Here is a 57,257-nt window from a genome sequence, read left to right on the forward strand (position 1 = left end):
TTCTATTATTTTTATATTTGCTTCTACCATTGGGTTTGTTTTTTTGTCAATTACAAAGAACCTAATTTAGGTTCGTAACCCAATGGTTTTTATCTATTTATGTCTTAACTTAATGACATTGGGATAGCAGCCCTGTAGAAATAATTTTTAGCTCAATACAATTAAATCGAATTATTACATTGCTATTTCAAAATAAAGTATAACTTTGCAATACAAAGTACTTTAATTATGAATCAAAAGCACCAGGAAGATTTAGCACACATTCGTTCTATGATGGAACGCTCTTCAAGATTTATATCCCTAAGCGGACTCTCAGGAGTTTTTGCAGGTTTGTCAGCTTTACTGGGAGGGTTATATGTCTATCAGTTGTTTAAAGCCAACGGGATGGATTATTTAAATGACGAACACAGATTATATTCGATCAGTCTGGTTTCAGAATTATTTTGGACCGCAATTATAATTTTAATTTGTGCATTCGCATTCGGAGCTTTTTTTACCATAAGAAAAAGCCGAAAATACAATCTGCCAATCTGGACTTCTGTGACAAAAAAAATGCTGTTCAATCTTGCGGTTCCCCTAACGACCGGAGGGATATTTTGTCTGGCTTTGATTTATCACGGTTATTTTGGTCTCGTAGCTCCATGTACTTTGATTTTTTATGGTCTTGCCGTTATAAATGCCGAGAAGTACACTTTTTCAGATATAAAATATTTAGGTTTTTGTGAGTTAATTTTAGGATGCATTTCTATTTTTTATATTGGATATGGTTTGATATTTTGGATCATAGGTTTTGGTATTTTGCATATCTTGTACGGACTAATCATGTTCAAAAAATACAAATAAACCAATGGGAATCATTGATAAACTAAATAAAGATTTTGAAAGCCGTGTCAGATTAGGAATCATGTCCGTTCTGATGGTGAATGAATGGGTAGATTTTACCGAAATGAAGACTTTGTTGAATATCACAGACGGTAATTTGGCAAGTCATTCCTCTGCACTGGAAAAAGCTGAATATATTGAAGTAAAAAAGGAGTTTGTGGGTAAAAAACCAAAAACATCGTATCAGGTTACACCGCTTGGACGAGCTGCGTTCAAAGAACATTTGTCGTATCTCGAAAAATTAATGAAATCGTAAGCACTATATTTTTTTACCTAAAAACTTTGAATTACAAAGTACTTTTTAAATATTGAAAGTATGAAATTGTCCCGATGTTCATGAAAACAACTGAATAATGGCAATATCATATTTGACCACTAATAAATAAATTCAACAAATATGAAAAAACTACATTTTATCTTAGTCAGCAGCTTACTGTTTACGCTGCTTTTTTACAAACAGGAATTAGGGGTGAACCTTGGGCTTTTCGGCTTAGCACTAACTATCTTGATCTGTTATTTCTTTCAGGATTGGTTCACCGGCAGGTCGCATTTAATTTTGGTAGTTACCTCCATACTCTCCTGTTGTGCTTTTGCCTGGTATGGAGATTTTGCCTCATTTTGGGCACTGATATTGTCGATTGTTTTTTTACAATTCAAAACACAGGAACCAAAACTCAAACTTTTACAAGTGTTTCCGTTACTGTTTTTAAACGGAATTGCTTCATTGGGACGTATTCTTATGTTTAGTCAGTACCTTCCGAAAAGAACAGTGAATAACGGTTTTGTCAAAAAAATGATCGCCTATTTTATTATTCCTTTTCTATTTTTGGGACTATTTTTTATCGTTTATTCTTTCGGAAGTGATCATTTTTCATCTTTGTTTACCGATTATGAGTTAGATCTTGATCTTTGGCAGCTGCTCGTAATTAGTGGTTTGGGGTTCTATATTTCATTCAGTTTTTGGAATTACTGGATTCCTGAAGTGTGTTATGAAAAAAATGAGCTGTTGGATAATGATTTTAAAGAGAACGTTAAGACCCAAAACGAAAGTTCTTTTTCTTTTTTAGACATTGATTTCGAAAGAAAAAGTGGTGAGATTACATTAGTGCTTTTAAACGTATTGCTTTTGGTTTTTATCGCTACTTATAATTACGAACAGTTTTTTGAAGTTGTCAAAAAAACAAACCTGAGTTCCGATACGCACGAAAGGGTAAATGCTGTTGTTTTCTCAATCCTCATGGCAGTTGGTATTATCTTGTTTTACTTCAAAGGCGGGTTCAATTTTGACGCAAAAGCTTCCAGTCTTAAAAAACTGTCTAAAATCTGGATTGTCCTCAATGGGGTTCTGATATTGAGTACAATTATAAAAAATTCAGAATATGTTGCATCTTTCGGATTAACATACAAACGCCTTGGAGTGTATGCATTTCTGATTTTAGTAACAATTGGTTTGGTTTATGCATTTCTGAAAATTACGAAACAAAAAACAAATGCCTATCTTTTTAATCAGATGATTTGGTATGCCTACGGAACAGTATTAGTATGCAGTTTTGTCAATTGGGGAAATCTGATAACCAATTATAATATCTCGGTAAAGAAAGGAGTAGAACCAGTTTTTTTGAGTGATTTGAATTTTAATGATGAAAGCCGCCGTGAATACTTTTTACAAAATAAAATTAAGGAGAGCAAGACTGAGTTAAACAGAGAAAATAATATTTTAATTTATCAGGAAAAGACTTTTTTATCAAAAGCTTTGTATTATGAGTTTTTGAAAAATAGTAAATAAGCAATGTAATCCCATTCAATTTTGAATGGGATTTTTTTTGTAACAGAAATGATTTTTTTTAGAGAACACATAAAAAGTTATTAAGAATATCTTTGTTATATTTGGTTTTGAAATATCTGGCACTACATTTTTTGTTACTAATATTAAAAGTAGTTTAGAAACAGAATTATGTTTGTTTATTAGGAAATAGAATGTATAAATATGAGAAAAAAATTTCCCCACTTTCATCAATATGATTTTATGGATTGTGGTCCAACCAGCCTTAAAATGGTTTGTAAGTTTTATGGCAAAAATGTTGATCTGGCTTATTTAAGGGAAATTTCTTTTATAAATGGACAGGGTACTACTTTTGCAGGTTTAGTAGATGCTGCAGAAAAATTGGGGCTCGCTACTATGGGACTGAGTGTAACATTTAATGATCTCGCAGAAGAACTGCCTTTACCCTGCATTGTACACTGGCGCCAAAGACATTATGCAGTAGTCTATAAAATTACAGACAATAAAGTTGTAGTAGGTGATCCTGCAAACTTTGATTTGATTACCTATTCTAAAAAAGACTTTTTAAAAGGATGGCTTTCTTCTAAAAATATAAATGAAGATTCAGAGGGATTGTTATTGACATTAGAACCAACTCCTCTTTTTTATGAGAATGATCATAATAGCGGAATAAAGCCCAATCTTCTTTCTTTTTTAAATAAATATTTCAAACCTCACCGAAAGTATATTGCTCAGGTTTTATCAGGCTTATTTTTTGGCACAATTTTACAATTAATATTTCCATTTCTAACACAACAAATTGTTGATACTGGTATTAATACCCGAAATATTAATTTTATTTATTTGATATTAATTGCTCAAATAGTTTTATTTATTTCACAGTCTGCACTCAATATCACGCGTAACTGGATTGTGTTGCACGTAACGAGCCGTATGAATTTGCGAATGTTGTCTGATTTTATTATCAAGTTAATGAAACTTCCAATCATATATTTTGACAGCAGGGCAACCGGGGATATTCTTCAAAGGATTAATGACAATAACAGAATTCAGACATTTTTATCTACAACAACTCTGGATGTTTTGTTTTCTACATTAACCCTTGTAGTATTTAGCTTTATACTGGCCTATTTTAACTTATTCTTATTTATAGTTTTTATCATTGGATCTTCATTTTATATCGCCTGGATATTATTGTTTATGAAGCGAAGGGCAGAGATGGATTTTCGTTATTTTGACCAAGCTGCCAGTAATCAAAATACAACGATACAACTAATAGACGGAATGCAGGAAATTAAACTTAACGGTTCCGAAAAAAGACGTCGTTGGGATTGGGAAGCATTACAAACCAGACTTTTTAAGTTAAATATCAAGAATTTGGTTCTGACCCAGACTCAAAATGAAGGAGGCCAGTTTATTGACCAGATAAAAAATATCATAATCAGTTTTATTGCCGCTAAAGCTGTAATTGATGGAGAAATGACATTAGGTACCATGCTGTCTGTGCAATATATAATTGGACAAATGAATGTGCCAATTAATAATTTTTTAGGGTTTATTCGAAATTATCAGGATGCAAAATTAAGCCTGTTGAGACTTTCTGAAATACATAATAAAGCAGATGAAGAGCCTTTAGAAACAGATTTTATAAATGAATTTGCAGGGGACAAAACCATGAAAATTGAGAATTTGAATTTTCGTTATGGCAGTTCTGCTTCAGAAATGGTTTTAAAAAATATCAATATGACACTGCCTGAAGGAAAAGTTACCGCAATAGTAGGATCCAGTGGCAGCGGAAAAACTACTCTTCTCAAACTTTTATTGAAATTTAATGAGCCAACGAGTGGTTCAATCTATGTTGGGAATACTAATTTAAAGAGTTTCGGATTTAATTTTTGGAGAGCAAATTGTGGAGCAGTAATGCAGGACGGATATATTTTTGCAGATTCAATTTCCAGAAATATAAGCGAATCGGATATTAATGGATTGATTGACAGAAAGAAATTAAGAAAGGCTTCTGAAGTTGCAAATATAGCTGAGTTTATAGAAGAATTACCCAACGGTTATAAAACCAAAATTGGTTCCAGTGGAATTGGAATCAGTGGTGGACAAAAACAAAGAATATTAATTGCCAGGGCAGTTTATAAAAATCCCGAATACATTTTCTTTGATGAGGCAACTTCTTCTTTAGATGCCAATAATGAAACTATAATTATGCGAAATCTGGAAGAATTTTTTAAAAACGGATCAAAGGAGAATAAGACAGTTGTAGTAATTGCACACCGTTTAAGCACTGTAAAAAAAGCAGATCAGATTATAGTGCTTAATAAAGGAGAAATTGTCGAAAGAGGCAATCATAATGAATTAGTCCAGAAAAAAGGATATTATTTTGGATTAGTAAAAAATCAGCTGGAGTTAGGAGATTAAAATTTAATAAGATATGTCGAAAACGGAGAAAATAGATATCGAAAGTGAAGTTGTCAGAGATTATTTGGAGCAAATACCAAGTGGGTTAGTCCGTTGGGGAAGTTTTGTAATATGTGCTGTGTTATTGGCATTATTTGTAATGAGCTGTCTTTTGCAATATCCGTCAATAGTACGGGCAGAATTTAAACTTAATGCCCTTATTGTTCCCAAACCTGTAATTATAAAAATAAATGGAAGAATAGAGAAGATCTTTGTAAAGGAAAATCAGAAAGTAGTAGCCAATCAGGTTTTAGGATACATTGAAAGTACAGCCAAATATGAAGAGGTAATGGTACTCGATAATGAACTGAATAAAATGGTGGAATTTATTAAGCTTCATGATTTAGTTGATTTGAATCGAATTCGTTTGAGAGACTACCAGAATCTGGGCGAAATACAAAGCAGTTATCAAAACTTTCAACAGGTTTATGTGCAGACTTCTGCCTTGTTCAGCGATAAATATTACAAACAAATTCAGGGACTTTTAAAGATCGATATAAAAGAACTGGGTGTTTTGTCACAAAATTTAAAAGTTCAGAAACAAATTCTTTATCAGGATTTAAAACTTCAGGAAAAAGAATATCAAATGAATAAAACATTGCACAAAAGTAGTGTAATAGCAGATGCCGATTTATTTAGGGAAGAAAGTAAAATGCTCTCTAAAAAAGAACCAATAAACGAAATAGAAACAGAATTAATAAACAATACCGTTTTAATCAGGACCAAAGAAAAAGAAATATTAGACCTGACCAAACTAGCGACACAGCAAAAAGAAATTTTTAAGCAATCACTTAATACGTTGCGGAGTGTAATAGCAGGATGGAAGAACCGCTATGTATTGCATGCCCCAAATAATGGGGAAATAAATTTTACGACTCTCATACAGGAAAAAACAACTTTAAAAGCCAATAGTGAAGTAATGTATGTTTCCAGTCCCGAAAACAAGTACAAAGGAGAAATTAAAATTCCACAGGATAATTTTGGAAAAGTGAAGATTGGGCAGACCGTTTTAATTAAGTTTAAAGGCTATCCGTATGAAGAGTACGGTATGGTGGAAGGTAAAATAGAAACCATAGCAAAAATTCCTTCAAACGATGAGTCTCATTTTTATGCAGCCATAAATTTGTTAAATAATGGAAAAACGACAAACGGTAAGAGCTTAAGTTTTAGAAATGGAATGCAGGCTTCTGCTGAGATTATAACAGAGAACATGACGTTAGCCCAAAGAATATTCTATAGTTTTAGAAAAAACCTGATATTTTAATTAAATAATTTATAGAATGTAATAAAAAAACTACGGTTGTAAATCTTTATTTATTACATTTAACCATTAGGTATCAGAAACCATTTGTCATCCTGAGCGGAGTCGAAGGCTTTTACTTAAAAAGGTCCTCGGTTAAGTTATATAAAATGCCATATATCTCCAAGTGGCATAAAATAAGCTGGAGTATTAACTTAAAAAAAACAATAATTATGAAAACACTAAAATCGATTACATCAAAAGCGAAAATTCAGGCAAAAACAACTAAAGTTTTCAAACCGCTAACTGCACAACAATTAGAGTCAGTTATTGGTGGGCCAGAAACTTCGAGAGGTACGGAAACGACTGTTCAGGATACTTAATAATTTAAAAACATCAATTTATGAAAGTACTACAATCAATTACAGTAAAGTCGAAAACTCAGGAAAAAGCACCTAAAGTTTTCAAACCACTAACAGCACAACAATTGGAGTCAGTTATTGGTGGACCAGTAACTTCAAGAGGTACGGAAACGACTGTTCAGATAGGATAACTTAATTAAAACATCAATTATGAAAACACTAAAATCGATTACATCAAAAACGAAAACTCAGGCAAAACCAGCTAAAGTTTTCAAACCCCTAACAGCGCAACAATTAGAATCAGTTATTGGTGGGCCAGAAACTTCGAGAGGTACGGAAACGACTGTTCAGATAGGATAACTTAATTAAAACATCACTTATAAAAACACTAAAATCTATTTCATCAAAAAGTAAAATTCAGCAAAAACCAGTTAAAGTTTTCAACCCCCTAACAGCGCAACAATTAGAGTCAGTTATTGGAGGACTGGAAACTTCAAGAGGAACAGAGACGGTTGTTGCAATAATATAATCTTTTAAAGATAGTAAATATGAAAACAAAAATCCTACTCGATCCAAGAGTAGGATTTTTTTTATGAAATATTTTTTTTTAAGATTATAAAATTTATTTAACGATAAAATGTTGTGATTTGACGTTTAATATGTGGGCAAACAAAACTTATTAAGAAATACTTTGTTATATTTGGTTTCTGGAAATATACTCATTACCTCAGTTAAAACGAGGCTTAATAGTGAATTTCAAATGTAAAATATTAATTAATCTAAACCAAAAAAATTAGTACCATGGAAAAAACTACTCTTCATTCTCCAATTGAAAAAATTTATCCACCTGGAAAAAAAATTGATGAAACAGGAAAACTCCTTAAAGTTGGAACTGTAACTTTTCCTAATAACCAAGAGAAGATTCCTTTTTCTCCTGTAGTCCAGGCTTTTAAGTCTAGTGATAATAAAAATCTTCATATCAATGCAGTTGTTTTTGTCACTTCTTTTGGCCCTGCTAATAACGAGTTAAATTTTGAAATCTATCAAAATCAGTATGTTGATCTAGATGGAAAGCTTCAGGTACAATTTTTTATATGTTATGATTTATTAGATGATCCAGGAACTGTATTTGATATTTATGAAATTAGTTTTGATGCTAATAAAAAACCATTTGGGAAACATTTATTCACAGATGTTAATACAATTCAAACTTTTCTTTGGGACATAGATCCTGACACTTCGAGAGGAACAGAAACTACTGTACAACATAATTAGAATGAAATTTTAATCGAATAGACAATGATTAATTTTTTTTTTATTACTATAATTTTTACATTAAATACATTTTTCCTTTTTTCTCAGGAAATATCAGAAAACGATTTAATGCGATTTGAGATTAAAAAAAAAGTAATAAAATATCATAAGCAAATTAATTTTAATAAAGCTCAGCATTTCTTTTTCAAAAAGGAATGGGATTCTACTTTAGTTTATTCAATGAAACAACTCAGTAATAGAAATACTCTTGAGTTATCTAATTATTGTCATTATTTTAGAGCAATAAGTTTTTTTGAAAAAAAAATTATTAAAGAGGCGAAAAAAGAGTTTAATTTGATTTCTTCTAATTTTAAATTTTATTATAAGGTAAATTTCTCATTAGGAGAAATTGCTTTAGAGCAAAGAGAGTTTGATATAGCATTATCGCATTTTAATGCAATTGAATATCTAAATAAAGATTTTTATGATTTTAAAAAAAGTACAGTATTTCACAACTTAGGACTATGTTATTTACACCTTGCAAAATATGATAAATCTGAAGAGTATTTGTTTAAAAGCGCGAAATTGCAAGAAATAGAAAAAGATACGTTATTGTTTATAAGTTCTTACATGGATATTGCGAATTTATATTACATTCAGTACAAAGATAATCAGGCAATACCTTATTTTGAGAAAGCGTATAATTTATCAAAAAAGATAAAATCCTTTGATTTAAAAAGAGCAGCAGCCAAAAATATGGCAGCTGTTGAAGAAAACAGAAAGAATTTTCAAGCTGCACTAATATACAGAAAAGAATATGAAGCATGGAAAGACTCCTTAAGCGATCAAAATAAAGTCTGGGCAATTGCAGATCTTGAAAAGAAGTTTGCTGTAAAACAAAAGCAAAAAGAAGTCAATGTTCTCGCAGCAGAGAATAAAGCAAAAATAGCCGAAAGAAATGGGTTTCTCATTTCTTCGGTTTTATTGTTTGTGCTGTTGGGTACCGGAGTTTATTTTTACAGACAAAAAATTAAAAACAATAAAATCATCTTGGCGCAGAAAAATGAACTCGATGAACTTAATGCTACCAAAGACAAATTGTTTTCGATCGTCAGCCATGATTTGCGATCTTCTGTAAATGCCTTAAAAGTTAGTAATGGTATGTTATTAGAGAATCTGGAGAATAAAAATTATGCAGAACTCGATGTTTTGCTGCATAAAAACAGCTCTATTGCCGGAGGAGCTTATAATTTGCTGGATAACCTGCTTAACTGGGCCTTATTACAAACCCAACAGGCCTATTTTTTTCAGGAATCCTTGCATCTGGCTACGATTGTACAGCATGTAGAATACAATTACAAACCCTTGATGTTAAACAAAAACATCGATTTTAAAAACGATGTTGCCACATCAGATCATGTTTTTGCTGATCTGGATTCGCTCAAGATAATTATTCGGAATTTTTTAGACAACGCGATTAAATTCTCTAAAGAAAACGGAACGATCTCTATTTACAGTCGTCCTTCATCAGAGGAGTTTTGCTATTTAGTGATCGAAGATACCGGATTGGGAATGAACGAAGCAACCAGAAAGGAATTATTAAAAGAAACCATTTTGCTTTCAAAAAAGCAAAACGATGATATAATAGGAACGGGATTAGGAATGCAGTTATGCAAAAGCCTGATTCGTAAAAATGAAGGAAAACTCGATATAGAGAGTGAACAACAGGTAGGAACAAAGATCATCATAGCATTGCCAAAGTTTAAAAATAATGGATAATATAAATGTACTTATTGTCGAAGACACCCCTGCAGAAAGCGATGCACTCGTAAAAGTGCTTTCTGAAAATAATTATAATATTGTAGGTGTTGCCCGGACGCATCAGGAAGCACTAACATTGTTTTACCAAAATACAATTGACATTGTGATTATCGATGTTTTTCTGGACGGGAAACCGGACGGAATTACCTTTGCAGAAACGATTAACATCGTACCCAATGGATTAAAACCTTTTGTTTTTTTAACGAGTTCCAAAGACCGCCAGATTTTTGAAAGGGCTAAACTTACAAAACCTTTTAGCTTTTTATTAAAACCTTTTAATGAACTTGAGATTCTGTACGCACTCGAAATGGCTGTAGAGAAATTTTATGAGCAGACCAATGCATTTCATAGTGAGGATCAAAATACGGTAATAAGCAGCGATTCGCTTTTTATTAAAAAAAACAAAGTTTTAAAGAAAGTTCAAATCAAGGATATTCTGTACATAGAAGTTGAAGACCGTTATTGCAATATTGTTACTGACACAGATAAATTTGTTATTTTGATATCTTTAACCAAAATTATTCAGTTGTTGGATCCTGCTAAGTTTTGTCAGACACACCGCAATTATATCGTTAACCTGAGTAAGATTGAGCAAATAAATGTAAATGATAATCTTATTGTTTTGAAAGGGAACCACAAAGTAACGCTAAGTGATAAGTACAAAGACTTCGTAAAAAACTTTAGAATATTAAAATAAAATTTACTTCTGTTGTATTTTAAATACATATCTTTTATAAGTATGTGATTATCATTTTTTATATAAAAAGATGCTTTGTAGAAATTCAGTCAAGTATCTTTTTTTTGCTCTAATTTAGCTGTGTTAAAAGATGAATTGGTTTTAGTCAATAAATCAACACTGTTGCTTGGCTGAAGTGTTTTATATCTAAAAAAATATAACCCTCCTGATAAAACCCAACATCATTAAGTTAAGGATTTCTTACTGGATTTTTATAAATCTAGCTTTCTCATTCTATGATTTATCCAATTTACTTGCATTTAATCATAGAATGAGAGAAAAACAAAGCTTAACTTAATGGCATGGGATAAAGCGAGAGTCAACTCTAATAATCAAACTCAGGTTATAAGAATCAATAATCGCCTTTTTTCTTGAATCGTGGGTCGTATTTCGAAATGTATTCGGTTCTGCGTTTAGGAGCTTCTGTTTTGGGCAAACTGGCTTCTTCAGTTTTGCTGGAGGGCTCGATTAACTGATTGAGTTCTTTGATCTCAGCATCGGTTAAATCACGATAACGGCCAACCGGGACATCTAATGAAATATTGATAATCCGGATGCGTTTCAAAGCTGTTACTTCGTACCCTAAATATTCAGACATTCTGCGGATCTGACGGTTTAAACCTTGTGTTAAAATAATTTTGAAAGTGTATTTACTGATTTGTTCTACTTTACATTTTCGGGTCACGGTATCGAGAATCGGAACGCCATTTCCCATGCGTTGAATAAAACGTTCTGTAATAGGTTTATTTACGGTTACAGTATATTCTTTTTCGTGGTTGTTTCTGGCACGTAAAATTTTGTTGACAATGTCGCCGTCATTGGTCATGAAAATTAATCCTTCACTGGCTTTATCCAGTCTTCCAATCGGGAAAATGCGTTTTGGATAATTGATATAATCAACAATATTGTTTCGAACTTCAAGATTGGTAGTACATTCAATTCCAACAGGTTTGTTGAAAGCCAGATACACCATTTTTTCGTGTTTTTCCACGATTAATTTTCCGTCTATTCGCACTTCATCAAGGGGTGAAACTTTGGTTCCCATTTCAGGCACGACACCGTTTATGGTCACGCGTCCTTCTTCGATGAGTTTATCAGCTTCACGGCGGGAACAATAACCGGTTTCTCCAATGAATTTATTAAGGCGTTTTAGAGTCTCTTCCATAGTGCAAAAGTAGTCATAATTTTAGATTTAAGACTTTAGATTTCAGATTTTAGATTTTTTGAAAAAAAACTCAGAACCTTGGTAACTCAGAATCTCACAAACTCACTTTCGAACCTATTTTTTGCTAAATAAAAAATCGATTACTTTCTGGTATAATTCGTCATCGTGCATGCCATGCCCTAAACCATTGGTTTCGATAAACTGACTGTTTTTCCAATTACGGGCAATTTTTTTGCCTTCTTCAAAAGAAACAACATCATCAGAAGTATCATGTGCCACTAAACCCGGGATATTGAATTCTGAAGCAAATTTTTGCCCTGAAAAATCTTCGAGTTTAAAATTGAAATGGGTTAAAAAACGATTTTCTAAAAGCGAAAACATCCTGGTGTTTAGACTCAGCATCGAAACATAATTGTCAATCAGAGTCTTTAAATCAGAAGGAGCGCCCAAAATGACCATTTTATTGATACTTGTATTGGGGAACAAATATTGGTGATAAACACAGGCCGCACCGCCAATAGAATGACCAATAATAATATCAGGCCGATATTTTTCGACTGCTTTATTGATGAATTCTGCATAAAGTGGGACATTAAATTCTTTACCGCTGCTTTGTCCATGCGCAGGGGCGTCGATAGCAATAATCGTACTTCCGGATTTTTGAAGATGTGGTAAGGTCTTTTGCCAGCGTGAAGCATTGCTTTCCCAGCCATGAACGAGTAAAATTTTGGTTTCATTACCTTTCCAGATATAGGTCTGAAAATGATGCTCATTATGATGGAAGGTTTCGGTTTCAGTATTTTGTAAAATTTCAGGTAAACTTTCTTTTAGCAGTCTGCCGTCCCGTGGCTGACTGAAAAGTGCATATGAAAGTTCGACGGCTTTTTGCGGATGTACATAACTCAGGAAATTAATATATTGTCCAACCGATTTTAATGTAATAAAACGAATTCCTTTTTTAAGTCCCAAAACGTAATTTTTTTAAGGTAAAGAATGATGGTGAAACCTGTTAAAAAAGGTTTGCCACAGTTTAAGAGGATCAAAGATTTAAAACACTCAAATATTTTGAGATGAAATCCTTGATAAATCTTTTAAACTACGGCAAAAATAAGGATAAAAAAAAGTCCCGATGTTTATCGGAACCATTTTATTTAGATTTTAGCGAACAATTGTTCCATTTTTTCTTTCTCTTCTTCAGCTAGTGCACTGTCAACTAAGATTCTTCCTGAATGTTCATCAGTGATGATTTTTTTTCTGGAAGCAATTTCGACCTGTGTCTGTGGAGGAATTGTGAAGAATGATCCGGCAGAAGCTCCTCTTTCGATGGATACTACAGCTAAACCATTACGGACACTGCTTCTGATCCTGTTGTAAGCAGCTAATAATCTTTCTTCGATTTGCTCAGAAAACTCAGCAGATTTCTCTGTCAAGAAAATTTCTTCTTTCTGAGTTTCAGCCATAATGGCGTCCAATTCAGATTTTTTATGCTTCAGGTGATTGCTTTTAGCTTCTAATTTTTCTTTTAGATTAGAGATAACTTCTTTCTTGTGTTCGATAGAAGCTTTCATTTCTTTGATCTGCTTTTCAGCTAGTTGAATTTCCAATTCCTGAAATTCTACCTCTTTGGTCAAAGAATTAAATTCTCTGTTATTGCGAACTGATTCTTGTTGTTTTGTGTATTTTTTGATAACCTCTTTGTGTTCTTCAATAGCATTTTTCTTAGTTTTAATAAGATCCTCAACTACTTCAAGTTCACTTTTAAGTTTTTCTGAACGAGTGCTTAAACCTGCAACTTCATCTTCTAAATCTTCAACCTCTAATGGAAGTTCCCCTCTTACGTTTCTGATTTCGTCAATTCTCGAGTCAATAAGCTGTAAATCGTATATTGCTCTTAACTTGTCCTCAACACTTAATTCTTTCGTATTCGCCATATTCTATAAGTACTTAACTGGATTTGTATTTTCTTCTGATAAAATGATGGCAAAATTAAGGATTTTTTTCCTAAGATAATCAACAATATAATTTTTTGTATACCGTTCGCTCTCAAAATGACCAATATCGGCTAAAAGCAAACGATTTTCGGCTTCATAAAACTGGTGGTATTTTAAATCGGCTGTCAAAAAAGCATCTGCTCCTGCCTGAATAGCATTTTTGATAGCAAAACTTCCTGATCCTCCCAACACGGCAACTTTCTTTATTTTTTTTCCTGTAAGAGCTGAATGACGTATACCATCGGCAATCATTTTGTCTTTTACGAAATGTAAAAAGTCTTTTTCGCCCATTTCATTTTCTAGTTCTCCAATCATTCCCAGACCAATATTTTGATGCGAATTTTGTAAATCATAAATTTCATAGGCAACTTCTTCATAAATATGATTCGAGAAAAGGGCTTTTAAAATTCTCGATTGCAAATGTTTTTCAAAAATAACTTCAATTTTTATCTCGGTTCCGGTATGCAATTTCCCTCTTTCTCCAATTACCGGATTACTGTCTTCATTTCCCTGAAACGTAAAAAAGCCTTCAGAATTGAAGCTGCAGTTGTCATAATTTCCAATTGTGCCCGCACCGGCTTCAAACATGGCATTTCGAACTTTGTCGGAATTATCAGGAGTGGTGTAAGTAACTAATTTTTGAAGGAAATTCTGCTTCGGAATCAAAACTTTTGTATTAGCTAAGCCTAAAGTATCACTAAAGATTTTGTTTACTCCCCGGGAATGATTGTCCAGTGCAGTGTGAACAGCATAAATAGCAATGTCGTTTTTGATTGCTTTTAAAATGGCACGTTCAACATAATTCTTACCGGTTATTTTCTTGATTCCCGAGAATAATATCGGATGAAAACAAACAACCAGATTGCAGTTTTTGGCAATGGCTTCTTCGATTACAGTTTCTAAAGCATCGTGGCAAACCAAAACACCGGTGTTTTCTGCGTCTGAATTTCCGACTAAAAGCCCCACATTGTCAAAATCTTCGGCGTAAGACAAGGGAGCCATTTCTTCAAGAACTTCTATTATATTTTTGATTTTCATTTTTTATTTTTGTTTCAGGTTTTAGATTTCCTGTGTTGTATACTTGAATCCTGAAACAAATTAACGAAAAAAATTATACTTTCGTAAAATGAATGTACTTCGAAAAATACTCTTTCCATTTGCCATTTTATACGGATTCATTACTACAATTCGGAATTTTCTTTTTGATAAAGGAATTCTGAAATCTACTTCATTTGATATTCCTGTAATAGCAGTTGGAAATCTTAGTGTAGGCGGAACGGGCAAAACTCCTCAGATTGAATATCTCATCCGGTTATTATCTGACAAATATAAGATTGCAACTTTAAGCCGTGGTTACAAGCGCAAATCCGAAGGTTTTGTTCTGGCGGATTCAACCTCAAATGCCGAAATTTTAGGAGATGAACCTTTTCAGTTTTATCAAAAATTTCCCAATATTCAGGTCGCAGTTGATGCCAATCGAACGAATGGGATTATTCAGCTACTTTCGCAAACAACAAAGCCGGAAATTATTTTATTAGATGATGCTTATCAACATCGGAAAGTTAAAGCAGGTTTTTATATTTTACTGACTGCATTCGATGATTTGTATTCAGATGATTTTATGCTTCCAACAGGAAATTTGCGGGAGAGCAGGAGCGGAGCTAAAAGAGCCAATATTGTTGTAGTTACAAAATGTCCAAAGAACCTGTCTGATGAAAAACAGCAAGGAATTCGTTTGAAATTAAAATTAAAATATGGGCAACAGATTTTTTTTACTTTTATAGATTATGAAGATACAGTTTACGGGAGCCAAGATGAAAGAGTCGAGGTCAAAGATGTTAAATCAGAAGCGAAATTACTTTTGGCCGGGATTGCAAAACCGAAACCTTTTTTTGATTTTCTAAAGAATGAAAAGGATGAATGTTTGACTTTTCCTGATCACCATCATTTTTCTGAAAATGATTTAAATGAAATTCAAAGGAAAGCTCAAAATAAAAAAATCATTACAACTGAAAAAGATTACGTTCGTTTAAAAGATGCCGGAGTGATTTCGAAGTTGTATTATTTGCCCATAAAAAGTACTTTTATTAATTATCAGCAAAATTTTGATACTACTGTTCTGGAGTATGTAAAAAGGCAATTTGTTTAATCGAAAAACCTGGCAATAGTGTCGAAAAATAACTCAGGAATAAAAGGTTTTGTACTGACTCATTCATTCTAAAAGATAAAAACTGATCCCGGTTTTCGTAAAACGAAATAGCTGTAAGGGCAATGATTGGTGTTGTGTTGCTGTTGTGCCGTGCCTATTCGTTATTGTATAAAAGGTTATTGGCATCTCGTTTGGTTTGTAGATGCAAAAGTGTTTGGGAAAATCTTATAAAAACAAAAGGTTTTATGCTGCAATACTCTTTTTAACGGAACCTTATGTTTTTTTTATCAGCAATATTAAATCGATTAGTCTTGATGAATAGCCTATTTCATTATCGTACCAGCCAACCACTTTTACCATTTTATCAATGACAGAAGTTAGTAGTGAATCGAATAAACAGGAATGTGTATTGCCTATTACGTCTACTGATACGATTGGGTCTTCTGTGTAATCTAATATGTTTTTTAAATATGTTTTTGATGCATTCTCAAAAGCATTATTAATTTCTTCAATAGTCACGGCTCGTTTTACATTGAACGTAATATCTGTTAAAGACCCGTCAGGAACCGGGACACGAATACCACAGCCACCAATTTTTTGATGTAGGTTAGGGAATATTTTTGTAAGTGCTTTAGCTGCTCCTGTTGTTGTCGGAACAATGGACTGGCTGGCTCCCCTCGCTCTTCTTAAATCTTTATGAGGCTGATCGTGTAAACTCTGGTCAGTTGTATAAGAATGAATTGTTGTAATATAAGCCTGTTCGATACCACACAATTCATCAATTATTTTTATCATTGGAGCTGCATTGTTTGTCGTGCAGCTTGCATTCGAAACAATTTTTTCGTTCCCGTCTAAGATCCCTTCATTTACTCCTAAAACAACAGTTTTTATGGTGTCTACTTCAGACGGAGCTGAAAGTATTACTCTTTTTGCTCCGGCTTCAATATGTTTATTTAATTCTTCATGGGTTTTATATTTTCCGGTAGATTCAATTACAAAATCAATATTGTGGTTTTTCCAGTCTAAATTCGAAATCTCTTTTTCGTGAAAAAATAAATACTGTTTTTTATCCACGATTATACTTTTTTCATCATGAGAAACGACAAAAGGCAGAACCCCATGTATGCTGTCGTATTTTATTAAATGCGACATTGTTTTGTTATCTGCAATATCATTAATTGCAACGACTTCAATTTCAGGGTGGTTTATAAGTAATCGAAATAAATTTCTTCCAATTCTTCCAAAACCATTTATAGCAATTCTAGTTTTCAATTTTTAATCTGTTACTTCGTTTGATCGGTTAAACAAATTAAATATTAACCGAATAAGCTTTTTATAATATATGTTTTTGTGCTTTGTAAGATGAACGAACCAGAGGTCCGCTTTCTACATGACGAAATCCAAGTTCAAGGCCAAATTTTTCATATCTGGCAAATTGCTCAGGAGTAATAAACTCTTTTACGGGTAAATGTTTTTTACTTGGCTGTAAATATTGACCGATAGTTACTACATCAACATTTGCATTGCGTAAATCAGTCATGGTTTGAAAAACTTCTTCTTCTGTTTCACCAAGTCCTAACATGATTCCGGATTTGGTTCTGTTGATTCCCTTTTCTTTTAAGTAACGTAGGACCTCTAAGCTGCGGTCATATTTTGCCTGAATACGGACTTCCCGGGTCAGTCTGCGAACTGTTTCCATGTTGTGGGAAACAACTTCCGGATTCGCTTCTACAATTCGGTCCAGATTTCTTTCGATTCCCTGAAAATCAGGAATTAGGGTTTCGAGAGTTGTGTTAGGGTTCATTCTGCGGATTGCTTTTACAGTTTCTATCCAGATAATAGAACCTCCGTCTTTCAAATCATCTCTGTCAACACTGGTAATTACGGCATGCTTGATGTTCATTATTTTGATAGATCGGGCCACTTTTTCAGGTTCGTCCCAGTCTACAGTTTCGGGTCTTCCGGTTTTTACACCGCAAAAGCCACAAGAACGGGTGCATACATTTCCTAAAATCATAAAAGTTGCTGTGCCTTCTCCCCAGCATTCTCCCATGTTTGGGCAACTTCCTGAGGTGCAGATAGTGTTTAGGCTATATTTGTCTACCAAACCACGAAGTTCAGTATATTTTTGACCAATTGGAAGCTTCACTTTTAACCATTTAGGCTTTCCGGCTGGTATATTTTCTATTGCGGTTTCCATACATTAAAATTGAATTACAAATATACGTAAAGTTGTAGAAGTTAAGATACTGTCTAATTATTATCTTATCGATTTTATTGGTTAATTATCTGTAATTTGTTAATTTTATACGATAAATTAACTACTAATTTTAATAATGTATTGATTTAGTGGTTCTTTTAACTGTTAAAAGAAAAAAAATATAAAACAGTTTATATTTTTTAGTTCTAAGTATATTTGTGCTGTTAATTTAAATCTAAAATAAGAATGAAAAATAAATTTATAGTTTTAGGAATTTTGTTTGCTTCTTTTGGGGTGTGTCAAATGAATGCACAAATTAATTTAGGAGAAAAGGCAATTGGGGCACTTCAAAAAGGAGTAACCAGTTTTACTTTGACGAATGCTGATGCTGCAAAATTATCTAAAGAAGCGGTTGATAAAATGGATGCTGAGCACGAAGTGGCTGGTCCAAATGATGGGTATACTTTACGATTAAACAGGCTTTTTGGGAAACATACTGCTGGTGAAGGTTATACCCTAAATTATAAAGTTTATAAATTAAAAGAGGTTAATGCGTTTGCTACTGCTGATGGAAGTGTGAGAGTATATTCAGGTTTAATGGATATTATGGATGATAACGAATTATTGGCGGTAATTGGTCACGAAATTGGCCATGTTGCCAATAATGACTCGAGGGATGCCATGCGGGCTGCTTATCAAAAAGAAGCCCTGATAGATGGGGTTTCATCTCAGTCTGCTACTGTTTCAACTGTCACAGACAGTCAGTTAGGAAAAATAGGAAGTGCTATGATTGATAGTAAGCATAGTCGTAAACAAGAAGCCGAAGCTGATTTGTTCTCTTATGATTTTATGAAAAAAAACGGTTATAATGTGAATGCTGAAGAATCTGCATTCAGGATTTTGGCCAAAATGAGTGAAGGTACTGAGGCATCATTCTTAGATAAGATGATGAGTTCGCATCCGGATTCAAAACAAAGAGCAGAAGATGCTAAAAAAAGAGCTGAGAAAGATGGGGTTTATAAAGCTTATGTACAGCAAAAAATTGTAAATACAGTACCGGCTGCAAAAGCAAAGACGAAAAAAAAGACTACGACAAAAAAGAAATAAGAGTCTCGAAATAAGTAACAGGTCCGATAAATCTTCTGAGATTTATCGGGCTTTTTCTTTAGCCTAAAACGTGATGTGCCAACACTTTTTGAACTTCATATACATTTACCGATTTGTTAAATTGTTTTACAATGCTCGGTTGCAGTTCACTTGAAACCCAGATTTTTAATTCGGCATCAAGTTCAAAAGTCCCGGCAGTTTCAACACTAAATCGGGTAATGCTTTTGTATGAAATTGATTTGTATTCCGTTTTACTGCCTGTTATACCTTGTACGTCAACTAAAATTAATCTTTTATTGGTGAATATAAAAGTGTCCCTGATTAATTTAAAGCCCATTTCGATTTCTTCATGGTCAGTTAAAAGTTGCCCGTATTTTTTAAGTAAATCATCCTGGCTTACTGAACCTGCGTTTCCAAGGATAGCTGAAAATATTCCCATTTTTTTTAGTTTTTAAAATTAATACATAGTGTTTTAAACAGTTGTAAAAGTAATTAAAATATACATAACATATTTTCAGTCATTGAGCTATTAAGTCAATTGGGTATTTTGACTACAGATGATTTTAAAGCAAATAAGGCATAAAAAAAGCAGAACTTAAATTCTGCTTTTTTGTATTATTATTCCATTTCTGTTTTTATCGTTATCGGAAGATTGTATGCTGTTCGCACTGGTTTTCCTTCCAGTATTCCTGGAGTCCATTTTGTTTTTAATGATTTCAGAACACGTATAGCTTCTTTGCCTAATCCATAACCGGGATCGTTTTTTACTGTAATATCAGTCATTGAGCCGTCTTTTTCAATTACAAAAGAAACATATACTCTCAATGTTTTTTCAGCATCCAGTTCAGGTCTGTTAAAATTATTTCCAACGTAAGTGTAAAATTTACTCATTCCGCCTGGGAATTCAGGCATTTTGTCTAAAACAGCTGTGCTGACTACGGTATTTCCATTATCTGTTGTCCCTGGTTGGGTTCCTGCTCCGTTTCCATTTCCTGAAACGGGCATTGCATTAATGGCCGTACCTGTTCCTGTAGATGTGTGGTCTACAACTGGAACATTTTCTATGTTTGGGGCAATATTTTCTACAGCATCCTGAGTAGTTGAAACAACAGGATTTATTAATTGACTTGCATCAGTTACCTCTTTCATAGCTTGTTGTTCCTGTACTGGTGGTGCTATTGGTTCGTCTGTTTTTGGCTGCACAATTGTTGGGTCCATATTTACCGGAATTAATGGGTCATCAAAAATTCTAGGTGGTGCGATTACTGGATCGCCAGACCTGAATTTGTTGATTACAACAGAGGTAGTTCCTATTGTAGCAATCACTAGCAGTGCCGTAAAAAGTGCGGTAACTGTTGTTTTGGTATTCTCCTGACGTAATTGGTACGCGCCGTACTCTTTGTTTTTGTTTTCGAAAACAAGATCAGTCCATTTGGTTTCGTAAAGGCTTAATTTAGACATAGTAATTAGATTTAAAAGGTTAAGTAACATTAAATCATAAGCATAACAGGTTTTTAGTTTGACTAATAACGAAAACAAAGAACGTTTGGTATGTGAAATGTTTGGTTTTTTAAGAATAAAACTATTGATGTCCTATTCTTTTATTAAAGATAGTAAATTATCGATTACGTTCGATAATTTCTGCTAATAATTTTTTAGCACGAAGGAGTTTTACTTTTACATTGCTTAAAGGCTCATTGATTTTGAGTGCAATTTCCTGATACGTCATTTCCTGAAAATAACGCAACTGAATCACTTCCTGATAGTGAGGTTTTAATTCTTTGATGCATAAAAGCAAACGGGATAAATTTTGTTCTTTAATCAGTGCATCTTCTGCAGAGGGAGTCGGATCGGCAATGTTGTATGCCTGCTGATCCTCATTGTCAGTGATCTCTATAAAAAGATTGGATTTCTTTTTACGGAGTAAATCAATGTAAACGTTTTTTGCAATGCTGATTAGCCAGGTGTTGAATTGAAATTCAGGGTTATAAGTTGCTATTTTATCGAAAGCTTTTGAGAAAGTTTCAATAGTAATGTCCTCTGCTACAGTTTCATTTTCTGTACGTTTTAGCATGAATCCGTACACTTTGTTCCAGTAAAAATCTAATAAAAAAGTGAAGGCGATTTGATCGCCTTTTTTTGCTTTTTCTATTTTAGAATTTATTTCCAATTTGCTGGTTTTGAAAAAATATTAGTTATAAAGATATTGATTTGCGTGAATATAAGTATAATTTCTATAACAGGAAACCAAACTTTCAAATCATTTTCTTTTAATTTTCCGGCAGAAAATCCAATTACAATCCATGCTATCGTATATCGGGTTGCCAATAATGCCAATACAGTAATCCATTGATATTGAAAAGTCAGTAATAGAATAACTAATAAAAAGAATAATAATTGTGAGCTATAAAAAAGACCTAATTGAATTTTATCAAAAAACTTATAGTAATTTGCCGTAGCGACGTGCCTTCTTTTTTGGGTAAACCATTCTTTATATGTTTCTTTTGGTTTTGAATAAGTGAAACTTTCAGGCATGTATGCAACTGTAGTGTTTGTTTTGTTTGCCGCCTGGTTTACAAATAAATCATCGTCACCAGAACGGATCTGGATATGCTCAATAAAGCCATTTACATTAAAAAACTCTTCTTTTTTGTAGGCTAAATTTCTTCCTACTCCCATGTATGGAAGTCCTATTTTTGCCCATGAAAAATATTGCATTGCTGTAAGAACCGTTTCAAAACGAATAATTTTATTCAGTAAGGAACGTTCTGTTTTTTCATAACCTCCGTATCCTAAAACGATAGTTTTATTCATTGTAAATTGAGAAGTCATGGCAGTAATCCATTCTGTTGAAGCAGGATGACAATCAGCATCGGTAAATAACAAATATTCTTTTGTAGAAGCTTTTATACCTAATGTTAAGGCATATTTTTTATTCCCCCAAAAAGCTTCGTTGTTTTTTACTTTAACTAGTCGAATGTTTGAATATTTTTCTTCAAATTGTTCAAAAACTTCTAAGGTTTCATCATTTGATGCATCATCAATTAAAACAATTTCAAAATCAGGATAATTCTGTTCTGCCAGTAATGGAATATACTTTTTTACATTTTCTTCTTCGTTTTTTGCGCAGACAATTACTGAAACCGGAAGTTTTTTTTGCGTAATAGTTTGGGGTTTACCGAAGGCGAACTTTCCAAAAATCCCTAAGTAGTAAAATATTTGTATAAATACAACAGCAATAAAGAAGTAAAGTGAAAATATAAGCATTTGATTTTATGGTCTTTTAATTTCTGAATCTTGCGAGCGCAAATGTACTTATGAATTCGTAATTTTCAATGGTTAAAACCGATTTACTTTCGGCATTTTGACATTTCTTTCGCAACGGCAATAGCCTGAGGGTTTTCGGTTTTCTCTAATTCCGAAATTATGTTTTTATAATTATGATCATCACGGTTTTGTGACAGTTTTTTTGTGGCCTCAATTTCATCTATTTCAATCTCAAAACCAAAAATTCCTCTTGCTTCGCGCATCGTTTTTGCAGATAAGTTTTCTATGCGAACAGGGTTTTCTGAATTTGCTTCATATTTATCAACTAATTTTTTAAGCTGTTCTATTGAAGTTGCTTCATCTACAATTTTAATTCTTCCGTAAACATGCACAGCTATATAATTCCAGGTTGGTACATTTTCATGATCGTACCAGGAAGACGAGATATAGGAATGTGGACCGGTAAACACAACCAAAACCTGATCGTTTTCTGCAAATCCCTGTGCCTGCGGATTTAGTTTTGAAAGATGTCCCTGCAGAATTTCTTTTCCGACAGCGTTTACCTCAAGTTCTATCGGAATATGGGTTGCGCATAATCTCCCATTTGTCTGATTAATCAAAATTCCAAAACTGTTTTCTTTTAAAAAAGTTCTGATTTCTTCCTTATTTTCGTTTTTGTATAAATCTGGTGTGTACATTTGTTTGATTTTTTTATATCAAAGATTTTCCAAAACAAACCGCTTCAGATCGATTTACATATTTTCCGTAATTTGGAATTACTTTATATCCTTGTTTTTGATAAAATTGCACAGCTTCATTGTTTTTTAAACGTGTCTCTAAAACTAAATTTCTAAAACCAATATCTTTAGCTTTTTCTTCGAGATAACTCAAAATAGTCTGCCCGATTTTCCTTCGCGGAAATTTTGCATACATTCGTTTTATTTCTGCCGTATTTTCATTAATTGCTCTAAAGGCTCCGCAGCCTACAATTTCATTATTTAAAGAAGCAACAACAAATAGAAATTTTGGATTGTTGTTTTGCCAGTCTGTGAAAGAGTTTTTCCCGTCGCTCCCAAAACGTTTAAATAAATCTGCTGATAATTCTTCTGTAATGCCAAGAGCCTTTTTGTCGTTTGGATCAACTGGAAGTATAGAAAGAATATTGGTCATGTTTAAATTCGTTATTTTTAAGAATGAGTTTTGCAGGAAAAAGTTAGATCACATTCACTTCAGCTTCAATATGAATACCAAAAGTTTCAAAAACCGTTTTTTGAACCTGTTTTGAAACTGCCAAAATTTCCTGTCCGGTCGCATTTCCATAATTTACTAAAACCAAAGCCTGATTTTTGTGAACCCCGGCATCGCCAAAACGTTTTCCTTTAAAACCGGCTTGTTCAATCAGCCATCCGGCCGGAACTTTTACTTCTGTTTCTGAAACTTCATAAAATTTCATTTCCGGGAATTTTTTGTGGATTTTCTCGAAATCAGATTTTAATAAAATTGGGTTTTTAAAGAAACTTCCGCTATTTCCTAATTCTTTCGGATCCGGTAATTTGCTTTGTCTGATAGTGATTACGGCGTTGCTGACGTCTTTTAAAGTTGGTTGGGTAATGTTGTTTTTTGACAATTCAGCCAAAATATCACCATAAGATGTATTGATTTTATGATTGTGTTTTGTTAATTTATAAACAACCGAAGTAATAATATATTGATCCTTTACTTCATGTTTAAAGATGCTTTCGCGATATCCAAAATTACATTCAGCGTTTGTGAAAGTTTTCATTTCCTGAGATTCAATGTTGATAGCTTCACAAGAAACAAATGTATCTTTAATTTCGGTTCCGTAAGCACCAATATTCTGAACCGGAGTGGTACCCACGTTTCCCGGAATCAGGGACATGTTTTCTAATCCACCAAAATTATTGTCAATTGTATACAGTACGAAATCGTGCCATACTTCACCTGCCTGACTTTCTATCCATACAAAATCATTATCTTCTTTAATTATTTCTTTGCCTTTTAAATCGATATGAATGACTAAAGCATCAATATCTTTAGTTAAAAGCATATTGCTGCCGCCTCCTAAAATGAATTTTTTTTCGTTTTTGTTTGCTGACAAAACCCTTTTCAATTCCTCAACAGAATGAACTGCAATAAATTGTCTGGCTTTGGCTTCAATGCCAAAAGTATTATAGTTTTTTAAAGAAAAATTGGATTGGATTTCCATGTTTAAAAAGGCTTTTGATATGAGTCCAAAAGTATGAATTATAATTTTTTATTTCATCGGCAAATATGCAAAGTTTGCACAAAGTTCGATAAGCTTTGCGATCATAGTATAAATTTTAGCGAATCTTGCGGTTAAATGTCTCTGATACTCAGTAAATCATGATATTTATCCGCAATTACCTTCATATTAATATCATAATTAGCATTTTCCTCAACAAATTTTCTGTTTTGAAGAATAGCCTGATTTCGGGATTCAGCATTTTCAAAAGACCAGATTAGTTCTTCTGCCAGCATTTTGATATTATCAATTTCAATTAATTCTCCGTTTTTACGATGTGTGATCCAGCTTTGATTCCCGGGAATATCTGAAACAACGGGGTAACAATTGCAAGCCATCGCTTCAAATAAAGAAGCAGAAACGCCTTCGGTAATCGGCATGCTGATGTAGATATTTGATTGCTGTAATAGTTTAGGAAGTTCTGTATTTGGAATACGTCCTGTAAAAATCACTTTATTCTCAATCTGGAGTGCTGTGGCTAAATCTTTTAAGTGTTGTAATCTTGTTCCGTCACCAACAATAGTCAGAGAAAAATCAATCCCTTTTTGGTTCAAAATTCCAAAAGCTTTTAAAATCGAATCATGTCGGTATTCAGGCTGAAGTGAGCGTGTAACAATGGCTTCAATTTTACCCGAATTATTTGTCGAAGGAGTAAAAAGCGATAAGTCAATTCCCTTTGGTAAAACCATAACTTTGTTCATGTCAACGCCAATTTCTCTCATCGAAATTGTCATGACCGGTCCCCATGCATGAATTAAATCCGCTTTTTTGAAAGCATATTTTTGAATGATTTTCTTAAAGGGATATAAAACAGAACCTTCCGGCCATAAATCTGTTCTTCCTTGTTGGGCAATGGCAATAGTTTCAGATCCGGATAAAGCGGCAAGAAAACCATAACTGGTCGTTCTTTCAGCAATTACCATGTCCGGTTTTTCTTGCCTGATGATTTTACGGATAGTAATAGGAGAGAAGAGATACTCTGCTATGCGTTTGAAACGATTCAGTTTAGAATTGTTAGGCGTTTTAAGTTCCCACGTGATAATTTCAAAATCACCAAATTCTTTCAGACCTTTCATCCACGTAATTGCATCAGCGCGATACGATTCTCCAAGAAAAAGTATTTTTCTTTTTTTCATTCTATATATTAAAAATTTGTCACGAATTTCACCAATTTAAGCGAATTAATTTGATTAAATCTGAGGATTTTTTTGCTACAGATTAATAAAGAGTAAAAGAATTTTACTGTATAGAAATAATCTGCGAGAATCTGTGAAAAACCAAATTAAAATTCGTCAGTGTCTAATGCACGGTTAATGAATTCGTTTAATGGTTTTAAAGCGATTAACTTTTTACTCATTTTAGAAACGAAGTCATTTTGTGTAACCTCAGAAATGTCAAACTTTTGAGATGTCGTAAAACTTTTCAGCTTTAAAAAGGCAATTGCCGGATGGTCTTTTTCGTAACCTTTGGGCATGCTTTTAAGCGAATTGTTTTCGTTTACGTCAAAATTGCCGAATTCTTTTTTGAAGTTTTTTTCGGCTAAAATGGCTTCTAAGTCTTCATGAAAAAAGGCGATTTCTTTGCGTACTTTTTTTAACTGATCCGCATCAGGCGAATAAAATCCGCCGGCAATAAAACTGGCGTCTTTTTCAATATGTACATAATACCCGGAACGATTTGCCCCTTTTGCACCAGACGATAGCCAGACACCCAAATGTGCTTTATAAGGCGATTTGTCTTTAGAAAAACGAATATCACGATTGATCCTGAATGTACAATCTTTAATTTCCAATAGTTCCAAAGAAGGATCCAGCGGTTTCATAGCATCCAGAAAATCACTTACCAGTTGGTGGTAATCTTTCTTGAAGATTTCGTAGCGTTTTTTATTATCCTGAAACCAGTCACGGTTGTTGTTCTTTTTTAAATCGTCTAAAAATTGCAATGATTCTTTTGTTAGCATGATCGGTTTTTTATTGCAGTTGTTTCTTTAACTTTTAAATTCTTTATAAAATTACAAATTAAATATTTTATAACTCTGATGTGTCGATTTGACAATTTTTTCGGTACGTTCCGGATGTGTATCTGAAATAAAAAGCTGACCAAAAGTTTCGCTGTTAACCATTTCGATAATTTTAGCAACACGGCTTTCATCTAATTTATCAAAAATATCATCAAAAAGCAGCAATGGTTTTACACCGCTTTGTTTTTTTAGAAATTCGAATTGAGCCAGTTTTAAAGCAATCAAAAATGATTTTTGCTGGCCTTGTGATCCGAATTTTTTTATCGGGTGCTGATCGATTTCAAACGATAAATCATCTTTGTGGATGCCGACACTTGTGTAGTGCAGCGCACGATCCTTATTGATGTTTTCCTGTAAAAGAATCAAGAGATCTTTATCAAACAAATGACTTTCATAAACCAATTGAACTGATTCTTCGGAGCCTGTTATTGCTTGATGGTGTGTATTAAATATAGGTATAAATTGTTCCAGAAAATCTTTTCGTTTTTCAAAAATCGATTGTCCAAAACTATTCAGTTGTTCATTATATATAGATAAGGTGTCATTGTCAAAAACATGATTCAGTGCAAAATATTTCAGTAAAGCATTACGCTGCACAATTATTTTCTGATACTGAATAAGCTGATGCAGATAATTAGAATCTAATTGCGAAATAACGCTGTCCATGAATTTACGGCGGGTTTCGCTTCCTTCGACAATCAGGTCCCTGTCGGCTGGTGAAATAATAACCAGCGGAATAAATCCGATATGATCAGAGAATTTATCGTAAGCCTTTCCGTTTCTTTTCAAAACCTTCTTTTGTCCTTTTTTTAAACTGCATACAATTTGTTCTGTTCTTTCATTTTTTTCAAGTTCGGCATCAATGACAAAAAACTCTTCTCCGTGTTTGATATTCTGAATCGCCAATGGATTAAAATAGCTTTTTCCGTAAGCCAAATGGTAAATGGCATCCAGTACATTGGTTTTTCCAATTCCGTTTTTGCCTACAAAACAATTAATCTTGATGTCGAAATCAAAACTGGCTTCGGAGAAATTTTTATAATTGAATAAAGAAATTTTGTTTAAATGCATTTTTAAGGAAATGTAAAATAAATTTTAGTGTTTTGGAACAGCAAAAATTTGAGGGTGCAAATTATCGAAAATTATCGATATAAAAGGCTTTTGAAGCTTTTCTGAATGATTTATTTTGCTACTGAATCGAAAGGAGTTACGATTGTTCAAATTATTTTTTTTTAAATAGTGATAAAATTGATTTTTTTGATGTCAATTTCAATAAAAATTTTATTTTTGCCGTTCACTAAATTATTTTTAAATGGCAACTTACAATAAAAGAGGATATAAGACACCAAAAGAGAAAGAGGTAAAAGAAGTTAATGAAGAACAAGAGGTAATTATTGACGAAAAAGACAGTACAACTGCCGGTGTTTTCTCGAAATTAGACGAAACTGCTTCAAGAACTGAAGACTGGGTGGCTAAAAATCAAAAAATAATTATTGGTTTAGTGGCTGGGATTGCGGTATTAACTATTGGATATTTGGCTTACCAAAAATTTATTGAAGCTCCTAAACAAGATGAGGCTGCAAATGAAATGTTTGTTGCACAGCAAAATTTCCAAAAAGCAACTGATGGCGTAGCAAGTGATTCATTATACAAATTGGCGTTAAATGGTTCTGAAGGTAAATTCGGATTCGTAAAAATCGCTGACGAATATTCTGGGACTGATGCAGGAAACTTAGCAAATTACTATGCAGGTATGGCTTATTTGAATACAGGGAAATTTGATGAGGCTATTAAATATTTAGGCGAGTTTAAATCCGAAGATATGATTTTAAGTGCTTTGGCAAAAGGCGCTATTGGAGATGCTTATTCTCAAAAAAATAATCAAAAAGAAGCTTTAGACTATTATGTAAAGGCTGCTGAATCTAACAAAAACGATTTTACAACACCTCGTTTCTTATTAAAAGCAGGAAAAACAGCTTTGGCTTTGGGTCAAAAAGAAGATGCTTTGAAGTATTTTACAGATATAAAAGAAAACTTCGATGCAACTCCGGAAGCTGCTTCTGTTGATGTATTGATTGGATTAGCGCAATAATTTTATTTTTAGAGTTCAGATTAGTTTTTAGATTTGTATTTTTACCATCTAAATTAAAAATCTAAAATCTTAAATATAAAAGATGGCAACCGAAAATAAAAATTTATCAGAATACGATAAAAACACAATCCCAAATGCGAAAGATTTTCGATTTGGGATTGTTGTTTCTGAGTGGAACGACACTATTACAGAAGGACTTTATAATGGTGCTTTTGAAGCATTGACAGATTGTGAAGTTCCTGCACAACAAATTGTCCGCTGGAATGTTCCGGGTAGTTTTGAGCTGATTTATGGTGCAAAGAAAATGCTGCAAACACAAAATGTTGATGCAGTTATTGTAATTGGATGTGTGATTCAGGGGCAAACAAAACATTTTGATTTTGTATGCGAAGGCGTTACACAGGGAATCAAAGATCTGAATGTTCAGACCGATATTCCGGTTATATTTTGTGTTTTGACAGATAATACGATACAGCAGTCGATTGACAGGAGTGGAGGGGTTCACGGTAATAAAGGAACTGAGGCTGCAATAGCGGCAATAAAAATGGCCTATATTCGCCAGCAGGCTTCAATAACCCATACTTTTAATCAACCTTTATTGGCTTCAGGAGCGATTCAGATTGAAGAGATACCTGTAAAAATAGAGAATGAATAAAACAACAATTGTTTTGAAATATTTAAAGCCTATACTGTAAAATAGTATAGGTTTTTTGTTTTTTTATGACTCATGAAATTCTAAAAGCCCATAGAAATTCATTAAATTTGTACACTTTGGTTTGAAAAATTTAAACCTTAACCTTTAAATAGTTTTTTCTTAATGTCGAGTATTATTCAATTACTTCCAGATCATGTTGCCAATCAGATTGCTGCCGGTGAGGTGGTTCAAAGACCTGCTTCAGTCGTAAAAGAGTTGCTTGAAAATGCTGTTGATGCTGGGGCAACCGACATTAAATTGATTATTAAAGATGCCGGAAAGTCATTGGTTCAGGTTATTGATAATGGTAAAGGAATGAGTGTTACAGATGCCCGTTTGTGCTTTGAACGTCATGCAACCTCAAAAATTCGTCAGGCCGAAGATTTATTTTCATTATGTACTAAAGGTTTCCGTGGAGAAGCTTTAGCTTCGATCGCAGCAATTGCACATATGGAAATGAAGACCAGGCAAGACCAGGAAGAACTGGGTACACATATTATTATTGAAGGAAGTAAGTTTATTTCGCAGGAAGTAGCGGTTTTACCAAAAGGGACTTCTTTTGCGGTTAAAAATTTATTTTTTAATATTCCTGCCAGACGTAATTTCCTGAAATCAGATACGGTAGAATTTCGTCACGTAATGGATGAATTTCAGCGTGTAGCATTGGCACATCCCAATATTCATTTTGTTTTTTATCACAATGGAAGCGAAATGTACAATTTGCCAGCAGCAGGTTATCGTCAGCGAATAGTGGGTATCATGTCTGGAAAAACCAATGAAAAATTGGTTCCGGTAAATGAAGATACCGAAATTATAAACGTTCAGGGGTTTGTCTGCAAGCCTGAATTCGCAAAGAAAAGCAGGGGTGAACAGTTCTTTTTTGTAAACGATCGTTTTATAAAAAGCGGTTATCTGCATCATGCAGTTATGGCAGCTTACGAGGGACTTTTAAAAGAGGGCGCGCAGCCGAGTTATTTTTTGTACTTACAAGTGCCGCCAAACACAATCGATATCAACATCCATCCCACAAAAACCGAAATAAAATTTGATGATGAGCAGGCTTTATATGCTATTTTAAGAGCTGCTATAAAACACAGTTTGGGGCAGTTTAATGTAGCACCTGTCCTGGATTTTGATCGCGATGCCAATTTGGATACGCCTTATCATTATAAAGATTTAGCAGCCGAAACACCAACTATTCAGGTAGATGGAACTTTTAATCCGTTTACCGATGATAAAACAAATCAGCATTATTCAAAAGTAACTTCCGGATCTGGGTCAGGTTCCGGTTTTAGTTCAGGATCGAATTCATATTCCGGATATTCTAAAAGAGTAGAGCCCTCAGCAAGCTGGGAGAGTTTATATGTTGGTTTAGAAACAGAAAGCATCGAGAGTTCGCCTTTTAGTTTTGAAAATGAAGAAGTGACATCTTCCTTGTTTAACGATGATGAAGTCGAACAGGTGAGTCAAAAAACATATCAGATACACAAAAAATACATCGTTTCACCAATAAAATCAGGAATGGTGATTGTGGATCAGCAACGGGCTCATCAGCGTATTTTATACGAACAGTTTTTACTAAATATGACAGTAAATCAGGCGGCAAGCCAGCAATTGTTATTCCCGTTGAACTTGTTTTATTCTTCAGATGAAATGACCTTAATCGAAGAGCTAAAAGCCTCACTTGAAACAACAGGTTTTGTTTTTGAAGATGCGCAGACAGATCATATTGTTATTTCCGGAATACCGGTTAATATTACCGAAAGCGAAGTTTCTATAGTAATTGAACAATTATTAAGTGATCTGCAAGACGGAATTCCGGCCAGTAGTTACAGTCAAAATGATACCATTGCCAAATCGATGGCCAAAAGTTTAGCGGTTAAAACCGGATCGTATTTAACCGAAAAAGAGCAGGACAATCTGGTAAACGGATTGTTTGCCTGTAAAGATCCAAATATTTCACCTTTTCAAAAACCTACTTTCATCACTATGCGGGTGGAAGATATAGATAAAAAGTTTGCTTTATGATGAATATGACTCCAGTTGTCAAACAACTGATTATTATTAATGTTATCTTTTTTATAGGTTCCCAGCTTGTACCTATTTCATATGAATATTTAGCTATGTTCTTTCCTGAAAGCCCTAATTTTATGCTATGGCAGCCTGTTACACATATGTTTATGCATGGAGATATATTGCACATTATATCTAATATGTTTGTACTCATTTCTTTTGGTTCTACATTAGAGATGGCTTTCGGACCTAAAAAAATCTTGTTTTTTTATATTTCCTGTGGATTAGGTGCAGTTTTATTTGATACTGCAATAAAATATTATATGTTTCAGGATGGATTGAATTCTTTAATAACAGCAGGATTTTCAAAATCAAATGTATTGAATCTTTTAAGTGAAGGGAAGATAGATGAAAGATGGCAGGATATATTAACGGCTACGGAATATAGAAATTTTACGGGATCTTATTTTGGTGCTTCTCTGGGGGCTTCAGGGGCAACATATGGTTTGATGATTGCATTCGCTTTTATGTTTCCAAATGTAGAATTAGGTTTGATCTTTATTCCAATTCCAATTAAGGCCAAATATTTTGTTTTAGGTATTTTAACGATTGATTTAGTTTTAGGATTGAAAAACAATTCTTTATTTGGAGGCGGTAGTGGTCACTTAATTGGACATTTTGCACATCTTGGTGGAGCGTTGACAGGCTATTTAATGATGTTATACTGGAAAAAAAATCAGTTTAATAATAATCGTTGGAATTAATTTTTAACTTTAGATAATTAATAATAAAAACAAAAAGAAGCTTTTATGAATATTCTTGATGATTTGAAATTGCAGTATAAAATAGGAGGTGTTTCTCTACGTTTAATTTATTGGAATATTGCTTGTTTCTTGATTTCATTAGTGTTTTTTTATCAATATTCTGGCGGAGGATTTGATTATCCAAACTGGTTGGAATTATCATCTGATCAGAATGTTTTTCTATTTAAGCCCTGGACATTTCTAACCTATGCTTTTTTTCACTCTACCTTTTTGCATTTATTGTTTAATATGATGGTTTTAAACTTTGCAAGCCAGTTGTTTTTGACTTTTTTTACTCAAAAACAGTATTTAGGAGTGTATGTTTTAGGTGCTGTTTTTTCTGGAATTGCTTTTGCATTAAGTTTTTATTTTCTAAATATTTCAGCTTCTATTGTAGGAGCTTCTGCTGCAATTATGGCAATTTTAGTTGCTGCAACAACATACCAGCCATTGATGAATGTTCGTTTACTATTGATTGGGAATGTGAAATTGTGGCATATTACAGGTGTAATCCTTATCCTGGATTTGATGCAATTACGCTTAGATAATACAGGCGGTCATATTTCACATTTGGCAGGTGCTTTTTTTGGATTTATTTATATTAAATTACTTCAAAACGGAACAGATTTAAGCATCATAGTTTCTAAAATATTAGATTTTTTCGCCAATTTATTTAAAAAATCACCTTCAACCCCATTTAAAAAAGTTCATAAAAATTATAAAAAACCTACAGAAAAAGCGACATCAAAAATTGTTACGAAAGACAAAACGCAACAACAAATTGATGAAATTTTAGATAAAATTAGTCAGTCTGGTTATGATTGTCTGACAAAAGAAGAAAAAGAGTTTCTATTTAAAGCTGGAAAATAATCTTTTAGCATAATAATATGAAAAACCTTTCGTGGTTTAATAAAATAATGTTCTTTTTGAATATAGTGCTGACTGTCCTTACATTTAGTGTCTATGTTTTGCCATTTCTTGCACCCAAGAGCTTTCCTCTTTTATCGGTGCTTACGCTATTTATGCCGGCTTTTTTTGTTGCAAACGGATTGTTCTTTATGTATTGGGCAATTCAGTTTAAAAAACGTCTTATTTTATCTGGTTTGGTCTTACTGATGGGAATTACATTTATTAATAAGTTCTACAAATTTTCAGGTAAAGAATATATTAGGGACGAAAAAGATTTCTCAGTAATGAGTTATAATGTGCGTCTTTTTAATGTTTTTAAATGGCTGGACCGTGATGATATTCCATCTAATATAAAAGCTTTCATTGATGAAAGAGACCCTGATATTTTATGTGTTCAGGAATATTCAAATTCAGCACATCTGGATTTAAAAGTATATCCACACCGTTATATTTTTATTGACGGAAATCAAATTAAAACAGGACAGGCTATTTTTTCAAAATTTCCAATTATAAATGAGGGGAATATTATTTTTCCGAAATCAGATAATAATGTTATTTATGCGGATATAAAAAGAGGAAAGGATGTTATTCGTGTCTATAATATGCACCTGCAGTCTATTAAAATATCACCGGATGTTGATAAGATTTCAAATGATATCGATAATGTAAACCAACGCAAATCACAACAAATTTATGCCAGGATTAGTAAAGGATTCAGACAGCAGCAAGAGCAGGCAGAAATTTTTAAAGAGAATATTAAAGAATGTAAAAATCCAATTATCATTTGTGGAGATATGAATAATAGCCCTTTTTCGTATGTTTACAGAAATATAAAAGGAAAATTAAAAGATACTTTTGAGGAAGCCGGAGAAGGTTTTGGTGCTACCTATAAATTTCGCTATTATCCTGCCAGAATTGATTATATTTTTACCGATCCTAAAATTAAGGTAAAGCAATTTGAAAGTTTTTCTGATTTTGAAAACTCAGATCATTTTCCAATCATGACAAGAATTTCAATGGAATGAATTATATAAAATCACATCTGAATAAAAAGATGTTAGACTATTTTTTGAGTCTTTAAATAATCCATTGCAAATTTACCTTCATTAAAAAGTAAATCCAATACACTTAAATTATTGATGAAGCCATGTTTGTCGCCAAAAACCTGAGGATATTTTTCGAATGAATTGGTGTCTTTCTTTCCATTTGCCAAATATCTGAAATCAAAAACGTTTTCAGCTTCATGAAAATATTCAGAAGTAATATTGAATTCTAATTTCATACGAAGACATTTGGTAACGGTTTCTAAAACTTCCATATTGAGATCCATTAAATAAATATGCTTTTTTTCGAATATAGGAAGAATGTCATCTTCGAAAAATTCAAAGAATGGAGAACTTCTGTAAGCTGCTTCTAAAGACTTGAAATGTTGCTTTTGCCAGTCGAATTCATTCTCAATTAAAACGTCTTTTGTTTTTTGGTGTGCTGTTTTAGAGTGTTTTACCGGAATATTTAAAAGTTGAATTCCGTTTGGACTGTAGATATAGGTACGGTTTCTATTAGTCTGTTTCTGAAAATTATCTTCCATTTCAAAAGTGATATTTTCAGATTGAGCCATAACTGCAAAATGGCTTATTGACGGAAAATAAGTAGGAAGTAATAAGGAATTCATGTTTTTGTTTTTTGTTTAAAATTGTTTCAGGTTTCAAGTTTTAGGTTTGACGAACTTGAAACTTGAAACCTGACTCAAGAGCTTGCTCGAACAGGCGAAGCAAACAAAAATAACTTATTTAATTATGCTTTGTTTTCTTTTCTTTTTTTCCAAAAATATTCTCCAATAAAGAATGCTGCTAAAGCAATCAGGAAGTATTTGAAATAGGATTGTGGCTGTCCTTCGCCATCTACAGTAGTAAAAACTCTGTCCCAACGAATTTTATTGATCCCTTTTCCATTGGTGTCCCAGCTCATCCAGATAAAAACAGGTTTGCCAACAATGTGATTTTCGGGAACATATCCCCAATAACGACTGTCTTCAGAGTTATGGCGGTTGTCGCCCATCATCCAATAATAGTTTTGTTTAAAAGTATAAGTGGTTGCAGGTTTTCCGTTTATTAAAAATTTTGAACCATCAAGTTGCAATGTGTTTCCTTCGTAAGTAGTGATGATGTCTTTGTAAAAAGGTAAAGATTCGTTTGTAAGCGAAACTGTTTTTCCTGCCTCAGGAATATAAATCGGGCCAAAATTATCCTGATTCCATTTGTTGATATGCGGGAAAATTGCATTTTCATTTCCTTTAGCGATTTGTCTTTTTACATTAGTTACTCCCGGAGTGTTTTTTAAACGTTCAGCACTTGCCTCTGTTAAAGCTGCAAAATACAAAGTGTCCCTTTTGGCATCATCTTTAAAGCCCATAACATCAACAAGATTCACGTTCAGTTCTTTTAGTAGAGGTTCGAAATCGATTGGCGTTTTACCATCTAATGCTACTGCATAAGAATATTGTGGTTTTGCTCTTTCAGGAAGGATTAGTTTTTTATTGTTGATATAAACAAAACCGTCTTTTATAGACAAACTATCTCCTGGAACACCCACGCAGCGTTTTACATAATTAGATTTCTTGTCGATTGGTTTTATAACGCCAGGTCTTCCTTTTGGTTCAAAGAAATAATGTACGGTATCAACCGGCCAGTTAAAAACAACAATGTCGTTTCGTTTTATTTTTTCTAAAGCAGGCAATCTTAAATAGGGTAATTGTGGCCAGCTCAAATATGATTTTTTCTTAGTTAATGGAATAGAATCATGTACCATTGGCAGTGCGACTGTGGTCATAGGAACTCTTGGTCCATAGTTTACTTTGCTTACAAATAAAAAGTCTCCGATTAGCAGGGATTTCTCTAATGATGAAGTTGGAATTGTAAAGGGCTGTACAACATAGGTGTGTACAAGTGTTGCTACAATTATAGCAAAGAGCAATGAGCTTACGGTGTCTGCGGTTCTGTTTTCAGGAGTTAATTTTCTGTCAGCATTATGTTCTAATTTTTGAGTATAGTTGACATAATAAATGTAAAACCCTAAAGTAAAAATCCCTAAAACAGTATCTAAAGTTGATTTTTTTCCAAACGTTCTTAAGGTTTCAACCCAAATAACAGGAAACATAATCAGATTGATAATCGGTATGAAAAGTAATACTGTCCACCAGGTTGGACGACCAATAATTTTCATCAGAACAATCGAATTATAAAGAGGAATTGCAGCTTCCCACGATTTTCTGCCTGCAGCCTCATATAGTTTCCAGGTTCCCAAAAAATGGATTACTTGTACGGCTAAGAAAAAAACAAACCAAAGATAAAGTGTCATAATTTTATATTTTAGTTCTGAAATTTCAGAATATTACTTTTTTTAATTATTTGGATTCCAGATTCAAAACGTCTTTCATGGTATAGATTCCTTTTTTGCCGGCTAACCATTCGGCAGCAATAACAGCTCCTAAAGCAAAACCTTCACGATTATGTGCGGTGTGTTTTAATTCGATGCTGTCAACTGTCGAATCATACGTTACAGTATGGGTTCCGGGAACATCACCGATTCTTTTGGATTTGATATGAATTTCTTTTGGCTGTGGATCTTCCATTGTCCATTTTGCGTAAGTACTGTTTTCAATTACTCCTTTTGCTAAAGAAATTGCTGTTCCGCTTGGGGCATCTAATTTTTGAGTATGGTGAATTTCTTCCATTGATACTTTATAAGAATCAAACTGAGCCATGATTTTGGCCAAATATTCATTCAGTTCAAAGAAAATATTGACACCCAGACTAAAGTTTGAACTTGAGATAAAACCACCTTGTTTTTCATTGCAAAGAGCTTCCATTTCGTCATAATGTTCCAGCCATCCTGTTGTTCCTGATACTACCGGAACATTGGCATGAAAGCAACTTGAAATATTAGATACAGCTGCAGTAGGGACACTGAAATCTATAGCCACATCGGCTGTTGAAAGTCCGTCATAAGTATTGAATTCATCTTTTTTCAAGACAATTTCGTGGCCTCTTTCCAGAGCAATTCTTTCGATTACCTGACCCATTTTTCCGTATCCTAAAAGTGCAATTTTCATTTTTTTTGTATATTTTTTTAATTTAAATAGAAATAAAAAGCTATTTAAAAGTTGTAATTAAAAGTTAGTCCGACATTTGGTTTAAAAGTTACATCAGAAGGGTAAATTTCCGGACGAAGCGATAATCTTTCATTGACGTTAAATTGAATCAGAGCAGCATCAACATTGGCATCAATAATGTTTAAGATATAGAATCCAACAACAAATAAAGCAGATAAATCACGATTACGCTGATAAAATTTTTGGCCGGCAATAAGCCTGTCGTCGCTCAGAAAATCGAAATCGCCACTTTCCGGGCTATAACCTTCAAGTCTTCGTTTGTATTCGTCACGATATTGATGGTATTTTTTATTATTGTCTAGGTAAAAATACATGCTGGTACCGATAGCGCCATACACCAAAGGGATTTTCCAGTATTTTTTATTGTATGCTTGTCCTAAACCGGGTAAAATGGCAGAATAAAAGGCAGCCTTTGCTGGTGTAAGCGGATCTATTTCCTGCAACTTAGTAGTGTCTTTAGTGACTAAAACCGTTTCTTCTTTTGCCTGAGCAAAAAGAGAGACGGTTCCTAAGAGAAAGAACAATAGACTTATGGGGATAATTTTATTCACTATCCGTTTATTAATTTTATAATTCTGTTAAAGTCGGCTTCTGAATTAAACGGAATGGTAATTTTTCCTTTTCCGTTGCCTGTCACCTTTACATCAACTTTCGCTCCAAAATAATCATTAAAAGTGTTTTTTTGGGTTTCTTCAACTACAAATGAAGAAGCTGCTTTAGGTTTTCCTTCGGCTTTTGGTTTTAGGCTTTCATGATAGTTTTTTACCAAAGTTTCTGTTTCGCGAACCGATAAGTTTTGACTTACTATTTTTTGGTAAATATCAGTCTGGATATCTAAATCTTCGATATTGATAATTGCTCTTCCGTGACCCATACTAATAAAACCGTCACGAATACCGGTTTGGATAATCGGATCTAATTTTAAAAGGCGTAAGTAGTTGGCAATAGTAGAACGTTTTTTTCCTACACGTTCGCTCATTTGCTCCTGAGTTAACTGAATTTCATCAATCAGACGCTGGTAAGAAAGAGCGATTTCAATAGGATCTAAATCATGCCGTTGAATATTTTCAACCAAAGCCATTACTAATGATTCGTTATCATTAGCAATACGGATGTAAGCAGGCACATGTGTTAAGCCAACCAAGGTGGAAGCACGTAAACGACGCTCTCCTGAAATTAACTGGTATTTATTGAAGTCTAATTTCCGAACAGTAATAGGTTGAATCACACCAAGTTCTTTAATAGAAGTGGCTAATTCACGTAATGATTCTTCGTTGAAATTGCTTCTTGGCTGAAAAGGATTTATTTCGATAGCACTTATTTCAAGCTCAATGATGTTTCCAACAACTTTGTCAGCATTTTTATCTTCTACTGATGTAATATCATTTTCCGGATCTTTTAATAATGCTGATAATCCTCTTCCTAAGGCTTGTTTTTTAATTGCTTTTGTCATAAAAACTATTTGCTGTTTTTCTTTATAATTTCCTGAGCCAGATTAATGTAATTTACAGCTCCTTTGCTGGTAGCGTCATAATTTATGATGCTTTCTCCAAAACTTGGTGCTTCACTTAATTTTACATTTCGCTGGATAACGGTTTCGAATACCATGTCGTTAAAATGTTTTTGAACCTCTTCAACAACCTGATTTGATAAACGTAATCTCGAGTCGTACATGGTTAGTAATAGACCTTCAATGTCCAAATCGGGATTGTGGATTTTTTGAATACTTTTTATGGTATTCAAAAGTTTTCCTAATCCTTCGAGTGCAAAATATTCGCACTGGATTGGAATAACCACAGAATCTGCAGCCGTCAAAGCATTTAAAGTTAACAACCCAAGAGATGGCGCACAATCGATAATGATAAAATCATATTCTTCTTTTGCTTCTTCTAATGCTTTTTTAAGCATATACTCCCGGTTTTCTTTGTCAACCAATTCAATCTCGATTGCAACAAGGTCGATGTGAGCAGGTATCACGTCAACATTTGGAGCTGTACATTTTAAAATGGCTTCTTTTGGTGTTACAGTATGTTCCAGAATTTGATAAGTTCCAATTTCTACTGATTCTACATCAATTCCAAGGCCAGATGTAGCATTGGCTTGAGGATCAGCGTCGATCAATAATACTTTTTTCTCTAAAACACCTAATGAGGCAGCAAGATTTACCGATGTAGTAGTCTTTCCAACGCCTCCTTTTTGATTAGCAATAGCAATGATTTTGCCCATTTATTTTCTAAATTTTGAACCGTAAAAATACAATTATTTATGGTTTTTGAAAATCTATTTTGTTAACATTTGCGAAATGTCCTGCAGCCTTTGTTTTGTGCGTGTTTTAAAACCATTTATACAAAATTAACTAGAGTAGATTCTTTCATTTTAATTGTTTTTTTTCATAAAACAGCGTTTGGATTTTAAATTTGTTCAGCAATCTTAAATAATTTGGTTATTCTTTTTTCTATTAATTTTTTCTTATTTTATAAATTGTTTTGGATAACCCAAAAATAGTTCTATATTTGCACCCGCTTACGGGGTGTAGCGTAGCCCGGTTATCGCGCCTGCTTTGGGAGCAGGAGGCCGCAGGTTCGAATCCTGCCACCCCGACTAAAGAGCCTTTCAAAGGCAGTCAAAACCCCTTAAATCATATGATTTAAGGGGTTTTTCTTTTTATTTTCAACTCCAAGATATTCAAGTTATGTGGGATCATTCGCAAAAGTTAGGCCTTCAGTAACAATAATTTAGGGATTAGAATTAATTCCAAATTATAAGGATCTATTAAATAAAAAAGTATTGATCAACTCATTTTTAAATTGCAGGGTATAATTTCGTGTGTTTTTTCTTTTAATTACTACAGAAAGATCAAAGGATTCAAAGATTCCATGATTAAATCATACAGAAGTTACAATTCTTCAGTATATAGAAACCTGGCTTACGCTATACCATAAAGATAATATCAATGACTAAAAGCAGGTGTCAACTCCAAAAATGAAATCAAGAATAAAAACCATAATGCAGCATTCACGTTAAATTAGTGCGTTTTTTCAAAATGATACTGGAGTTTATAAAACCACATTATTATTGACTACAAATTATTTTAGCGGCAGACTTGGCTAATTTAATTGGTAACGAATTTTTTGTCCCTTTGCTTCGCAGAATTGCCCCTTCAAATAACATCATAATCTGAATAGCCAGCGATTCACTTTCTTTAATTTTTGCCTCAGATAGATACTTTTCAATGAGCCCCTTTAAGGCATTTGTGTGGACATCACAAGCTGCTTCTATTTCTACTGCCTTGTGCGCATATTCTGTTTTTGCATTCATTGCAAAGCAGCCATAAAGATTGCCGGCATCTACCAGCTTTGCAAGAAAGTCAAAAATGAGTAAAGCCTTATCAACTGGTTGGTCTAATGTAGATTTTTCTATATAATCTGCTATTGCTCTATACATGATTTCGTGGTAATAATTAACGGCAGCAATAATGAGTCCCTCTTTTGATGTGAAGTGTTTGTAAAGTGTTCGTTTGGATATACCAGTACTATCAACGATGGCATCTACACCGGTGGCGTGAAAACCGTTCTTGTAGAAAATGTCATAAGCGCTTTTAATCATTTCGTCCCTTTTCTGGGATTTTGAAACTTGATTTATTTTTTTTTCCATAAATAAAATATTCTATTGCAAATGTAAACCAAACTGTTTACATTTGCAATAAGTAAACTGATCTGTTTACATTTTGTAAACCTGAATCTAAGAATAGAGATATATAATTTAAAAATTTTCAAAATGAAAGAAAACAATAAAATGGGGACTGCGGTAGTAACAGGTGCATCATCAGGTTTAGGTGCGGTATTTGCCGAAAGGCTGGCAAAACGTGGTTATGATTTAAAATTAGTAGCGCGTCGTAAGGATAGATTGGATTCACTTGCTGAAAAACTGGAAAGTAATTATGGAATTAAGGTAACTAACTTAGTTGCAGATTTAGGCCTGGATACAGATTTAGAAAAAGTGGCTGAAGACTTAAGAAATGACAAGAGCATAACATTGCTTATTAACAACGCAGGTACTTCTACACTTACCTCGGTTACTAAGACTAGCGTGTTGAAACAAAAGGAGATGGTAAATGTAAATATAACTGCATTAATGTTGTTATCGAATGCTATTCTACCGCAGTTTTTAGAGAAAAACGAAGGAACTTTAATTAATATAGCTTCAGTACTTGGATTTTATTCCTTGCCGATAAGTGCTGTTTATAGTGGCACAAAAGGTTTTGTAGTTCAGTATACCAAAGGGTTGCAGGAAGAAGTAAAAGGAACAAATATTCATGTTCAGTTGGTAAATCCTGCAACTACTGCAACCGAAATATGGGAGGTTGGCGGCATCCCGCTATCTGCATTGGAACAGTCAACGATTATGAAAACTGAAGATTGTGTTGATGCCATTCTTGCTGGACTAGATAAAGGTGAATTAATCACACATCCGTCTGTAAACGATCAAAACCTAATTGATGCTTATGAAGATGCCCGCCTAAAATTAATGCAAGGTTCACAAACGAGCCAGCCTGCGGAACGATACACCAAAAATTAGGAATTTAGACCTTTGCTTATTGGGGCTAAAAAAATATTCTTAAACAAATTTTAAATAAAAATGAAAACAATAATTTTAAACGAAGCAGGCAGTATTGATAATCTACAATATATAGAAACCTCAAAGCCAACAATTAAAAGTGACGAAGTATTAGTAAAAACAATTTCATTAAGTGTCAACCCTGTTGACTATAAAGTAAGATCAAACGATGGAGCGCTGAATTGGATTCTTGGTGCAGACAGACCTGCAATTATTGGTTGGGATTTGTCAGGAACGGTAGAAGAAGTAGGAGCTGATGTAACTGGTTTTAAAATTGGTGATGACGTTTTCGGAATGGCAAATTTCCCAGGAAAAGGGAATGCTTATGCCGAATTTGTTGCTGTTCCATCAGCACATTTAACTTTAAAACCTGCAACTATTTCTCATCAGGAAGCGGCTTCGGCTACACTTGCTGCACTTACGGCCTGGCAGGCTTTAGTAGAAAAGGGCAATGTAAAAAAAGGAGACAAAGTCTTAATTCATGCAGCATCGGGTGGTGTTGGACACTATGCCACACAAATTGCGAAACATTTTGGGGCTTATGTGATAGGAATATCATCGGCGAAAAACAAAGAATTTATTTTACAAAATGGAGCAGATCAACATATAGATTATACAACAGAAAATTTTCAAGAAACAGTTTCAGATGTTGATTTTGTGTTAGATACTCTTGGAGGCGATACGATTTTAAAATCTTTAGATGTTATAAAACAAGGCGGAACAATTGTTTCAATTGCATCTAGCAATCTTTCTGCGGAAGAACTTGAAAAAGCAAAATCAAAAGAGGTGGATTTATCATTCTTGCTTGTACAGTCATCGGGTGAAAACATGCTGCAGCTTGCACAGCTATTAGAAAAAGGTATCATTAAATCTCACGTTTCTAAAATATTTACTTTTGACCAAATGCGAGAGGCACATTTGTATTTAGAAAAAGGCAGAACTGTTGGTAAAATTGTAGTCAATCTTTAAGAGCAGCTACAAAATAAATAATTATAATATTTTTTCGCATATATCTTTACAATGGTTTTTAATACAAATAATAGAAACCAAAATGGATATATGCGAAATTTTTAAAATTAAAAAATGAAACAGCTGATCAATATTTTAGTAGTACTGGCAATTCTTCCTTTATTGGTTTTAGGTACAGTAAATGTATTTGCTCCCTCAAATACTTTTGAACTGTACGGCATTAAGCCATTAGGCATAATGACTTACAGTACCTTTAGAGGAGCCATTGGCGGTATGCTCATCGGAGGCGGGTTGATAATGCTTATTGGGGCTAATCACCAAAAATAAAACCTGGTATCAAGCATCCTTGTTATTAATAAGCGTAATATTGATCTGCAGAATTATCAGTGTAATATTTGACGGTTACACAAATGATTTATTGCCGGCAGGCATAACCGAACTTTACATTATCATAGTAATGTATTTTGCATCAAAACAACTAGATCATCCTAAAAATTAAGCTCAATGAGATTGATCTGTTATAATAAAAGCTGTCAAAAAGAGGTATTGCATAAAACTTAAGTCGTTATTACAAAAATGATAACCATAATTAAGAGCAATATAGAATTATATAAGAATGCAGAGGTAGTAATTTCAATGGTGCTCAAAGAAAAAGAGCATGCAAAATATTGCACGCTCTTTCATTTATACACTATATATTTTACTCTGCCAAAAATCCAGTTTAAAAAACAATATTTGACTGCTGTATGCAGCAAACTTAACTATTAAAGTTTACCGCAGCTTAGCACTTATCAAACTACTTTATCTTAACAACAACTTTTCCTTTTGACCTTCCAGTTTCAACGTAAGACAATGCTTCATTAGTTTGCTCAAAGGGAAACACTTTATCAATAACAGGCTTAATGATTCCTGCTTCGATAAGCTTTGTGATTTCTCCTAATTGATTGCCTTCCGCTCTCATAAATAAGAATTTAAAAGACACATTTAATTTCTTTGCTTTTTTCCTGGCACTGGAACTTAACAATTTTGTTACTAACTTTAAATACCAAGGCAAACCGATTTCTTTTGCAAACTCTGGTGTTGGTGGTCCTACTAACGAAATTAATTGACCACCTTTTTTTAAGATACCTAATGATTGTTCTAACACTATCTTTTCCCGGTTACTGTGCAATACTACATCATAGTCTTTGAGTAGATTAGAAAATTCTTGTGTTTTATAATCAATCACCAAATCAGCACCAAGGCTTTTTACCAAATCAATATTTTTTGTACTTGTAGTTGTTGCAACATAAGCCCCCAAATGTTTCGCCAATTGAATGGCAAATGTACCAACACCACCCGAACCAGCTTGTATAAAAACTTTCTGCCCTTTTTTTACATTCGCAATTTCAACTAATGCCTGCCAGGCAGTTAAACCAACTAATGGAATAGAACCAGCCTCTTCCATTGATAGATTTTTTGGTTTCAAAGCTAAATCGCTTACATTGACAGCAATGTATTGCGCAAAAGTGCCTATTCTGTAATCGCCTACTCTTGAATAGACTTCATCACCAATTTTAAATTTCTTTACACCCGAGCCTACTTTAACCACAGTCCCAGCCATATCATGCCCATTTATGATTGGGGTTTTATAAGGCAAAAAGATTTTAAACTCTCCATGTTTTATCATTGAATCCAGGAGATTAACACCTGCTGCGTGAATTTGAACCAGAACTTCATTTTCTTTTGCAATTGGTTCTGCTACTTGGGTAAGTTTTAATTTTTCTTTCTTACTGTATTTTTCTACTATAAATGCTTTCATTATTATAATTTGATTTTTATTTAGTCAAAAATGGTATTGCTTTTTTAAGAAATTCTTCTTGGTATTGAAAAATACCGCCATGCCCTGAATTTGGATAAATTACAATTTCAGAATTAGGAAAACGATTTGCCAAATCATACGAATTAGGCGTTGGCACCATTCTGTCATTATCACCATTGACTACCAATACAGGATGTTTGAAAACACTCAAATCTGCAGGCTTGTCATTTCCCCACATTTTAATGGCTTTAAGTTGTTTACTTAACACACTTAATTTTACTTTCTCATCACGTTTTTCAGTTCTTTCTTTTAGACGTTTTAGAAAATCGCGCGCCGCTTCTTTACCTATTTTGTTTTGAGTAAAAAATAAATAAAATTTAGGATCTCTGAATGTTAACAGGCCTTTTAAAATATCCTTGTACGTTAAACCAGCCACATCACTAATCCCCTTGCCTCCTCTGGGACCTGTGCCTGCAAGAATAATTTTACGAGCCAAAGCCGGTTCTTGCAAAAGTAATTCCTGGGTAATAAAACCACCCATAGAAAATGCCACAATATCCACTTGTCTGTATCCCAAAGCATGAATAAAGCCAATGGCATCTTTTGCCATATTAGCAATACTTGTTCCTTGTTCTCCTGTTGTTGCACCAACACCGCGATAATCAAAAGAAATAATATGGCGCTCTGTCGCAATGGCATCCATAATTCTAGGGTCGCAATTGTCAAGGTTTGCTGTTAAGTGATTAAAATATATAACAGGAATATCTCCTTCCTTACCATAAGACCGATAAGCAAATTTTATTCCGTTAGCTTCAATAAACCGGGTGGGTACCGTAGCATAAGTGTAGTTTACACTTTGTGAATCTGATGCAGTCATAATTTCATAATTGTTTGATTGTGAAATATTTGCTTGTGAAAATAGATTACTAATATAACCTATTAACATAAAAAATACAATTAAATACTTTTTCATTTTAATCAGTAATTGTATTGTTAATGAAAGTATTAATATAGTCAGTAGCCAATTCCGGGTATTGGTAATGCGGGGCATGACCGGCAGCGTTAAAAATAATGTGCTGCAGCGTTGGTGCTTTTTTCAATAATGGAAACCAGTTTTCTACTGCAAACGAAATGTCATTGTCGCCTGAAATTGCCAATACAGGGGTCTTCAGTGTTTGATAGCCTTCCCTAAAATTATCTTTATCTTCTGCCAATTGCGTTGTAGCTGCAAAATAGCGTTGGAGTGTTTCAGGCTTAGCCGGTACCTTTGATTCGTCATATCTTTGAGCAATACGTTGTAAAGATGCTATTCCGGCTGCACTGCTTTTTTCTGATGTTGGCTCGAAAAACAAGGTAATAATATCTTCGGGAGTATAGGTAGGCTGCAATGCTTTTTCTAAAAATAATGGCGAAAGAGGGGCGTCGTTTTTTCCCATTGGATTGCTGCCAATTACAATAGTACCTAAAACTCTTTCTGGATAAAGGAAAGTAGCGTATTGAGCTATCAAACCACCATAGGACCAGCCTCCAACAAAATAGTTATCGAAATTTAGGTAGTTTGCTATTTTTGTTACCTGAGATGCAACTTCGTGCAAATCAATTGGCAGTTCCCCTTCCGAATAGCCAATACCCGAATAGTCAAAAGTAACTACGGTATTATTTTTGGCTAATAAATCAAGAAAAAGGGGATCCCAGGTATCAAGAGTCCCTCTAAAACGATTGGCTAAAATTAGTGGTGTCCCATTACCAATTTTACGATAAGCAATTTGTTTTTGGTCAATATTCGCATATTGTGTTCCTGTAGTTAATGCGTTGTTTGTCATTTTATTTATTTTATGGTTTTTAAATACCCTTTTCTCATTTCGTCCGTACCTTCTTTAACATCTGCAAAAATGGTTGTCTGTGTTTTTAAGCCGCAAAATTCAAAAATACCCTCCTGAATAATTCGCAATTGCGATTTGTTCATTCCAGTTGCCTCATAGACTGCCGCTGGCGTATTGGTACTGATATATACTTGCGCAGTTTTATTTACCAGTAAGCCCACGGGACCGTTTTCTGTAAAATTGAATGCGTAGCCATGCAGGAAAACTCTATCTATAAAACCTTTCAGGATAGCTGGCATCTGTGCCCACCACATAGGATAAACAATGGTTAAATGGTCGGCCCATGTAATCAATTCTTGATATTTTTTAGTGTCTTCAGGAATTATACCGCCCATCAGCAGATGCTCAACATCGGGCATATCTAGAATAGGGTTGAATTTTTCGGCATACAAATCAATAATTTTGACTTCTTCGCCTCTGGCAATCGCCTTTTTTTCTACTTCATCTACAATTGCTTTTGTAAAGCTGGCTGGATTCAAATGTGTGTAAATAATAAGATTTTTCATTTTTTATTTATTTTAATGGTTATTTGTTTTATTAATTTATTCTTAATGGTAATTTTCAATTAGAAATAGGTATCCTTTTCCCGATATGCATCCAAATAATATTTTCGAGTTCGGTTTTATGGTTTTCTTTTAAAATTTGTTCTGGATAAAATATGGGTTCATCGCTAAGGTCAAAAGTGCCATAGTGCATAGGAATCCATTTTTTTAATTTGAGGTCTTTAAATGCTTTTACAGCATCATCGGGTCAGTATGTAGGTTTATATCATCACCAAATCAATTGGTATATAAACCCCTTTTTAGTTAAAGGGTTGCCATACCAATCGGGTTTAGTAAAAGCTAAATTTTTATTGTGTTTTTTTAATAACATCATGGTAAACTTTAAGATAAATTTGAATTTTGCAAATCTGTAATTGCACTAATAATTTATTTTTCGGTTGTCTTTAAATGCTTTACTGCAAAGAATAAGGCTATTACATTGAAGATTTCAGTAAGCAGCAACGGTATCAATTCGTTTATCCAGCCATCCAAAATTATACTGACAATTCTGGAGGAGAGAATTACTGAAATGATTAATAAGGCAGCTTGGAACCAAGTTTTGTTTGTAGTAATTAAGCCCAAAATCATAATTAATGCAATACTGACAAGCGTACCGCCAACATCACCTCTAAATGTACTGTAAGTCAATATTCCTGTTGGATTAATACCAAATTTTTCAAAAGTATTTGCAGGTGCAAATACGCTTGTGGCCCCCATTACAAGCAGCGGAATAAGCCCAATTATGACGAAAAATTTTATCGCTTTTTTCATTTTTTTTCAGTGAAATAATAATTATTACCTTGTTTATCTTATGTAATTACTGTTTTTATTGCAATTACATTTATGCGTTATTCAATTGTTTCAAAACTGTCTTTTCTAACATGCCATAAGCAAAGAGTTGTAAAGTAACTAACACAGACAAACCTTTGCCTACCAGATTTCTAAATTTAGGTTTATCTGTTTCAACTACTTTTAGCACTTTGTCAGCAACCAGTTTAGCGTCTTCACCTTGTTGTACAATAAAATCTGCGTATCTTTCCGTTTTTGCTCTTAAAGAATTGTAATCTTCAATTTTGTTTATGGAAGTAGATGCATTTTCCATAATATTTGTTTTGAAAGAACCCGGTTCAATCATAGCCACACTAATATTAAACTCGGTTAATTCATAACGCAGGGATTTGTAATAGCCCTCCAAAGCATGTTTGGATGCCGCATAATATGAGGTACTTGGAAATGCCACAAGCCCAACGATAGAACCAACGGTAATGATTTTGCCTGATTTTTGTTTTCTAAAATGAGGCAAAACGGCATTGGTAACTTTTATAGTTCCCCAAAAATTAGTTTCAAATTGCTTTCTGCCTAACTCAATCGGAATCTCTTCAGCAAGACCATTTACCAAAAATCCAGCATTATTGATCAGAATATCCAGCTGACCTATTTCATTAAAAATTCTTTCTGGTAAAGTGTTTATTGATTGGTCTGAATCAAGGTCTAATCCGATTACTTTGAATGGTACTGTTGACTGAATTTTTTCGGGATTTCGACTTGTCCCAATTACGTTGTAACCTTTTCTGTGAAGCTCTTTTGCGATAAGTAAACCAAAGCCGGAAGAAGCTCCTGTTATTAAAATATTCTTACTCATTTTTATTTGTTTTAAAATTTATATTGTAATTTTGCTTGCATATTGCAAGTGCAAATATATAAACAACTTTCAAAACGCAAGTTAAATTTTTAAAATATTTTTAATTTATTTTATGGAAACAAGTAAAAAAAGGTCTGAATGTCCATTGAGCTGCTCATTGGATGTGTTTGGAGACAAATGGTCTTTGCTCATTATCAGGGATCTGATATTTTATAAAAAAGGCACCTACAATGACTTTTTAAAATCGGAAGAAGGTATTGCCACCAATATTTTAGCATCAAGGTTAAAGGCATTAGAAGAAAACGGCATTATTGAGAAATCAGCACATCCCGAGAGCAAGGCAAAAATTTTGTACAGATTGAGTAAAAAAGGAATCGATTTATTACCTATAATCGTGGAAATTTACATTTGGTCGGACAAGTATTTTTCAATGCCATTAGAGATAAAGCAGATCATTAAAGAGGCCAAAAAAGACAAAGATAAATTTGTCAAACAGATAACAAAAGAGCTGAAATCACAATAATTAGGGTAAAATCATCAATCAAAAGACAGTAGAAATAAAAACTTAAGGCAGACAAACACATCCAAAAACGATGCATTTAGTTTTAACAGACTCCATCGAGAAAAAGTGCTTGAGTTAATGGATTCGCTATTCTTATTTTGGAATAATAAAAACTGATTAATCGAATTCTGTTTTCCAATAATAATGACTTACTTTTGCATCATCAATAATACAACTATATATTTTTATGTCAGATACAATCGAAAAAATTAAATGTCTTATTATAGGTTCTGGTCCTGCAGGTTATACTGCGGCAATTTATGCCGCCAGAGCAAACATGAATCCTGTTTTATATCAGGGAATGCAGCCTGGGGGTCAGTTAACAACGACTAATGAAGTAGAAAATTTTCCGGGTTATGTTGATGGGGTGACGGGGCCTGAAATGATGATTCAATTACAGGAACAATCAAAGCGTTTTGGAGCTGATATCCGTGACGGCTGGGCTACAAAAGTTGATTTTTCAGGAGATATTCATAAAGTCTGGATTAACGATAAGATAGAACTGCATTGTGAAACGGTTATTATTTCTACAGGTGCCTCAGCTAAATATTTAGGATTACCATCTGAACAGCATTATCTTCAAATGGGTGGTGGAGTTTCTGCCTGTGCGGTTTGCGATGGGTTTTTCTACCGGAATCAGGAAGTAGTAATTGTTGGTGCAGGGGATTCGGCTTGTGAAGAGGCACATTACTTATCAAAACTTTGTAAGAAAGTAACCATGTTGGTAAGAAGCGAAAAATTCAGAGCTTCAAAAATCATGGAAGAACGCGTTCGTAAAACTGAAAATATTGAGATTTTACTAAATCACGACACTGTTGAAGTTTTGGGGGATGGAAATGTAGTGCATGCTATTAAAGCTTTAAACAAAACAACTACAGAAGTTATTGAAATTCCTGCAACAGGATTTTTCGTAGCAATAGGTCACAAACCCAATACAGATATTTTTAAAGATTATATAACTCTTGATGAAACAGGATATATTGTTAATACTCCTGGGACATCAAAAACAAATGTAGATGGGGTTTTTGTAGCGGGAGATGCAGCAGACCATGTGTATCGTCAGGCTATTACAGCAGCTGGTACAGGTTGTATGGCGGCGCTTGATGCAGAACGTTATTTGGCTGCTAACGAATAAAGATTTAGTTTCAGGTTTTCTTTGTTTGAAGTTTCAAGTTGTTGGAATGTAAATCTTAGAAGTCTATAAAATAAAAAAATCCATTCGTACTTTCGAATGGGTTTTTTTATTTGTAGAAACCAGAACCAGAAACTTTACTTAATCTTCTTAATCAGTCTGGCTTCTTCGCTAAAACGGCTAAGTTCAATTTTTGGTTTTCCCAATAAAAAAACTTCAGCTTTGTCACCAATCGCAAGTGAAATAGATGTTTCAGCCAATATAGTTCCTGTTGAATTGTTTTCAGCTGTAAAATTAGCTTCTTTAACCGTAAATTTTGTTCCCGTAAAAGTCGAATTGTTATCGATCCGGATACTGCCTTTTTCAGCAACACCTTCAATGGTTGCAGTTGCTTTTTGGTATAAATCACATTTGAATTTAATTGCAGATACTAAAGATTTTATAGATGAATTTTTACTTAATTGTAAAGTGGCTTCTTCAGATTTTAAATTGATTTCCGATTTTGATTTATCATCTGCCACTAAACTGAATTTTTTTGCATTCACATTTAGGAGTAATTTGGAATAATCAAAACTGTTAAATGTAATATCATCCAATTGCAGTTCCTGAATAGCATAGACCACAGACTCATTTTTAGAAATTACCTTTGTTAATGATTTTGTGTAGGTTATACGTACAGCTAGTTTTTTGAAAATTGAAGATTCTTTAGAGGTGTACAAACGAAGCGTTTTTTCTCGTAAATCCATTCCGATAATGTCGTGTAAATTATCATCAGCCTCGATTTTTATCTCGTTTTTTTCACCTCGTTCCAAATAAACTTCAATATTATCATCTACTTCCAAGGCATCAAAATCACCAACTTCTTTTATGGATGTTGTTACGATTTTAGAGCCTTTAATTTTTTCTTTCTTTTGAGCAAAAGTTAGTGTTGTAACTAATAATAATAAGAATAGGATTTTATTTTTTTTCATTAATTCTAGATTTTGATTTTCACAAATATAAAAAAATCATCCACTTTTGATGAATGATTTCTTTTATATTTAACACTTCGATATATGTTATCCCTGACTGATGCTTCCTCCTGAATTTTCAGATTTTTCGATTGTTTTTGGAGATGAGTCATAATTAATGCTTGCTCCGCTGGCCGCATCTGCTTTCAATCGCAGAATAGGGTGTACATTTACACTTGCTCCGCTTGCAGCTTCTGCTTCAACTTCATTTGCCAGTAATTCCTCTGCATTAATACTGGAACCGCTTGCAGCTGATGTTTTAATTTTTAATGCCTTGCCTTTTATATTTATGGTACTTCCGCTTCCTGAATCACAAGTGATATTGTCAGATTCTATATTAACATCTATTGTTGATGCACTTGATGCTTCCAGATTTATATTTTGTCCTGTAATTACATTTTTGCCGTATACAGATGACGCACTCGAAGCTTCTAATTTGTCAATAACGGGCATTTTTACAGTAACCTTTTTAGTAACATTGTTAAATGAACTGAATTTGCACGAAATGATCAGAGTTCCATTTTCAACTTTTGTTGTAATTTCTTTTTGGATATTATCGTCTGCTTCAACAATAATTTCAGTAGAATCAGATTGTTCAATCACTAGGTCAATGGCGTTGCTTACAGATACATTTTTAAAATCACCCTCAACAATTCTTTTTTCGGTTGTAACATTTCCACTGCCTTCTATAGCGTTTATATTAAAGTTACATGAGGCAAATAATAATGCGGTAATGGTCGCAATAATGAATTTTGTAATATGAATGATTATTTTTATCATGACTTAGTTTATTTTAATTATGACTCCGTTTTTATCAGTGGTTAGCTTTCCGTTTGTTTTTTTTCCGTTTAATACTTCTTTTCCGTTTATTTTTACCGAAACTTCATTTATGGTATCAGTATCGTTTTCATAATCAGTATCGTTTTCATAATCGTTGTCATCTTCATCGGAAGGACAATTCAGGCATTTTATTTTAGAACCTTCTACTTTGTAATTATAATTGCCGCTAAAGTGTAAGTTGAAAAAATCATCTTCAGAGTCGTCATAGTCCTGTATTGATCCATCCGGTTTAAATAATTGTCCTTCTGGCAGGTATAAATAAACATCAACTTCCTGACCTCTGAATTTATTTTTAACATCTGTAAGAAAATAATTATCCAAAATTAAGTAATTTCCTTTAATCTTAATGTTATAATTGATTTTTTCTGCTCTTTTTTTTGCATTTGTAAACGAATTGCCTCTGGCGCTCTTTTCTATTTGCAGATAAGGAGCCGCTTCGTCTGTGTGCAGCACATGTAAGCGAACATCATTTGAATAAATTAACGCATTATTCGCAGAGTCCTGTACAAACTCAAAGTCTCTGTGGTGATGATCCAGGTCTTTTGCATAATAATCATTATATCTGAATTTTACATAAAGAGTGTCTTTTGGAGTAATATTGATTACCTTTTTCTCTACCGTTTTATTATCATACGATATTTCAGTTGCTTGTTTGATTCCAATGCTAATTGCAATAGCAATAGCAATGATCCAAATCGCCAACAAAGTATATTTGGCTATGTTTCCTATTGTTTTGGTGTTTGGTGCTAATAATTTGAACCCCAAAAGCGTCATAAAGAAAAACGGAATTCCGACAGCAAAAAACATCAATAACCCAAAAGACCAGATTGGATATTCAGTAAAGTTCCCGGCCTCAACGAAGTTTTGCCATGGGAAATCAATAAAAACATTTGTGCCTAATGTAAATACACCAATTAACAGCATAATTAGAATAGAAATCCCGGCCATTATTAAAATCACTCCTAAAAACTTAGCAAAGATTTTAAAAACCGTCATGATAAAGTCTCCAAATGAACTACTTATTCTCTCAGCTCCCGACTTTACCTGGTTTCCCATTTTGTCATAATCAGCATTTTTAAATTTATCTGATAAAGAATCAATTTCTTCTCGAACTTTTTTTTCGATGTTCGAAATCGTAACCGGCTCACCCGTCATTTCGAGTTTCTCTGAGGTTGTTATGGCCTCAGGAGTTACGATCCATAATACAAAATAGGCCAGGATTCCGGTTCCAAAACCTGCAAAAACAAATATTAAAAACACAATTTTAATCCAGACAGCTTCAATTCCGAAATAATGTCCTAAACCGGTAGCAACTCCACCAATCATCCCTTTTTCTTTATCGCGGTATAATTTTTTGCTTCTGCTGTTGCGATTATTGTTAAATGATTGATTTGATTTTTGTTCGTCTTCAATAATGTAGTCTTCCGGCTGTCCCATTACCGCAATCACTTCGTCAACATCTTTCAGTCCCACAACATGTTTTTCGCTTTTTTGTTTTTCTGTTAATAATTCAGAAACACGCATTTCAATATCTTTAATAATTTCATCTTGTCCTGATGAGTTGTTTAACGATCTTTTTATTGCGTCAAAATAGCGTGTTAATTTTAAGTATGCATCTTCATCGATGTGAAAAAACATTCCGCCTAAGTTAATATTTACTGTTTTGTTCATGATTATTGATTTTGATTGGTGATTAGTTTTACAGCATCTGATAATTCTGTCCAGGTACCGTTTAATTCGTTTAAAAATGTTTGCCCTATTTCGGTTAATCCATAATATTTTCTTGGTGGGCCTGAGGTCGATTCTTCCCAGCGATAATTAAGCAAACCGTCATTTTTCAGTCGGGTTAACAGCGGATAAACAGTTCCCTCAACAACTAATAATTTTGCGTTTTTCAAAGTGTCTAATATTTCAGAGGTGTAGGCATCTTTTTCTTTTAATACAGATAAGATGCAAAACTCAAGAACACCTTTGCGCATCTGTGCTTTTGTGTTTTCAATGTTCATAATTTCATGTTGTTTTTTTTAGATTGAACAATTCGTTTTTTGATTGATGATGATTGATTGATGATTGATTGATGATTGATTGATGATTGATTGATGATTGATTGATGATTGATTGATGATTTTTTAAGGAGCAGTTTCCTGCTATCCGCTTTATCTTTTATGGCGAACCCCGCCACAAAAGGATGCCGCTTCTATCAGGGCTAGGACTCCGGTATTCATAATAACTTTTAATCTTTTATGTCACACTGAACGAAGTCGAAGTGCTACTTGATAAAAGGAATGGTTAGCGGATATTTGTAAAATTCACCGTTTGAGGCTTTTATCGTAGCATAAATGATAAGAAAGAATTCAACAAATTTTAAAACCCCAAAAAGGAATACGGCAGTTGCTCCAATGCTTAAGAGGCCTATGTTGCCTTCAAAATTAAAATTCCTGATTACAAAATGTTCGTTGTGAAAAAATGCTTCCAACGGAATATTTTGCAGGACAACAGTAATGAAAATCGGTATTGCGATCAAGGCCAAAATTAAGGTATAAAGCAATAAACTCAATTGAAAATTCAAAGCCTGCTTTCCGTGATAGTTTGCAAATTCTGACTTGTCTTTGTAACCCGACCAGATAATAATTGGAAATATATAGTTCCCAAACGGAATAATGTACTGGCTTAATGTGCTTAAATGTGTGAATGCCGCAGTATTCTTTTCTGAAGTGTTTTCCATGATGAGTGGTGTTGATGTTTCCATGATTAAAAGTATATAGTAATTTCTTATGCAAATATATGGTTAAAAAACAGTATCTTGTTTTACATAGTACCAAATATTAACACAAAATTAACAAAATTAAAACTGAAAATTATTGATTAGATTGTTGAATAATAGCTCAGTAACCCAGATTTACTGGTGTTGTAAGCATTAGTAAATAATTTATTGTGCGCGCATAGTTTTTTTGTATTTTTACGTAAAAAATAAAATTTATGGCACTTTCGGTATCAAAATTCAACAAGTTCGTTTTTTTTAAACTGCCATCAGCATTCATTTGCGGTGTCAGGGTAAAAACGATAGACGAGACAAGCTGCACTGTTACAGTGAAGCACAGATGGATTAATCAGAATCCGTTTAACTCTATGTATTTTGCGGTTCAGGCTATGGCAGCCGAATTAACAACAGGAGCATTGGTGATTTCGCAGATTCAACAAAGCGGTAGAAAAATATCAATGCTGGTAGCCAATAACAAAGGAAACTTTACCAAAAAAGCCACAGGAAGAATTACGTTCGTCTGCAACGACGGACATTTAATCGCTGAAGCTATTCAACAAACTATCGCAACAGGCGAGGGACAGACTTTCTGGATGAAATCTATAGGAACAAACGAAGAAGGAGTTCAGGTTTCTGAAATGGATTTTGAATGGAGTGTACGTTTGAAATAGTTTTTAATTCAATTCCGGATTATACAAAAAAAGACCCCGATTGAGGTCTTTTTAAAATTTTGCTTATTTCTTTTTACAGCAAGACTTTTTCTCATCTGCTGATTTTTTACAGCACGATTCTTTTTTTGCTTTTTCTTTTGCAGCTGCAGGTTTAGTTTCCTGGGCCTGAAGACTAATTGTAAATAATGCGATTGTTAAAACGGTAAATAACTTTTTCATTTTTATTAAGGTTTAATTGTTTTTTGTTAATTCATGTTTGTTCAAAGATAATAAGATTTAATTTTGATTATTTTTAAAAGTTGTTAATGTTTTATAATAATATGTCATTGAAAAGGAAATGAGAAACTAAAATCTAATAATTCAAATTTACCCCAAACCCAATTCCCATATCACTATCATAGTGCGTCGTGATTCCGAAGTTTCTGGCCACAATATATTTCAAACCTCCCATATATTCTTTATCCGTATTCCACATCAGGCTCATTCGTAAACGTCTCGCAAGCGGAATATCTTTTCGTTCAAATTGCAAACGAACATTTCCATCCGTATACACTTCAACTTGTGCTTTTACCAGCATTGGCAACGTATATTCAAGACCGGCACTAAAAACCGAACGATTGTCTTTGGTATTACTTTGTCCAAAAAGATTTTCTTCATGCTCGTCCATTCCCATTTTTCGGTAACGCCAGTCAAAACCGATAAAAGGCATTAACCATTGATTTTTTCCTATATATCTTCCAATATGTGTTTCGGTTTCGTAGCCGTGATGATCGTTATAACCCAATCTCCATTCTGTGCCAATGCTCCAGCGCGTGTTGCTGAACATCGTTTCGCCGTCATTTCCGTTTGTGGCAAAATCATTTTCACCCATAAAATGAAACATTCTGTCATCCATTTTGAGCATTTTATAAGCCATTTCCGAATGATTAATTGATGGATTTGGTGCCGAATTTTCATAACTAAAAACTCTTCCCATTCCCGCCATCATGTGATATAAAATATGACAGTGAAAAAACCAGTCGCCATCTGCATTTGCCTGAAATTCAATTGTATCGGTTTCCATTGGCATAATATCAATTACATTTTTTAGTGGAGCATAATCCTCTTGTTCGTTCAGAACTCTGAAATCATGTCCGTGCAGGTGCATCGGGTGGCGCATCATAGATCCGTTGTATAATACTATCCGAACGTTTTCTCCTTTTTTAATTAAGATTTTATCCGTTTCAGAAACTACTTTATTGTCGAGACTCCAAATATAGCGGTTCATGTTTCCTGACAATTCAAAACGAAGTTCTTTGACAGGCGCATCTTTTGGAAGATTGGTTTTGAAAGGAGATTTCAGCATTCCATAATTTAAGGTAACAATTTCCGGAGTTTCGGTACTGTCATTTTCCATTTTAATTCCTTCCAGATTATCA

At 33.7% G+C, this 57,257-nt stretch carries 61 protein-coding genes and 1 tRNA gene (1 of these 62 running past the window's edge); 26 read left to right on the forward strand and 36 right to left on the reverse strand.

Going from position 1 to position 57,257, the window contains the following annotated elements:
• Positions 1–228: 228 nt before the first annotated feature.
• The 11 genes from DMB65_RS15015 (at position 229) to DMB65_RS15060 (ending at position 10,505) form a co-directional block, all read left to right on the forward strand.
• The gene (locus DMB65_RS15015; protein ID WP_110307459.1) at positions 229–843 is read left to right on the forward strand and encodes a hypothetical protein; all 615 of its coding nucleotides are present in this window, start codon (positions 229–231) and stop codon (positions 841–843) included.
• A gap of 4 nt (positions 844–847) precedes the next feature.
• Positions 848–1,138, forward strand: coding sequence for a winged helix-turn-helix domain-containing protein (locus tag DMB65_RS15020; RefSeq protein ID WP_110307460.1), 291 nt, complete (start codon positions 848–850; stop codon positions 1,136–1,138).
• 141 nt (positions 1,139–1,279) lie between these two features.
• On the forward strand, positions 1,280–2,668 hold the full coding sequence (locus DMB65_RS15025) for a DUF4153 domain-containing protein (RefSeq protein ID WP_110307461.1): 1,389 nt from the start codon (positions 1,280–1,282) through the stop codon (positions 2,666–2,668).
• A 201-nt stretch (positions 2,669–2,869) separates the two neighbouring features.
• A complete protein-coding gene (locus DMB65_RS15030; RefSeq protein WP_110307462.1) occupies positions 2,870–5,092 on the forward strand; it encodes a peptidase domain-containing ABC transporter in 2,223 nt (740 codons plus the stop codon).
• A 13-nt stretch (positions 5,093–5,105) separates the two neighbouring features.
• Positions 5,106–6,395, forward strand: a complete 1,290-nt coding sequence (locus DMB65_RS15035; RefSeq protein ID WP_110307463.1) for an HlyD family secretion protein — start codon at positions 5,106–5,108, stop codon at positions 6,393–6,395.
• 209 nt (positions 6,396–6,604) lie between these two features.
• A complete protein-coding gene (locus tag DMB65_RS15040; RefSeq protein ID WP_123955350.1) occupies positions 6,605–6,754 on the forward strand; it encodes a bacteriocin in 150 nt (49 codons plus the stop codon).
• A gap of 20 nt (positions 6,755–6,774) precedes the next feature.
• The gene (locus DMB65_RS15045; protein WP_110307465.1) at positions 6,775–6,924 is read left to right on the forward strand and encodes a bacteriocin; all 150 of its coding nucleotides are present in this window, start codon (positions 6,775–6,777) and stop codon (positions 6,922–6,924) included.
• A gap of 19 nt (positions 6,925–6,943) precedes the next feature.
• On the forward strand, positions 6,944–7,093 hold the full coding sequence (locus tag DMB65_RS22025; protein WP_123955351.1) for a bacteriocin: 150 nt from the start codon (positions 6,944–6,946) through the stop codon (positions 7,091–7,093).
• Between the two features lie 441 nt (positions 7,094–7,534).
• Positions 7,535–8,008, forward strand: a complete 474-nt coding sequence (locus DMB65_RS15050; protein WP_110307466.1) for a hypothetical protein — start codon at positions 7,535–7,537, stop codon at positions 8,006–8,008.
• Positions 8,009–8,032: 24 nt separating this feature from the next.
• Positions 8,033–9,766 carry an ATP-binding protein gene (locus DMB65_RS15055; protein WP_110307467.1) on the forward strand — a complete coding sequence of 578 codons (1,734 nt, stop codon included), beginning with the start codon at positions 8,033–8,035 and terminating at the stop codon, positions 9,764–9,766.
• On the forward strand, positions 9,759–10,505 hold the full coding sequence (locus tag DMB65_RS15060) for a LytR/AlgR family response regulator transcription factor (RefSeq protein ID WP_110307468.1): 747 nt from the start codon (positions 9,759–9,761) through the stop codon (positions 10,503–10,505). Before DMB65_RS15055 ends, DMB65_RS15060 begins: the two co-directional genes overlap by 8 nt.
• A 391-nt stretch (positions 10,506–10,896) precedes the next feature.
• Here DMB65_RS15060 and rluF read toward each other — a convergent pair whose 3' ends face one another.
• The 4 genes from rluF to DMB65_RS15080 all read right to left on the reverse strand — a co-directional run bounded on the left by rluF (position 10,897) and on the right by DMB65_RS15080 (position 14,738).
• Positions 10,897–11,709 (reverse strand): 23S rRNA pseudouridine(2604) synthase RluF, encoded by an 813-nt coding sequence (gene rluF, locus DMB65_RS15065; RefSeq protein ID WP_110307469.1) that lies wholly within the window; start codon positions 11,707–11,709, stop codon positions 10,897–10,899.
• A gap of 114 nt (positions 11,710–11,823) precedes the next feature.
• Entirely contained in the window at positions 11,824–12,678 is an 855-nt protein-coding gene (locus tag DMB65_RS15070) for an alpha/beta fold hydrolase (protein ID WP_110307470.1), read from the reverse strand.
• Between the two features lie 182 nt (positions 12,679–12,860).
• The gene (locus tag DMB65_RS15075; RefSeq protein WP_110307471.1) at positions 12,861–13,640 is read right to left on the reverse strand and encodes a zinc ribbon domain-containing protein; all 780 of its coding nucleotides are present in this window, start codon (positions 13,638–13,640) and stop codon (positions 12,861–12,863) included.
• A 3-nt stretch (positions 13,641–13,643) separates the two neighbouring features.
• Complete coding sequence (locus tag DMB65_RS15080; protein ID WP_110307472.1) at positions 13,644–14,738, reverse strand: Nif3-like dinuclear metal center hexameric protein; 1,095 nt, start codon at positions 14,736–14,738, stop codon at positions 13,644–13,646.
• 88 nt (positions 14,739–14,826) lie between these two features.
• On the opposite strand from DMB65_RS15080, the gene lpxK reads away from it, so the two are divergent.
• On the forward strand, positions 14,827–15,849 hold the full coding sequence (lpxK, locus tag DMB65_RS15085; protein ID WP_110307473.1) for a tetraacyldisaccharide 4'-kinase: 1,023 nt from the start codon (positions 14,827–14,829) through the stop codon (positions 15,847–15,849).
• A gap of 273 nt (positions 15,850–16,122) precedes the next feature.
• On the opposite strand, the gene gap is transcribed toward lpxK, so the two are convergent.
• Both gap and lipA read right to left on the reverse strand, forming a co-directional pair.
• On the reverse strand, positions 16,123–17,121 hold the full coding sequence (gene gap, locus DMB65_RS15090; protein ID WP_110307474.1) for a type I glyceraldehyde-3-phosphate dehydrogenase: 999 nt from the start codon (positions 17,119–17,121) through the stop codon (positions 16,123–16,125).
• Positions 17,122–17,182: 61 nt separating this feature from the next.
• Positions 17,183–18,049 (reverse strand): lipoyl synthase, encoded by an 867-nt coding sequence (gene lipA, locus DMB65_RS15095; protein WP_110307475.1) that lies wholly within the window; start codon positions 18,047–18,049, stop codon positions 17,183–17,185.
• A 246-nt stretch (positions 18,050–18,295) separates the two neighbouring features.
• Between lipA and DMB65_RS15100 the strand changes: the two genes are divergently transcribed.
• Positions 18,296–19,156 carry a M48 family metalloprotease gene (locus DMB65_RS15100; protein ID WP_110307476.1) on the forward strand — a complete coding sequence of 287 codons (861 nt, stop codon included), beginning with the start codon at positions 18,296–18,298 and terminating at the stop codon, positions 19,154–19,156.
• A 58-nt stretch (positions 19,157–19,214) separates the two neighbouring features.
• Here DMB65_RS15100 and DMB65_RS15105 read toward each other — a convergent pair whose 3' ends face one another.
• The 10 genes from DMB65_RS15105 to recF all read right to left on the reverse strand — a co-directional run bounded on the left by DMB65_RS15105 (position 19,215) and on the right by recF (position 27,798).
• Complete coding sequence (locus tag DMB65_RS15105) at positions 19,215–19,595, reverse strand: PH domain-containing protein (protein WP_110307477.1); 381 nt, start codon at positions 19,593–19,595, stop codon at positions 19,215–19,217.
• A gap of 179 nt (positions 19,596–19,774) precedes the next feature.
• On the reverse strand, positions 19,775–20,617 hold the full coding sequence (locus DMB65_RS15110) for an energy transducer TonB (protein ID WP_110307478.1): 843 nt from the start codon (positions 20,615–20,617) through the stop codon (positions 19,775–19,777).
• Between the two features lie 157 nt (positions 20,618–20,774).
• The gene (locus DMB65_RS15115) at positions 20,775–21,326 is read right to left on the reverse strand and encodes an RNA polymerase sigma factor (RefSeq protein ID WP_110307479.1); all 552 of its coding nucleotides are present in this window, start codon (positions 21,324–21,326) and stop codon (positions 20,775–20,777) included.
• Positions 21,317–22,423: a glycosyltransferase gene (locus tag DMB65_RS15120; RefSeq protein WP_110307480.1), complete on the reverse strand. Its 1,107-nt coding sequence runs from the start codon at positions 22,421–22,423 to the stop codon at positions 21,317–21,319. The genes DMB65_RS15115 and DMB65_RS15120 overlap by 10 nt, the downstream gene beginning before the upstream one ends.
• Before the next feature lie 83 nt (positions 22,424–22,506).
• Positions 22,507–23,121 carry an FMN-binding negative transcriptional regulator gene (locus DMB65_RS15125; RefSeq protein ID WP_110307481.1) on the reverse strand — a complete coding sequence of 205 codons (615 nt, stop codon included), beginning with the start codon at positions 23,119–23,121 and terminating at the stop codon, positions 22,507–22,509.
• 13 nt (positions 23,122–23,134) lie between these two features.
• Entirely contained in the window at positions 23,135–23,593 is a 459-nt protein-coding gene (locus DMB65_RS15130; protein ID WP_110307482.1) for a GNAT family N-acetyltransferase, read from the reverse strand.
• A 43-nt stretch (positions 23,594–23,636) separates the two neighbouring features.
• Entirely contained in the window at positions 23,637–24,650 is a 1,014-nt protein-coding gene (murB, locus tag DMB65_RS15135) for a UDP-N-acetylmuramate dehydrogenase (RefSeq protein ID WP_110307483.1), read from the reverse strand.
• Positions 24,651–24,781: 131 nt separating this feature from the next.
• Complete coding sequence (locus DMB65_RS15140; RefSeq protein WP_110307484.1) at positions 24,782–25,843, reverse strand: glycosyltransferase; 1,062 nt, start codon at positions 25,841–25,843, stop codon at positions 24,782–24,784.
• Positions 25,844–25,989: 146 nt separating this feature from the next.
• Positions 25,990–26,667 carry a DUF2461 domain-containing protein gene (locus tag DMB65_RS15145; RefSeq protein WP_110307485.1) on the reverse strand — a complete coding sequence of 226 codons (678 nt, stop codon included), beginning with the start codon at positions 26,665–26,667 and terminating at the stop codon, positions 25,990–25,992.
• Positions 26,668–26,718: 51 nt separating this feature from the next.
• Positions 26,719–27,798 carry a DNA replication/repair protein RecF gene (gene recF, locus DMB65_RS15150; protein ID WP_110307486.1) on the reverse strand — a complete coding sequence of 360 codons (1,080 nt, stop codon included), beginning with the start codon at positions 27,796–27,798 and terminating at the stop codon, positions 26,719–26,721.
• 241 nt (positions 27,799–28,039) lie between these two features.
• Between recF and DMB65_RS15155 the strand changes: the two genes are divergently transcribed.
• From DMB65_RS15155 to DMB65_RS15180, 6 genes are all read left to right on the forward strand, one after another.
• Positions 28,040–28,819: a tetratricopeptide repeat protein gene (locus DMB65_RS15155; protein ID WP_110307487.1), complete on the forward strand. Its 780-nt coding sequence runs from the start codon at positions 28,040–28,042 to the stop codon at positions 28,817–28,819.
• An 82-nt stretch (positions 28,820–28,901) separates the two neighbouring features.
• The gene (gene ribH, locus DMB65_RS15160; protein ID WP_110307488.1) at positions 28,902–29,474 is read left to right on the forward strand and encodes a 6,7-dimethyl-8-ribityllumazine synthase; all 573 of its coding nucleotides are present in this window, start codon (positions 28,902–28,904) and stop codon (positions 29,472–29,474) included.
• Between the two features lie 162 nt (positions 29,475–29,636).
• Complete coding sequence (mutL, locus tag DMB65_RS15165; RefSeq protein ID WP_110307489.1) at positions 29,637–31,541, forward strand: DNA mismatch repair endonuclease MutL; 1,905 nt, start codon at positions 29,637–29,639, stop codon at positions 31,539–31,541.
• Positions 31,538–32,290: a rhomboid family intramembrane serine protease gene (locus DMB65_RS15170; RefSeq protein WP_110307490.1), complete on the forward strand. Its 753-nt coding sequence runs from the start codon at positions 31,538–31,540 to the stop codon at positions 32,288–32,290. The genes mutL and DMB65_RS15170 overlap by 4 nt, the downstream gene beginning before the upstream one ends.
• A 45-nt stretch (positions 32,291–32,335) precedes the next feature.
• Entirely contained in the window at positions 32,336–33,199 is an 864-nt protein-coding gene (locus DMB65_RS15175) for a rhomboid family intramembrane serine protease (protein ID WP_110307491.1), read from the forward strand.
• A gap of 17 nt (positions 33,200–33,216) precedes the next feature.
• Complete coding sequence (locus tag DMB65_RS15180; protein ID WP_165834954.1) at positions 33,217–34,263, forward strand: endonuclease/exonuclease/phosphatase family protein; 1,047 nt, start codon at positions 33,217–33,219, stop codon at positions 34,261–34,263.
• A gap of 32 nt (positions 34,264–34,295) precedes the next feature.
• Here the strand turns inward: DMB65_RS15180 and DMB65_RS15185 are convergent, their stop codons facing one another.
• The 6 genes from DMB65_RS15185 to DMB65_RS15210 all read right to left on the reverse strand — a co-directional run bounded on the left by DMB65_RS15185 (position 34,296) and on the right by DMB65_RS15210 (position 39,635).
• Complete coding sequence (locus DMB65_RS15185) at positions 34,296–34,910, reverse strand: WbqC family protein (RefSeq protein WP_110307492.1); 615 nt, start codon at positions 34,908–34,910, stop codon at positions 34,296–34,298.
• A 122-nt stretch (positions 34,911–35,032) separates the two neighbouring features.
• Positions 35,033–36,595, reverse strand: a complete 1,563-nt coding sequence (lepB, locus tag DMB65_RS15190) for a signal peptidase I (RefSeq protein WP_110307493.1) — start codon at positions 36,593–36,595, stop codon at positions 35,033–35,035.
• Positions 36,596–36,641: 46 nt separating this feature from the next.
• Entirely contained in the window at positions 36,642–37,349 is a 708-nt protein-coding gene (gene dapB / locus DMB65_RS15195; protein WP_110307494.1) for a 4-hydroxy-tetrahydrodipicolinate reductase, read from the reverse strand.
• Between the two features lie 44 nt (positions 37,350–37,393).
• Entirely contained in the window at positions 37,394–37,960 is a 567-nt protein-coding gene (locus DMB65_RS15200) for a DUF5683 domain-containing protein (protein ID WP_110307495.1), read from the reverse strand.
• Complete coding sequence (locus DMB65_RS15205) at positions 37,960–38,862, reverse strand: ParB/RepB/Spo0J family partition protein (RefSeq protein ID WP_110307496.1); 903 nt, start codon at positions 38,860–38,862, stop codon at positions 37,960–37,962. The genes DMB65_RS15200 and DMB65_RS15205 overlap by 1 nt, the downstream gene beginning before the upstream one ends.
• A 5-nt stretch (positions 38,863–38,867) precedes the next feature.
• Positions 38,868–39,635, reverse strand: coding sequence for a ParA family protein (locus DMB65_RS15210; RefSeq protein ID WP_031455881.1), 768 nt, complete (start codon positions 39,633–39,635; stop codon positions 38,868–38,870).
• Between the two features lie 300 nt (positions 39,636–39,935).
• Between DMB65_RS15210 and DMB65_RS15215 the strand changes: the two genes are divergently transcribed.
• Positions 39,936–40,010 (forward strand) — tRNA-Pro (locus DMB65_RS15215).
• A gap of 471 nt (positions 40,011–40,481) precedes the next feature.
• Here DMB65_RS15215 and DMB65_RS15220 read toward each other — a convergent pair.
• A complete protein-coding gene (locus tag DMB65_RS15220) occupies positions 40,482–41,063 on the reverse strand; it encodes a TetR/AcrR family transcriptional regulator (protein ID WP_008464642.1) in 582 nt (193 codons plus the stop codon).
• Between the two features lie 141 nt (positions 41,064–41,204).
• On the opposite strand from DMB65_RS15220, the gene DMB65_RS15225 reads away from it, so the two are divergent.
• The 3 genes from DMB65_RS15225 (at position 41,205) to DMB65_RS22470 (ending at position 43,322) form a co-directional block, all read left to right on the forward strand.
• Positions 41,205–41,987 (forward strand): SDR family NAD(P)-dependent oxidoreductase, encoded by a 783-nt coding sequence (locus tag DMB65_RS15225; protein WP_230470687.1) that lies wholly within the window; start codon positions 41,205–41,207, stop codon positions 41,985–41,987.
• A gap of 60 nt (positions 41,988–42,047) precedes the next feature.
• A complete protein-coding gene (locus tag DMB65_RS15230; RefSeq protein WP_110307498.1) occupies positions 42,048–42,995 on the forward strand; it encodes an NADP-dependent oxidoreductase in 948 nt (315 codons plus the stop codon).
• A gap of 114 nt (positions 42,996–43,109) precedes the next feature.
• Positions 43,110–43,322, forward strand: a complete 213-nt coding sequence (locus tag DMB65_RS22470) for a hypothetical protein (protein WP_230470688.1) — start codon at positions 43,110–43,112, stop codon at positions 43,320–43,322.
• Between the two features lie 469 nt (positions 43,323–43,791).
• On the opposite strand, the gene DMB65_RS15240 is transcribed toward DMB65_RS22470, so the two are convergent.
• The 6 genes from DMB65_RS15240 to DMB65_RS15265 all read right to left on the reverse strand — a co-directional run bounded on the left by DMB65_RS15240 (position 43,792) and on the right by DMB65_RS15265 (position 48,863).
• Positions 43,792–44,796 carry an NADP-dependent oxidoreductase gene (locus DMB65_RS15240; protein WP_110307499.1) on the reverse strand — a complete coding sequence of 335 codons (1,005 nt, stop codon included), beginning with the start codon at positions 44,794–44,796 and terminating at the stop codon, positions 43,792–43,794.
• 16 nt (positions 44,797–44,812) lie between these two features.
• Positions 44,813–45,769, reverse strand: a complete 957-nt coding sequence (locus DMB65_RS15245) for an alpha/beta fold hydrolase (protein ID WP_230470689.1) — start codon at positions 45,767–45,769, stop codon at positions 44,813–44,815.
• 1 nt (position 45,770) lies between these two features.
• Complete coding sequence (locus tag DMB65_RS15250) at positions 45,771–46,619, reverse strand: alpha/beta fold hydrolase (RefSeq protein WP_110307500.1); 849 nt, start codon at positions 46,617–46,619, stop codon at positions 45,771–45,773.
• A gap of 5 nt (positions 46,620–46,624) precedes the next feature.
• The gene (locus DMB65_RS15255; protein ID WP_110307501.1) at positions 46,625–47,185 is read right to left on the reverse strand and encodes an NAD(P)H-dependent oxidoreductase; all 561 of its coding nucleotides are present in this window, start codon (positions 47,183–47,185) and stop codon (positions 46,625–46,627) included.
• Between the two features lie 423 nt (positions 47,186–47,608).
• On the reverse strand, positions 47,609–47,992 hold the full coding sequence (locus DMB65_RS15260; RefSeq protein WP_110307502.1) for a DUF4345 family protein: 384 nt from the start codon (positions 47,990–47,992) through the stop codon (positions 47,609–47,611).
• A gap of 70 nt (positions 47,993–48,062) precedes the next feature.
• On the reverse strand, positions 48,063–48,863 hold the full coding sequence (locus tag DMB65_RS15265; RefSeq protein WP_110307503.1) for an SDR family oxidoreductase: 801 nt from the start codon (positions 48,861–48,863) through the stop codon (positions 48,063–48,065).
• 112 nt (positions 48,864–48,975) lie between these two features.
• On the opposite strand from DMB65_RS15265, the gene DMB65_RS15270 reads away from it, so the two are divergent.
• Both DMB65_RS15270 and trxB read left to right on the forward strand, forming a co-directional pair.
• On the forward strand, positions 48,976–49,386 hold the full coding sequence (locus DMB65_RS15270) for a winged helix-turn-helix transcriptional regulator (RefSeq protein ID WP_110307504.1): 411 nt from the start codon (positions 48,976–48,978) through the stop codon (positions 49,384–49,386).
• A 226-nt stretch (positions 49,387–49,612) separates the two neighbouring features.
• Entirely contained in the window at positions 49,613–50,560 is a 948-nt protein-coding gene (trxB, locus tag DMB65_RS15275; RefSeq protein ID WP_110307505.1) for a thioredoxin-disulfide reductase, read from the forward strand.
• Between the two features lie 134 nt (positions 50,561–50,694).
• Here the strand turns inward: trxB and DMB65_RS15280 are convergent, their stop codons facing one another.
• From DMB65_RS15280 to DMB65_RS15300, 5 genes are all read right to left on the reverse strand, one after another.
• Positions 50,695–51,528 (reverse strand): GIN domain-containing protein, encoded by an 834-nt coding sequence (locus DMB65_RS15280; protein ID WP_110307506.1) that lies wholly within the window; start codon positions 51,526–51,528, stop codon positions 50,695–50,697.
• Positions 51,529–51,615: 87 nt separating this feature from the next.
• The gene (locus DMB65_RS15285; RefSeq protein WP_110307507.1) at positions 51,616–52,347 is read right to left on the reverse strand and encodes a head GIN domain-containing protein; all 732 of its coding nucleotides are present in this window, start codon (positions 52,345–52,347) and stop codon (positions 51,616–51,618) included.
• A gap of 3 nt (positions 52,348–52,350) precedes the next feature.
• On the reverse strand, positions 52,351–54,078 hold the full coding sequence (locus tag DMB65_RS15290; RefSeq protein ID WP_110307508.1) for a PspC domain-containing protein: 1,728 nt from the start codon (positions 54,076–54,078) through the stop codon (positions 52,351–52,353).
• A gap of 2 nt (positions 54,079–54,080) precedes the next feature.
• Positions 54,081–54,413 carry a PadR family transcriptional regulator gene (locus DMB65_RS15295; protein ID WP_007804050.1) on the reverse strand — a complete coding sequence of 111 codons (333 nt, stop codon included), beginning with the start codon at positions 54,411–54,413 and terminating at the stop codon, positions 54,081–54,083.
• 263 nt (positions 54,414–54,676) lie between these two features.
• Positions 54,677–55,156, reverse strand: a complete 480-nt coding sequence (locus DMB65_RS15300) for a DUF4870 domain-containing protein (protein ID WP_110307509.1) — start codon at positions 55,154–55,156, stop codon at positions 54,677–54,679.
• A gap of 230 nt (positions 55,157–55,386) precedes the next feature.
• Here DMB65_RS15300 and DMB65_RS15305 point away from each other — a divergent pair, with 230 nt between their 5' ends.
• Positions 55,387–55,839 (forward strand): DUF4442 domain-containing protein, encoded by a 453-nt coding sequence (locus DMB65_RS15305; protein WP_110307510.1) that lies wholly within the window; start codon positions 55,387–55,389, stop codon positions 55,837–55,839.
• A gap of 63 nt (positions 55,840–55,902) precedes the next feature.
• Here DMB65_RS15305 and DMB65_RS22170 read toward each other — a convergent pair whose 3' ends face one another.
• Both DMB65_RS22170 and DMB65_RS15310 read right to left on the reverse strand, forming a co-directional pair.
• Positions 55,903–56,058: a hypothetical protein gene (locus DMB65_RS22170; RefSeq protein WP_165834956.1), complete on the reverse strand. Its 156-nt coding sequence runs from the start codon at positions 56,056–56,058 to the stop codon at positions 55,903–55,905.
• 133 nt (positions 56,059–56,191) lie between these two features.
• Positions 56,192–57,257 carry the 3' end of a multicopper oxidase family protein gene (locus tag DMB65_RS15310; RefSeq protein ID WP_110307511.1) on the reverse strand. It continues 1,175 nt past the right edge of the window, so the window shows 1,066 of its 2,241 coding nt (coding positions 1,176–2,241); the start codon falls outside the window, past its right edge — the gene reads right to left on this strand; its stop codon occupies positions 56,192–56,194.

It is taken from the genome of Flavobacterium cheongpyeongense (genome assembly GCF_003202435.1).
Lineage (GTDB): Bacteria > Bacteroidota > Bacteroidia > Flavobacteriales > Flavobacteriaceae > Flavobacterium > Flavobacterium cheongpyeongense.

Excerpts from the sequence above, each read along its gene's own strand:
- ribH (WP_110307488.1), top strand. The coding sequence starts at position 28,902 with ATGGCAACCGAAAATAAAAATTTATCAGAATACGATAAAAACACAATC.
- DMB65_RS15175 (WP_110307491.1), top strand. The coding sequence starts at position 32,336 with ATGAATATTCTTGATGATTTGAAATTGCAGTATAAAATAGGAGGTGTT.
- DMB65_RS15025 (WP_110307461.1), top strand. The coding sequence starts at position 1,280 with ATGAAAAAACTACATTTTATCTTAGTCAGCAGCTTACTGTTTACGCTG.
- DMB65_RS15100 (WP_110307476.1), top strand. The coding sequence starts at position 18,296 with ATGAAAAATAAATTTATAGTTTTAGGAATTTTGTTTGCTTCTTTTGGG.
- DMB65_RS15015 (WP_110307459.1), top strand. The coding sequence starts at position 229 with ATGAATCAAAAGCACCAGGAAGATTTAGCACACATTCGTTCTATGATG.
- DMB65_RS15170 (WP_110307490.1), top strand. The coding sequence starts at position 31,538 with ATGATGAATATGACTCCAGTTGTCAAACAACTGATTATTATTAATGTT.
- DMB65_RS15280 (WP_110307506.1), bottom strand. The coding sequence starts at position 51,528 with ATGAAAAAAAATAAAATCCTATTCTTATTATTATTAGTTACAACACTA.
- DMB65_RS15055 (WP_110307467.1), top strand. The coding sequence starts at position 8,033 with ATGATTAATTTTTTTTTTATTACTATAATTTTTACATTAAATACATTT.
- DMB65_RS15290 (WP_110307508.1), bottom strand. The coding sequence starts at position 54,078 with ATGAACAAAACAGTAAATATTAACTTAGGCGGAATGTTTTTTCACATC.
- trxB (WP_110307505.1), top strand. The coding sequence starts at position 49,613 with ATGTCAGATACAATCGAAAAAATTAAATGTCTTATTATAGGTTCTGGT.
- DMB65_RS15220 (WP_008464642.1), bottom strand. The coding sequence starts at position 41,063 with ATGGAAAAAAAAATAAATCAAGTTTCAAAATCCCAGAAAAGGGACGAA.
- DMB65_RS15020 (WP_110307460.1), top strand. The coding sequence starts at position 848 with ATGGGAATCATTGATAAACTAAATAAAGATTTTGAAAGCCGTGTCAGA.
- recF (WP_110307486.1), bottom strand. The coding sequence starts at position 27,798 with ATGCATTTAAACAAAATTTCTTTATTCAATTATAAAAATTTCTCCGAA.
- DMB65_RS15030 (WP_110307462.1), top strand. The coding sequence starts at position 2,870 with ATGAGAAAAAAATTTCCCCACTTTCATCAATATGATTTTATGGATTGT.
- DMB65_RS15205 (WP_110307496.1), bottom strand. The coding sequence starts at position 38,862 with ATGACAAAAGCAATTAAAAAACAAGCCTTAGGAAGAGGATTATCAGCA.
- DMB65_RS15270 (WP_110307504.1), top strand. The coding sequence starts at position 48,976 with ATGGAAACAAGTAAAAAAAGGTCTGAATGTCCATTGAGCTGCTCATTG.
- DMB65_RS15110 (WP_110307478.1), bottom strand. The coding sequence starts at position 20,617 with ATGTCTAAATTAAGCCTTTACGAAACCAAATGGACTGATCTTGTTTTC.
- DMB65_RS15080 (WP_110307472.1), bottom strand. The coding sequence starts at position 14,738 with ATGAAAATCAAAAATATAATAGAAGTTCTTGAAGAAATGGCTCCCTTG.
- mutL (WP_110307489.1), top strand. The coding sequence starts at position 29,637 with ATGTCGAGTATTATTCAATTACTTCCAGATCATGTTGCCAATCAGATT.
- lipA (WP_110307475.1), bottom strand. The coding sequence starts at position 18,049 with ATGGAAACCGCAATAGAAAATATACCAGCCGGAAAGCCTAAATGGTTA.
- DMB65_RS15120 (WP_110307480.1), bottom strand. The coding sequence starts at position 22,423 with ATGCTTATATTTTCACTTTACTTCTTTATTGCTGTTGTATTTATACAA.
- DMB65_RS15250 (WP_110307500.1), bottom strand. The coding sequence starts at position 46,619 with ATGACAAACAACGCATTAACTACAGGAACACAATATGCGAATATTGAC.
- DMB65_RS15285 (WP_110307507.1), bottom strand. The coding sequence starts at position 52,347 with ATGATAAAAATAATCATTCATATTACAAAATTCATTATTGCGACCATT.
- rluF (WP_110307469.1), bottom strand. The coding sequence starts at position 11,709 with ATGGAAGAGACTCTAAAACGCCTTAATAAATTCATTGGAGAAACCGGT.
- DMB65_RS15130 (WP_110307482.1), bottom strand. The coding sequence starts at position 23,593 with ATGACCAATATTCTTTCTATACTTCCAGTTGATCCAAACGACAAAAAG.
- DMB65_RS15305 (WP_110307510.1), top strand. The coding sequence starts at position 55,387 with ATGGCACTTTCGGTATCAAAATTCAACAAGTTCGTTTTTTTTAAACTG.
- DMB65_RS15295 (WP_007804050.1), bottom strand. The coding sequence starts at position 54,413 with ATGAACATTGAAAACACAAAAGCACAGATGCGCAAAGGTGTTCTTGAG.
- DMB65_RS15225 (WP_230470687.1), top strand. The coding sequence starts at position 41,205 with ATGGGGACTGCGGTAGTAACAGGTGCATCATCAGGTTTAGGTGCGGTA.
- DMB65_RS15240 (WP_110307499.1), bottom strand. The coding sequence starts at position 44,796 with ATGAAAGCATTTATAGTAGAAAAATACAGTAAGAAAGAAAAATTAAAA.
- DMB65_RS15045 (WP_110307465.1), top strand. The coding sequence starts at position 6,775 with ATGAAAGTACTACAATCAATTACAGTAAAGTCGAAAACTCAGGAAAAA.
- DMB65_RS15060 (WP_110307468.1), top strand. The coding sequence starts at position 9,759 with ATGGATAATATAAATGTACTTATTGTCGAAGACACCCCTGCAGAAAGC.
- lepB (WP_110307493.1), bottom strand. The coding sequence starts at position 36,595 with ATGACACTTTATCTTTGGTTTGTTTTTTTCTTAGCCGTACAAGTAATC.
- DMB65_RS15075 (WP_110307471.1), bottom strand. The coding sequence starts at position 13,640 with ATGGCGAATACGAAAGAATTAAGTGTTGAGGACAAGTTAAGAGCAATA.
- DMB65_RS15185 (WP_110307492.1), bottom strand. The coding sequence starts at position 34,910 with ATGAATTCCTTATTACTTCCTACTTATTTTCCGTCAATAAGCCATTTT.
- DMB65_RS15255 (WP_110307501.1), bottom strand. The coding sequence starts at position 47,185 with ATGAAAAATCTTATTATTTACACACATTTGAATCCAGCCAGCTTTACA.
- dapB (WP_110307494.1), bottom strand. The coding sequence starts at position 37,349 with ATGAAAATTGCACTTTTAGGATACGGAAAAATGGGTCAGGTAATCGAA.
- DMB65_RS15245 (WP_230470689.1), bottom strand. The coding sequence starts at position 45,769 with ATGAAAAAGTATTTAATTGTATTTTTTATGTTAATAGGTTATATTAGT.
- DMB65_RS15230 (WP_110307498.1), top strand. The coding sequence starts at position 42,048 with ATGAAAACAATAATTTTAAACGAAGCAGGCAGTATTGATAATCTACAA.
- DMB65_RS15050 (WP_110307466.1), top strand. The coding sequence starts at position 7,535 with ATGGAAAAAACTACTCTTCATTCTCCAATTGAAAAAATTTATCCACCT.
- murB (WP_110307483.1), bottom strand. The coding sequence starts at position 24,650 with ATGGAAATCCAATCCAATTTTTCTTTAAAAAACTATAATACTTTTGGC.
- lpxK (WP_110307473.1), top strand. The coding sequence starts at position 14,827 with ATGAATGTACTTCGAAAAATACTCTTTCCATTTGCCATTTTATACGGA.
- DMB65_RS15035 (WP_110307463.1), top strand. The coding sequence starts at position 5,106 with ATGTCGAAAACGGAGAAAATAGATATCGAAAGTGAAGTTGTCAGAGAT.
- DMB65_RS22025 (WP_123955351.1), top strand. The coding sequence starts at position 6,944 with ATGAAAACACTAAAATCGATTACATCAAAAACGAAAACTCAGGCAAAA.
- DMB65_RS15180 (WP_165834954.1), top strand. The coding sequence starts at position 33,217 with ATGAAAAACCTTTCGTGGTTTAATAAAATAATGTTCTTTTTGAATATA.
- DMB65_RS15125 (WP_110307481.1), bottom strand. The coding sequence starts at position 23,121 with ATGTACACACCAGATTTATACAAAAACGAAAATAAGGAAGAAATCAGA.
- DMB65_RS15145 (WP_110307485.1), bottom strand. The coding sequence starts at position 26,667 with ATGCTAACAAAAGAATCATTGCAATTTTTAGACGATTTAAAAAAGAAC.
- DMB65_RS15210 (WP_031455881.1), bottom strand. The coding sequence starts at position 39,635 with ATGGGCAAAATCATTGCTATTGCTAATCAAAAAGGAGGCGTTGGAAAG.
- DMB65_RS15040 (WP_123955350.1), top strand. The coding sequence starts at position 6,605 with ATGAAAACACTAAAATCGATTACATCAAAAGCGAAAATTCAGGCAAAA.
- DMB65_RS15260 (WP_110307502.1), bottom strand. The coding sequence starts at position 47,992 with ATGAAAAAAGCGATAAAATTTTTCGTCATAATTGGGCTTATTCCGCTG.
- DMB65_RS15265 (WP_110307503.1), bottom strand. The coding sequence starts at position 48,863 with ATGAGTAAGAATATTTTAATAACAGGAGCTTCTTCCGGCTTTGGTTTA.
- DMB65_RS15300 (WP_110307509.1), bottom strand. The coding sequence starts at position 55,156 with ATGGAAACATCAACACCACTCATCATGGAAAACACTTCAGAAAAGAAT.
- DMB65_RS22170 (WP_165834956.1), bottom strand. The coding sequence starts at position 56,058 with ATGAAAAAGTTATTTACCGTTTTAACAATCGCATTATTTACAATTAGT.
- DMB65_RS15140 (WP_110307484.1), bottom strand. The coding sequence starts at position 25,843 with ATGAAAAAAAGAAAAATACTTTTTCTTGGAGAATCGTATCGCGCTGAT.
- DMB65_RS15155 (WP_110307487.1), top strand. The coding sequence starts at position 28,040 with ATGGCAACTTACAATAAAAGAGGATATAAGACACCAAAAGAGAAAGAG.
- DMB65_RS15105 (WP_110307477.1), bottom strand. The coding sequence starts at position 19,595 with ATGGGAATATTTTCAGCTATCCTTGGAAACGCAGGTTCAGTAAGCCAG.
- DMB65_RS22470 (WP_230470688.1), top strand. The coding sequence starts at position 43,110 with ATGAAACAGCTGATCAATATTTTAGTAGTACTGGCAATTCTTCCTTTA.